The 56,604-nt window shown below is 59.6% G+C and carries 54 protein-coding genes and 4 tRNA genes (1 of these 58 cut by a window edge); 12 read left to right on the top strand and 46 right to left on the bottom strand.

Features of this window, described 5'->3' with window-relative positions; all coding sequences use genetic code 11:
• Nucleotides 1–149: 149 nt before the first annotated feature.
• The 10 genes from HMPREF2878_RS10380 to HMPREF2878_RS10335 all read right to left on the bottom strand — a co-directional run bounded on the left by HMPREF2878_RS10380 (nt 150) and on the right by HMPREF2878_RS10335 (nt 6,499).
• Entirely contained in the window at nt 150–782 is a 633-nt protein-coding gene (locus HMPREF2878_RS10380; protein WP_069359387.1) for a hypothetical protein, read from the bottom strand.
• A gap of 253 nt (nt 783–1,035) precedes the next feature.
• Nucleotides 1,036–1,740 carry a 50S ribosomal protein L1 gene (gene rplA / locus HMPREF2878_RS10375; RefSeq protein WP_016422044.1) on the bottom strand — a complete coding sequence of 235 codons (705 nt, stop codon included), beginning with the start codon at nt 1,738–1,740 and terminating at the stop codon, nt 1,036–1,038.
• Between the two features lie 101 nt (nt 1,741–1,841).
• Nucleotides 1,842–2,279, bottom strand: a complete 438-nt coding sequence (rplK, locus tag HMPREF2878_RS10370; protein ID WP_016422043.1) for a 50S ribosomal protein L11 — start codon at nt 2,277–2,279, stop codon at nt 1,842–1,844.
• Between the two features lie 338 nt (nt 2,280–2,617).
• A complete protein-coding gene (nusG, locus tag HMPREF2878_RS10365) occupies nt 2,618–3,487 on the bottom strand; it encodes a transcription termination/antitermination protein NusG (RefSeq protein ID WP_048732408.1) in 870 nt (289 codons plus the stop codon).
• Nucleotides 3,488–3,678: 191 nt separating this feature from the next.
• Nucleotides 3,679–3,987 (bottom strand): preprotein translocase subunit SecE, encoded by a 309-nt coding sequence (gene secE / locus HMPREF2878_RS10360; protein WP_016422041.1) that lies wholly within the window; start codon nt 3,985–3,987, stop codon nt 3,679–3,681.
• A gap of 463 nt (nt 3,988–4,450) precedes the next feature.
• Nucleotides 4,451–4,523 (bottom strand) — tRNA-Trp (locus HMPREF2878_RS10355).
• 103 nt (nt 4,524–4,626) lie between these two features.
• A tRNA-Met gene (locus tag HMPREF2878_RS10350) sits at nt 4,627–4,700 on the bottom strand.
• A 39-nt stretch (nt 4,701–4,739) separates the two neighbouring features.
• Nucleotides 4,740–4,812: transfer RNA gene (locus HMPREF2878_RS10345), tRNA-Thr, on the bottom strand.
• Nucleotides 4,813–5,181: 369 nt separating this feature from the next.
• Nucleotides 5,182–5,263 (bottom strand) — tRNA-Tyr (locus HMPREF2878_RS10340).
• Nucleotides 5,264–5,443: 180 nt separating this feature from the next.
• Nucleotides 5,444–6,499 carry a polyprenyl synthetase family protein gene (locus tag HMPREF2878_RS10335; RefSeq protein WP_049172333.1) on the bottom strand — a complete coding sequence of 352 codons (1,056 nt, stop codon included), beginning with the start codon at nt 6,497–6,499 and terminating at the stop codon, nt 5,444–5,446.
• 118 nt (nt 6,500–6,617) lie between these two features.
• Between HMPREF2878_RS10335 and HMPREF2878_RS10330 the strand changes: the two genes are divergently transcribed.
• Complete coding sequence (locus tag HMPREF2878_RS10330; protein ID WP_168165352.1) at nt 6,618–7,970, top strand: geranylgeranyl reductase family protein; 1,353 nt, start codon at nt 6,618–6,620, stop codon at nt 7,968–7,970.
• A gap of 51 nt (nt 7,971–8,021) precedes the next feature.
• On the opposite strand, the gene HMPREF2878_RS10325 is transcribed toward HMPREF2878_RS10330, so the two are convergent.
• The 5 genes from HMPREF2878_RS10325 to HMPREF2878_RS10305 form a co-directional block, all read right to left on the bottom strand.
• A complete protein-coding gene (locus tag HMPREF2878_RS10325; protein ID WP_049172335.1) occupies nt 8,022–8,714 on the bottom strand; it encodes a demethylmenaquinone methyltransferase in 693 nt (230 codons plus the stop codon).
• Between the two features lie 10 nt (nt 8,715–8,724).
• A complete protein-coding gene (locus tag HMPREF2878_RS10320) occupies nt 8,725–9,933 on the bottom strand; it encodes a glycosyltransferase family 4 protein (protein ID WP_049172337.1) in 1,209 nt (402 codons plus the stop codon).
• 4 nt (nt 9,934–9,937) lie between these two features.
• Entirely contained in the window at nt 9,938–10,429 is a 492-nt protein-coding gene (locus tag HMPREF2878_RS10315; protein WP_049172339.1) for a DUF3592 domain-containing protein, read from the bottom strand.
• A 67-nt stretch (nt 10,430–10,496) separates the two neighbouring features.
• Nucleotides 10,497–12,239 carry a 2-succinyl-5-enolpyruvyl-6-hydroxy-3-cyclohexene-1-carboxylic-acid synthase gene (gene menD / locus HMPREF2878_RS10310; RefSeq protein ID WP_168165353.1) on the bottom strand — a complete coding sequence of 581 codons (1,743 nt, stop codon included), beginning with the start codon at nt 12,237–12,239 and terminating at the stop codon, nt 10,497–10,499.
• Between the two features lie 346 nt (nt 12,240–12,585).
• Entirely contained in the window at nt 12,586–13,611 is a 1,026-nt protein-coding gene (locus tag HMPREF2878_RS10305) for an o-succinylbenzoate synthase (RefSeq protein ID WP_070653450.1), read from the bottom strand.
• Nucleotides 13,612–13,624: 13 nt separating this feature from the next.
• Between HMPREF2878_RS10305 and HMPREF2878_RS10300 the strand changes: the two genes are divergently transcribed.
• A complete protein-coding gene (locus HMPREF2878_RS10300) occupies nt 13,625–14,605 on the top strand; it encodes a 1,4-dihydroxy-2-naphthoyl-CoA synthase (RefSeq protein ID WP_016422029.1) in 981 nt (326 codons plus the stop codon).
• A 107-nt stretch (nt 14,606–14,712) separates the two neighbouring features.
• On the opposite strand, the gene HMPREF2878_RS10295 is transcribed toward HMPREF2878_RS10300, so the two are convergent.
• From HMPREF2878_RS10295 to arfB, 14 genes are all read right to left on the bottom strand, one after another.
• Nucleotides 14,713–15,372 (bottom strand): ABC transporter ATP-binding protein, encoded by a 660-nt coding sequence (locus HMPREF2878_RS10295; RefSeq protein ID WP_246819601.1) that lies wholly within the window; start codon nt 15,370–15,372, stop codon nt 14,713–14,715.
• A 179-nt stretch (nt 15,373–15,551) separates the two neighbouring features.
• Nucleotides 15,552–16,601 carry a FecCD family ABC transporter permease gene (locus HMPREF2878_RS10290; protein ID WP_070604648.1) on the bottom strand — a complete coding sequence of 350 codons (1,050 nt, stop codon included), beginning with the start codon at nt 16,599–16,601 and terminating at the stop codon, nt 15,552–15,554.
• A 95-nt stretch (nt 16,602–16,696) separates the two neighbouring features.
• Nucleotides 16,697–17,818: an ABC transporter substrate-binding protein gene (locus HMPREF2878_RS10285; protein WP_246819599.1), complete on the bottom strand. Its 1,122-nt coding sequence runs from the start codon at nt 17,816–17,818 to the stop codon at nt 16,697–16,699.
• A 214-nt stretch (nt 17,819–18,032) separates the two neighbouring features.
• Nucleotides 18,033–19,433 (bottom strand): MATE family efflux transporter, encoded by a 1,401-nt coding sequence (locus tag HMPREF2878_RS10280; protein WP_070604636.1) that lies wholly within the window; start codon nt 19,431–19,433, stop codon nt 18,033–18,035.
• Complete coding sequence (locus HMPREF2878_RS10275; protein ID WP_224784294.1) at nt 19,430–20,515, bottom strand: PLP-dependent cysteine synthase family protein; 1,086 nt, start codon at nt 20,513–20,515, stop codon at nt 19,430–19,432. Before HMPREF2878_RS10275 ends, HMPREF2878_RS10280 begins: the two co-directional genes overlap by 4 nt.
• 20 nt (nt 20,516–20,535) lie before the next feature.
• Nucleotides 20,536–22,029, bottom strand: coding sequence for a type III PLP-dependent enzyme domain-containing protein (locus tag HMPREF2878_RS11060; RefSeq protein ID WP_083296848.1), 1,494 nt, complete (start codon nt 22,027–22,029; stop codon nt 20,536–20,538).
• 31 nt (nt 22,030–22,060) lie between these two features.
• The gene (locus tag HMPREF2878_RS10270; RefSeq protein WP_070653449.1) at nt 22,061–23,059 is read right to left on the bottom strand and encodes an ornithine cyclodeaminase; all 999 of its coding nucleotides are present in this window, start codon (nt 23,057–23,059) and stop codon (nt 22,061–22,063) included.
• A gap of 164 nt (nt 23,060–23,223) precedes the next feature.
• Complete coding sequence (locus HMPREF2878_RS10265) at nt 23,224–23,976, bottom strand: ABC transporter ATP-binding protein (RefSeq protein ID WP_016422021.1); 753 nt, start codon at nt 23,974–23,976, stop codon at nt 23,224–23,226.
• Nucleotides 23,973–24,923, bottom strand: coding sequence for an ATP-binding cassette domain-containing protein (locus HMPREF2878_RS10260; RefSeq protein ID WP_016422020.1), 951 nt, complete (start codon nt 24,921–24,923; stop codon nt 23,973–23,975). The genes HMPREF2878_RS10265 and HMPREF2878_RS10260 overlap by 4 nt, the downstream gene beginning before the upstream one ends.
• A complete protein-coding gene (locus tag HMPREF2878_RS10255; RefSeq protein ID WP_016422019.1) occupies nt 24,920–25,747 on the bottom strand; it encodes an ABC transporter permease in 828 nt (275 codons plus the stop codon). Before HMPREF2878_RS10255 ends, HMPREF2878_RS10260 begins: the two co-directional genes overlap by 4 nt.
• Complete coding sequence (locus tag HMPREF2878_RS10250; protein ID WP_224783768.1) at nt 25,740–26,678, bottom strand: ABC transporter permease; 939 nt, start codon at nt 26,676–26,678, stop codon at nt 25,740–25,742. Before HMPREF2878_RS10250 ends, HMPREF2878_RS10255 begins: the two co-directional genes overlap by 8 nt.
• Before the next feature lie 135 nt (nt 26,679–26,813).
• Entirely contained in the window at nt 26,814–28,484 is a 1,671-nt protein-coding gene (locus HMPREF2878_RS10245) for an ABC transporter substrate-binding protein (RefSeq protein WP_016422017.1), read from the bottom strand.
• Nucleotides 28,485–28,705: 221 nt separating this feature from the next.
• Nucleotides 28,706–29,632 (bottom strand): pyridoxal kinase PdxY, encoded by a 927-nt coding sequence (gene pdxY / locus HMPREF2878_RS10240; RefSeq protein ID WP_246821963.1) that lies wholly within the window; start codon nt 29,630–29,632, stop codon nt 28,706–28,708.
• 40 nt (nt 29,633–29,672) lie between these two features.
• Nucleotides 29,673–30,116 carry an alternative ribosome rescue aminoacyl-tRNA hydrolase ArfB gene (arfB, locus tag HMPREF2878_RS10235; protein WP_070653478.1) on the bottom strand — a complete coding sequence of 148 codons (444 nt, stop codon included), beginning with the start codon at nt 30,114–30,116 and terminating at the stop codon, nt 29,673–29,675.
• A 141-nt stretch (nt 30,117–30,257) separates the two neighbouring features.
• Between arfB and HMPREF2878_RS10230 the strand changes: the two genes are divergently transcribed.
• From HMPREF2878_RS10230 to HMPREF2878_RS10205, 6 genes are all read left to right on the top strand, one after another.
• Nucleotides 30,258–31,040, top strand: a complete 783-nt coding sequence (locus HMPREF2878_RS10230) for an SDR family oxidoreductase (RefSeq protein WP_070653448.1) — start codon at nt 30,258–30,260, stop codon at nt 31,038–31,040.
• Between the two features lie 16 nt (nt 31,041–31,056).
• Complete coding sequence (locus tag HMPREF2878_RS10225; RefSeq protein ID WP_070653447.1) at nt 31,057–31,737, top strand: alpha-ketoglutarate-dependent dioxygenase AlkB family protein; 681 nt, start codon at nt 31,057–31,059, stop codon at nt 31,735–31,737.
• Nucleotides 31,738–31,770: 33 nt separating this feature from the next.
• Entirely contained in the window at nt 31,771–33,000 is a 1,230-nt protein-coding gene (locus tag HMPREF2878_RS10220; RefSeq protein WP_070653446.1) for a sensor histidine kinase, read from the top strand.
• Nucleotides 33,001–33,052: 52 nt separating this feature from the next.
• Nucleotides 33,053–33,760 (top strand): response regulator, encoded by a 708-nt coding sequence (locus HMPREF2878_RS10215; protein ID WP_070653445.1) that lies wholly within the window; start codon nt 33,053–33,055, stop codon nt 33,758–33,760.
• 118 nt (nt 33,761–33,878) lie between these two features.
• Nucleotides 33,879–34,622, top strand: a complete 744-nt coding sequence (locus HMPREF2878_RS10210; protein WP_070653444.1) for an ABC transporter ATP-binding protein — start codon at nt 33,879–33,881, stop codon at nt 34,620–34,622.
• Nucleotides 34,619–36,052 (top strand): ABC-2 family transporter permease, encoded by a 1,434-nt coding sequence (locus tag HMPREF2878_RS10205; protein WP_070653443.1) that lies wholly within the window; start codon nt 34,619–34,621, stop codon nt 36,050–36,052. Before HMPREF2878_RS10210 ends, HMPREF2878_RS10205 begins: the two co-directional genes overlap by 4 nt.
• 34 nt (nt 36,053–36,086) lie before the next feature.
• Here HMPREF2878_RS10205 and HMPREF2878_RS10200 read toward each other — a convergent pair whose 3' ends face one another.
• Nucleotides 36,087–37,268 (bottom strand): YkvI family membrane protein, encoded by a 1,182-nt coding sequence (locus HMPREF2878_RS10200; protein WP_070653442.1) that lies wholly within the window; start codon nt 37,266–37,268, stop codon nt 36,087–36,089.
• 99 nt (nt 37,269–37,367) lie between these two features.
• Nucleotides 37,368–38,024, bottom strand: a complete 657-nt coding sequence (msrA, locus tag HMPREF2878_RS10195; protein ID WP_070653441.1) for a peptide-methionine (S)-S-oxide reductase MsrA — start codon at nt 38,022–38,024, stop codon at nt 37,368–37,370.
• Between the two features lie 102 nt (nt 38,025–38,126).
• Between msrA and menE the strand changes: the two genes are divergently transcribed.
• Genes menE through HMPREF2878_RS10180 form a run of 3 tightly spaced genes read left to right on the top strand, consistent with a single transcriptional unit; the run spans nt 38,127 to nt 41,398 of the window.
• A complete protein-coding gene (menE, locus tag HMPREF2878_RS10190) occupies nt 38,127–39,275 on the top strand; it encodes an o-succinylbenzoate--CoA ligase (protein ID WP_016422006.1) in 1,149 nt (382 codons plus the stop codon).
• Between the two features lie 56 nt (nt 39,276–39,331).
• Entirely contained in the window at nt 39,332–40,228 is an 897-nt protein-coding gene (locus HMPREF2878_RS10185) for a 1,4-dihydroxy-2-naphthoate polyprenyltransferase (RefSeq protein ID WP_016422005.1), read from the top strand.
• Nucleotides 40,229–40,237: 9 nt separating this feature from the next.
• Nucleotides 40,238–41,398: an alpha/beta fold hydrolase gene (locus HMPREF2878_RS10180; RefSeq protein WP_016422004.1), complete on the top strand. Its 1,161-nt coding sequence runs from the start codon at nt 40,238–40,240 to the stop codon at nt 41,396–41,398.
• Here the strand turns inward: HMPREF2878_RS10180 and HMPREF2878_RS10175 are convergent.
• Nucleotides 41,395–41,754 (bottom strand): DUF4229 domain-containing protein, encoded by a 360-nt coding sequence (locus tag HMPREF2878_RS10175; RefSeq protein ID WP_016422003.1) that lies wholly within the window; start codon nt 41,752–41,754, stop codon nt 41,395–41,397. The two genes, HMPREF2878_RS10180 and HMPREF2878_RS10175, sit on opposite strands and share 4 nt — an antisense overlap.
• A gap of 193 nt (nt 41,755–41,947) precedes the next feature.
• On the opposite strand from HMPREF2878_RS10175, the gene HMPREF2878_RS10170 reads away from it, so the two are divergent.
• A complete protein-coding gene (locus tag HMPREF2878_RS10170; RefSeq protein ID WP_016422002.1) occupies nt 41,948–42,214 on the top strand; it encodes a hypothetical protein in 267 nt (88 codons plus the stop codon).
• Here the strand turns inward: HMPREF2878_RS10170 and rfbA are convergent.
• From rfbA to HMPREF2878_RS10100, 14 genes are all read right to left on the bottom strand, one after another.
• On the bottom strand, nt 42,211–43,086 hold the full coding sequence (rfbA, locus tag HMPREF2878_RS10165) for a glucose-1-phosphate thymidylyltransferase RfbA (protein ID WP_016422001.1): 876 nt from the start codon (nt 43,084–43,086) through the stop codon (nt 42,211–42,213). The two genes, HMPREF2878_RS10170 and rfbA, sit on opposite strands and share 4 nt — an antisense overlap.
• Before the next feature lie 20 nt (nt 43,087–43,106).
• Nucleotides 43,107–43,796 (bottom strand): dTDP-4-dehydrorhamnose 3,5-epimerase family protein, encoded by a 690-nt coding sequence (locus HMPREF2878_RS10160; RefSeq protein WP_016422000.1) that lies wholly within the window; start codon nt 43,794–43,796, stop codon nt 43,107–43,109.
• A 102-nt stretch (nt 43,797–43,898) separates the two neighbouring features.
• Nucleotides 43,899–44,891, bottom strand: coding sequence for a dTDP-glucose 4,6-dehydratase (gene rfbB / locus HMPREF2878_RS10155; protein WP_016421999.1), 993 nt, complete (start codon nt 44,889–44,891; stop codon nt 43,899–43,901).
• 52 nt (nt 44,892–44,943) lie between these two features.
• A complete protein-coding gene (gene ccsB / locus HMPREF2878_RS10150) occupies nt 44,944–45,954 on the bottom strand; it encodes a c-type cytochrome biogenesis protein CcsB (RefSeq protein ID WP_016421998.1) in 1,011 nt (336 codons plus the stop codon).
• A 172-nt stretch (nt 45,955–46,126) separates the two neighbouring features.
• A complete protein-coding gene (locus tag HMPREF2878_RS10145; protein ID WP_016421997.1) occupies nt 46,127–47,815 on the bottom strand; it encodes a cytochrome c biogenesis protein ResB in 1,689 nt (562 codons plus the stop codon).
• Nucleotides 47,816–47,829: 14 nt separating this feature from the next.
• Nucleotides 47,830–48,690 (bottom strand): cytochrome c biogenesis CcdA family protein, encoded by an 861-nt coding sequence (locus tag HMPREF2878_RS10140; protein WP_042389096.1) that lies wholly within the window; start codon nt 48,688–48,690, stop codon nt 47,830–47,832.
• 23 nt (nt 48,691–48,713) lie between these two features.
• Nucleotides 48,714–49,328: a TlpA disulfide reductase family protein gene (locus HMPREF2878_RS10135; RefSeq protein WP_016421995.1), complete on the bottom strand. Its 615-nt coding sequence runs from the start codon at nt 49,326–49,328 to the stop codon at nt 48,714–48,716.
• A 55-nt stretch (nt 49,329–49,383) separates the two neighbouring features.
• Nucleotides 49,384–50,094, bottom strand: coding sequence for a histidine phosphatase family protein (locus HMPREF2878_RS10130; RefSeq protein WP_016421994.1), 711 nt, complete (start codon nt 50,092–50,094; stop codon nt 49,384–49,386).
• Between the two features lie 7 nt (nt 50,095–50,101).
• Nucleotides 50,102–51,448, bottom strand: coding sequence for a glutamate-1-semialdehyde 2,1-aminomutase (hemL, locus tag HMPREF2878_RS10125; protein WP_016421993.1), 1,347 nt, complete (start codon nt 51,446–51,448; stop codon nt 50,102–50,104).
• 35 nt (nt 51,449–51,483) lie between these two features.
• Nucleotides 51,484–54,075 carry a heavy metal translocating P-type ATPase gene (locus HMPREF2878_RS10120; RefSeq protein ID WP_016421992.1) on the bottom strand — a complete coding sequence of 864 codons (2,592 nt, stop codon included), beginning with the start codon at nt 54,073–54,075 and terminating at the stop codon, nt 51,484–51,486.
• Nucleotides 54,076–54,094: 19 nt separating this feature from the next.
• On the bottom strand, nt 54,095–54,475 hold the full coding sequence (locus HMPREF2878_RS10115) for a hypothetical protein (RefSeq protein WP_016421991.1): 381 nt from the start codon (nt 54,473–54,475) through the stop codon (nt 54,095–54,097).
• On the bottom strand, nt 54,472–55,116 hold the full coding sequence (locus HMPREF2878_RS10110) for a hypothetical protein (protein WP_016421990.1): 645 nt from the start codon (nt 55,114–55,116) through the stop codon (nt 54,472–54,474). The genes HMPREF2878_RS10115 and HMPREF2878_RS10110 overlap by 4 nt, the downstream gene beginning before the upstream one ends.
• A 45-nt stretch (nt 55,117–55,161) precedes the next feature.
• Nucleotides 55,162–56,220 carry a porphobilinogen synthase gene (gene hemB / locus HMPREF2878_RS10105; protein WP_070438168.1) on the bottom strand — a complete coding sequence of 353 codons (1,059 nt, stop codon included), beginning with the start codon at nt 56,218–56,220 and terminating at the stop codon, nt 55,162–55,164.
• A 47-nt stretch (nt 56,221–56,267) separates the two neighbouring features.
• On the bottom strand, nt 56,268–56,604 hold the final stretch of the coding sequence (locus HMPREF2878_RS10100) for a bifunctional uroporphyrinogen-III C-methyltransferase/uroporphyrinogen-III synthase (RefSeq protein ID WP_070603565.1). 1,331 nt of this gene lie beyond the right edge of the window; only the last 337 of its 1,668 coding nucleotides appear in the window; its start codon lies beyond the right edge, outside the window; the stop codon is at nt 56,268–56,270.

Genomic DNA, 56,604 nt, shown 5'->3' with positions numbered 1-56,604 from the left:
TCCGCTTCTTTCAAAGCGAATGACCGACGGTCTTCGGTGAAACTTGAGTACCAACCTCCATCTTCCCAACTCGATGTTGGTACCGATTGGAAGCCGGTCAAACTTCGTGAAGAAACTTTATACCAGACCCTGGCAATTAACCAAATCGCCTATCCAAACCGCGCCGCACCTGGCTCTCCGAAGCGGCCGAACTCCAGGTCCTTCTCACGTTGCTGGACAATCATCTCGAGCTCGGCAAAGTACGCATTCAGGTCGTCGTCGGCAAGCCAGAGCACTTGGTCGGCGTAGTCGAGCACCACGCGCACCATGTCGTCGGGATGTGCGTCCAATCTGGCGGCGTCGAGAATATCCACGGTGAGTGTCAGTGCCACGCGCACAACCGGCGGGATCTGCGATGCCAGGCACTGCTGCGCCACGACATTACGCAGCTCGACGGCCTCCATCCGCGCGATGATGCGCAACAGCCGCACGACCACGACCTGCGCCGCCCGAGCTTGTAGAGCTTCCTCCTCACTCATCCCCGGAAGCACCACAGAGTCCTGGATATTGCGGCGAAGGACCTCAGCTACGCGCTCGTCCTCCCCTAGCCCCGTCAGTACCTCGCCCAGCAGAGTCTGTCCCGCGATGCGCAGGCAGGGCATGTCATAGGCGTCGTCGCCCAACGAGTCGAGATACGAGATGAGCTGCGGTTCAATAATTCCGGAACCGTCGTCGAGCTGCGCCAGGCGATTAATCTCGCCGAGCGCCTCCAGCCCTTCTTCGGGTTCCAAAATTAACGTCATAGTCGCGATTTTAAGCAACAAACTTTGGCTGTGAGTCCATTTCGCCTGGATTAGTTGTTTGGATTAGCAATTCGCTTTACGACGTCTACCGCGCCCAAGCCCCCACCGCGCTATCGATACCCCTTATGCCAATGCAAAACCGCCACCTCACACACTCTGGAAAGTGCGCGCGGCGGCGGTTTTAAAGAGCTTTGCTCAGAGTCACTCTCGAGTGACTCGTGAAGAGCACACTCGCCTATCGGCTGATGCTGATTTAGGCGGTGTAGTCCTTGATCACGCTGGTGTCAACCGGGATGCCCGGGCCGTTGGTGGCGGAGACGGTGATCTTCTTCAGGTACTTACCCTTAGCAGCGGACGGCTTGAGGCGCATCAGCTCGTCGATAAGCGCACCGTAGTTCTCGGCCAGCTTCTCAGCGTCGAAGGAAGCCTTACCGATAACAGCCTGCAGGTTTGCAGCCTTGTCGACGCGGAAGGAAATCTTACCGCCCTTGATCTCGGTGACAGCCTTAGCGACATCCGGGGTAACGGTGCCGGTCTTCGGGTTCGGCATCAGACCACGCGGGCCGAGGATACGAGCCACGCGACCAACCTTGGCCATCTGGTCCGGAGTTGCGATGGCAGCGTCGAAGTCGGTCCAGCCGCCCTGAATCTTCTCGATCAGCTCCTCGGAGCCAACGAAGTCAGCGCCGGCCTCTTCAGCCTTGGTGGCGTTCTCGCCAGCAGCGAAAACAACAACGCGGACGGTCTTACCGGTGCCGTTCGGCAGGGAGACAGTGCCGCGAACCAGCTGGTCAGCCTTGCGCGGGTCAACGCCCAGGCGGATAGCGACGTCGATGGTGGCGTCGTAGTTCTTGGAGGAGGTCTCCTTGGCCAGGTTAGCGGCCTCGAGCGGAGAGTAGATGCGGCCGGCGTCGATCTTCTCGGCGGCGGCGCGGTATGCCTTAGAGTTCTTGCTCATGAAAAGTCCAATCTCAATTAAGTGAAATGGTTGGATTGTGGTGTGTAGCGGGCCGAAGCTGGCCCTACCACTTGATGAAGGTGCAGCTAAACGCTGACGGTTTACTTAGCGCCCTCGACGGTGATGCCCATGGAACGAGCGGTACCGGCGATGATGCGTGCACCCATCTCGATGTCGTTAGCGTTCAGGTCCGGCTTCTTCAGCTCGGCGATTTCCTTGCACTGCTCCCAGGTCACGGAACCGACCTTGTTGGTGTGCGGAACGCCAGAGCCCTTCTGAATGCCAGCGGCCTTCAGCAGCAGCTTAGCTGCCGGCGGGGTCTTCAGAACGAAGGTGAAGGAGCGGTCTTCGTAGACAGAAATTTCAACCGGGACAACGTTGCCACGCTGGTTCTCAGTTGCTGCGTTGTAAGCCTTGCAGAACTCCATGATGTTGACACCATGAGCACCCAGTGCCGGACCAACCGGCGGAGCCGGGTTAGCCTGACCAGCCTGAATCTGCAGCTTAATAATCGCAGAAAGCTTCTTCTTCGGAGCCATCGGATTAACCTACTTCCTAGTTACCGGGGCACGCCGCCCCGATGAAAAGGCGACTCACCCCGTCCGGATGCCGACGCTTTACGACGACCCTTGCGCCCTCGACCATCATGGCCGCTGGCGCTGGTCATCGAGTTGGTGCCAGCCACCGGGGATACGAATTACTTGGCGCATCTGTGCTCAAGGCACAAAAATGCACGCCTGGCTACGTTACCGCAGCGTATGGCGTGCATCAAAATCCGTTACCGGATTGGTTGCGCGAGCGAGCTAGCTGGTGCCTTGCTCGGCGCTTGGCTTGGCGGTGCTCTCCGCTTGGCTCTGCGCCTGGCTTGAGGTCGGGCCTAGTTCAGCTTCTCGACCTCATCGATGCCCAGCTCGACCGGGGTCTCACGGCCGAAGATGGAAACCAGAGCCTTCATGCGGCCGGTGTCCGGGTCGATCTCGGAGATGGTCGCAGCCACAGATGCGAACGGACCGGACAGGATGGTGACGGACTCGCCGACCTCGTAGTCGATGGCGACGGCCTTCTTCTCCGCCTGCGGCGCCGCTGCGACAGCCAGCTCACCGTCAGCATTTGCAGCTTCTTCAGCGGCGTCCGCGGTGATGGTCTCCTTCGGCATGAGGAACTTAGCGACCTCGCGAATCTTGACCTTGGACGGCTGGCCCTCGCTACCGACGAAGGAAGTAACACCCGGGGTGTCGCGGACGACGGACCAGGACGGGTCATCCAGGCTCATACGAACCAGAACGTAGCCCGGCAGCAGCTTGCGCTTAACGATCTTCTTCTTGCCGTCGTCCTTGCGCTCTTCGACTTCCTCAACCGGAACGATGACCTCGTGGATCTGCTCATCGACACCCATGGTCTGGGCGCGCATTTCCAAGTTGGTCTTCACCTTGTTCTCGTAGCCGGAGTAGCACTGGATGATGTACCAGTCGCCCGGACGACGCTTGAGCTCACGCTGGAACTCGCGCAGGCGCTTACGGTACTCGGCATCTGCGTCAGCAGCTGCCTGTGCCTCAGCGTCAGCGGCAGTCTCCTCTGCCGGCGCTGCTTCTGCTGCAGCAGAGTCAGCTGCGGCTGCGTCGGCTGCGGCTGCGACTGCACCCTCGGCCGGAGCTTCTACCTGAGCCGGTGCGTCCTGCGCATCCTGCTCAGTTGCGGCAGCATCCGCGGACTGGGCGTCGGAGAAAATATTCTGACCATCATTCATGTCGTGCTAACCCCTCTTGTATCTACATCAACGGTTCGCGACATTGGCATCTTCGCCTAAAGAGTCCTAAGAGCCAATATGCCATCCGCAATCACTTCGCACAGCCAGACACCAGCTGCGCTAACGAATAATCCCGCCGTCCGGAACTCGGAGGCGGGATGAAAAGCATCACTGCGAAACAGTATAACCGATTACTTACCCAACACCGATCGGACACCCAGACCGGCCAGCGTGTCCACACCCCACACGAGAGCGATCATGGCAATCAGGAACAGAATCACGATGATGCTGTAGGTGACCATCTGGCGGCCGGTCGGCCAAATCACCTTGCGCAGCTCGTCAACAACCTGCTTGATGAAAACCAAAGGATTACGAGTCGAAAGCTCGTTGGTCTCCTTCTCACGCGCAGGCTTCTTCGCCACGGTGGTCTGCGCGCCCGTCGCCTGGCGCTTACCGGACGGGCGAGCCGCCGCCTGGAAAGTCTGGTTTTCCTCAGACACGATGCTCCTTCGCTACTTCGTGCATATGAGACCTAAAGATACTGCACAGTGAAACTCAAACGTGAATTCTTCAAGGGCAAACCCCAGGGATGTTCTCCGGAGCCAAGCCCCCACTGTGCAGAGCAAGTCTGGTTCAGTGCGTAAATTCTAGCCGATTATCCACACTATCGAAGAAATGCCCTTCGTGGGAACCGCAGGCTTCGAGATTCGATTCTGACAACCCCAAAGAGCTACGGGCTGCTCGCTCGGGCTGCTCGCTTCGGCCGCTCGCTCGGGGATGCGAACTTGGGGCTGCAAATGTGAAACTGTATGGGTTTATGACACTTTCAAGCCATTTTTCGGGCTGTTTTTGTCATAAACGCAGTCAGTAACTCGCATTGCCCCACCGCTCACCGCCACCGAACATAAACGAAAAACCCGCCACCCAGACGCATTTTCATACGCCCTGGATGACGGGTACTTGCAGGGGCGACAGGACTCGAACCTGCAACCTGCGGTTTTGGAGACCGCTGCTCTACCAATTGAGCCACGCCCCTTCACCACCAGCGAAAGAACTTCTCAGTCCTTAGCTGACAATGTCCCACCTTACTGCATTGCTGCATAATCAAGGCGGGGTTCGACGAACATCACTGTCCGTAGTAGCGATGGGGGGGATCGAACCCCCGACCTCACGATTATGAGTCGTGCGCTCTCACCATCTGAGCTACATCGCCCCTATTCTCTACCGGACATAAGTCCGTATAAAAGAACAGAGCCCCCTGACAGAATCGAACTGTCGACCTTTTCCTTACCATGGAAACGCTCTGCCGACTGAGCTAAGGGGGCATCAGCATCCGTTGAACTCAGCACGTAACTCCGTGGCCAATTGTTGACCGCTTTGTTTCGTTCTGTGCTCTCCGTGAAGCCTTGCAAAGATTAACCCGAAATCACCACTAAGCACAAATCAGCAGGTAGGCAGCGGTATTTCTTGTCATGTTTGCAGACATTTGGCGCGCACTTATGGATAATCTATTCACTTATCGATGAGCCCCAGCGGAACCATAAGTGAATAACTCATCGATGAGTGGCTGACCTCTAACTCGAGCCCCTGCCCCGCTTAATCCAGAGCCCCTCACTCGAGCCCCTACCCCGCATCCCCATCAACGGGCCCTACAAAAAAATCACCGCGAGAAAATTCTCGCGGTGATTTCACTGTGCCAGATGATGGATTCGAACCAACGAAGGCAATGCCGACGGATTTACAATCCGCTCCCTTTGGCCGCTCGGGCAATCTGGCGTGCACTCTTAAACGGTGCGAATGGAATGCTACCCACTACTCTGTCATTTACACAAATCGGCAGGTCGAGAGGATATTTCCCTACCTGGATTCACCCCTCAGCAGAACTCACCCCAGAGCAGAGCTCACCTCAGAGCAGTGCTCGCCCCTAGGCCCATCTCGCCGATGGAGCTCAATCCACTACCCCACGCGCTCCACGGTGTAGCGAGCAACGTGACGCAGGGCCTCCTTGGCCGCACAGTCAGGAAGGTCAGCGATGACGCGGTCGGACTCATCCAGCAGTTCATTGACCTTCTCCATCGCGCGAGCCACACCGTTGGTCTGAGCCAGGAGCTCGAGGGCCTCGTCGACAAGCGCGTCGTCGGAAACTGGGCCGACAAGAATCTCGCGGAGGCGGTCAGCGGCTGGGGTGTCCTCCTGCAGCGCGTAGAGAACCGGCAGCGTGAAGACGCCCTCGCGCAAGTCAGTGCCCGGAGTCTTGCCGGACTGATCGGTATTGGAGGAGATGTCGATGATGTCGTCGACAATCTGGAAAACGATACCGATTAGTTCGCCATAGCGGCGCAGTGCGTTGGAAATCTCGGCGGACGCACCGGCGTGATAGGCGCCGAGATAACCGGCCGATGCGATGAGCACACCGGTCTTTTCGGCAATGACCTTCAGGTAGCGCTCGATGCGCTCTTCAATCGGCAGGTCCAAGTCGTTGAGGCACTCGCGCATCTGACCTGTGACAAGAACACCGAAGGTCTCAGCGAAGTGAGCCACGCTCTCGGAGCCGAGCTCTGCCAGCAGGCGGGACGCAGCAGCGAAGAGGTAGTCACCGGCCAGAATGGCGACGGTGTTGTCCCAGCGCGAGTTTGCGGAGGGCACGCCGCGGCGCTTATCCGCTTCATCCATGACGTCGTCGTGGTAGAGCGTCGCCAGGTGCGTCAGCTCCAGCACCGTCGCGGCGGTGATGACCTTATCGCTCTCCGGGTTCTCCCCGAACTGCGCGGCCAGCATGGTAAACATCGGGCGGAAGCGCTTACCACCAGCGTGAGCTAGGTGGGAAACCCGTTCGACTAGGAAGTCCTCGCCGCGCCCCAGCTCGGTAATCAGGAGGTCCTCGCTCTTGCGCATTCCCTCGGTGATTGTTGCTTCCAGCGCCTCATCAACGAAGTGAGAACTAGTGGCGGTGTGCTCACCAGTGCCCTGAGCACTTCCGGAACTAAGCCCGGAGTAGTCTCCAGTACGCATTCGAGACCTGCCTAACTGACGATAAAAGATAAGAAACTGCTAAATAAACTACCTTACGAGCATAGTGGCTAGCAGACCAGTTCCCATATTTGTTTCAACGTCGTTATACGCTGGGGCAATGACCTCAAGCCCGATTTCGCGAGTTTCCCCCACGTTCGACGGCACCGTCGCTCTACCCAGCAGCACTGACGTGCTCATTGTTGGCGCAGGCCCCACCGGCTCCGCAGCCGCGATTCACGCCGCCCGCGCCGGTTTTTCGGTCACTGTGGTCGACTCCCAGCGCTTCCCGCGCGACAAAACTTGTGGCGACGGGCTCACTCCTCGCGCCATCGCTGAGCTACGTCGTCTAGGGCTTGACGACGAGCTCCTGCGCCGCAACCGCAACCGCGGACTCAAGCTGCACGGCTTCGGCGGCTCCATCACCGCACCTTGGCCAGATGATGCCTCCGGCACTTTTCCCGCTGTCGGATCCGCGATGTCGCGAGTTGAGCTCGACACTTTCTTGCTCAATGCCGCCGCTGATGCCGGTGCGCAGGTCTTTGATGGAGTCGCAGCGCGGAAGGTGGTTCTCGGAGCGCTGAACACTGGCGGCACGCGGGGCCACGGCGTGCGCGAGGTGGAACTTTCCGACCGCGAAGGCAAGCCACACACCATCTCGGCCCGCTGGCTGCTCGTGGCCGATGGGGTCCGAAGTACCGTCGGCAAGCAGCTGGGGCGTGCGTGGCATCGGGACAGCGTCTTTGGCGTGGCCGCGCGGTCATATGTCAGCTTCGACAGCGCGGACGTAGCGGATGACTGGATTCACTCGCACCTGGAACTGCGCGACTCCGAGGGGCAGACGCACCCGGGCTATGGCTGGATCTTCCCGCTGGGAGAAGGCCGGGCGAACGTGGGGTGTGGGGCGCTGGCGACGTCGGCACGCCCGGCGCGCACGAACGTGAAGAAGTTGCTACGCGAGTACCACGGGCAGGTGCGTGATCAGTGGCAGATGAGCGAACCAGAGCACGTGACGTCGGCGCTGTTGCCTATGGGTGGTGCTGTATCGAATGTGGCGGGGCCGAACTGGGCGTTGCTCGGTGATGCTGCGTGCCTGGTCAACCCGCTCAACGGTGAGGGCATTGACTACGGCATGGAGTCGGCGCGGCTGGCGGTGGAGCTGATTAGTTCAATTGGTGCGGGCCGCGATGGGCTGACTCACTCCTGGCCCGCCCTGCTTCGCGAGCACTACGGCACCGGCTTCTCGCTGGCTCGCAAGTTGGCGCTGACGCTGACGTACCCGAGCTTCCTTCCCACGGTCGGCCCGCTGACCATCGGCGCCCCGTGGGGAAGCCAGCTCATGGGTGTTGCCGCACGCCTGATGGGAAACCTGGTCACGGAACACGACCGCGACGTAGTGGCGCGACTCTGGCGCGCTTCGGGGAGGACAGCACTGGCCTCCGATAAGTGGTTCGGGCGCCAGCCCTGGCAGTAGGAATCGCTTTACGACGGACCCTGCGACCCAGCCCGACTGAGAGCTAGCGAGCTACTGCACGGGCTTGGTTGCCGAGTGCAGCGCTGCGATACCGAAGGTGAGATTCTGCCAACCGGCATCCTCCCAGCCAGAGGCATTGATGTCGCGGGCAAGCTGCGGCTGGTTTGGCCAGGCGCGAATCGACTCCGCCAAGTACACATAGGCCTCCGGGTTCGAGGAGACAACCTTGGCAATCTGCGGCAGTGCCCGCATCAGGTATTCCTTGTAGAAGGTGCTGAACACCGGCACCACAGGGGTGGAGAACTCACAGACTGTTAGCTGGCCTCCGGGCTTGGCCACGCGGGCTAGCTCAGCGAGGCCCGCCTTGTAGTCCACGATGTTGCGCAGACCGAAGCTGATGGTCACCGCGTCGAAGGTGTTGTCCGGGAATGGCAGCTTCATGCCGTCACCGCAGACCTTGGGAACATCGCGGTGTGCACCGGCCTTGAGCATGCCTCGGGAGAAATCACAGGCAACGACGTATGCGCCAGACTTTGCCAACTCCACTGATGAAACAGCCGTACCGGCGGCCAGGTCGAGGACTTTCTGGCCAGGCTGCAGGTTCAGGCGCTTTGCCGTGCGCACGCGCCAGTAGTGGTCAATGCCACCGGTGAGCACGGTATTAGTGATGTCGTAATTCTTCCCCACGCCGTCGAACATCGAGGCGACTTCGCTGGGATTTTTCGTTAAATCAGCCCTAGACACGATGTCCAGATTACGCGACCGACTTCTGACGCGTAGCAGCACCTGCATGGGAGGCATCAATCGCATCTGCTGCGACCTTGCTTGACGTCTCGGCCGCGGAAACCCCAGAAACCTCCTCGTAGTGGCGAACCAGGTCTGCACACAGTGCTTCCCAGGTGCGTTCGGTCACGGTGTCGCGGCAGCGGTTGCGCAGCTGCTTGCGTGCCAGCTCATCGTCGACGAGCAGTAGCTTGTCGACCGCCTCAGACAGATCGCGGGTGAAAGTCTTGGGTTCCAGCAGGTAGCCGTTGACGTCGTTGGTAATCAGGTCGCGCGGGCCGCCTGCGTTCGGAGCGATGGCCGGCACACCGGAGGCGTGGGCTTCCTGTACCGCCTGGCAGAAGGTTTCAAAGTCACCGGTGTGGACGAACACGTCCAGACTGGCGAATGCCGCTGCCAACTTATCGCCGGTGAGCTGTCCGGTAAAGACGGCATTCGGCATCTGCTTCTGCAGCTTCTGCAGCTCCGGGCCATTGCCGACAATGACCACCTGGATATCATCGCGGCCGTTCAGCGCTGCCAGCCGCTCCACAGACTTCTCCGCCGCGAGCCTGCCGACATAACCAACAATCGGCTTGCCCTCCGGGCTCCACTGCTTCCTGAGCTCTTCACTACGCTTTGTCGGAGTAAAGCGAACCGCATCAACACCGCGGCCCCAGCGGTAGACATCACGAATCTTGTGATCCTGCAGGTCCTCAATAGTCGGCGACGACGGCGCCAGCGTTCGGGCGCAGGAGTTGTGAATCACGCGCGTCCACAACCATGCGGCCGTGGAGAGCCCCGCCAACTTGTAGTTCTTGGCAAAACCCGCAACGTCCGTCTGATAGATGGCCACAGCCGGGATACCCAGTGCCTTGGCAGTCAGCGCGCCCGCACCACCGAGCACAAATGGCGAAGCCAAGTGGACAACATCCGGCTTAAACTGCGTCAGCGCCGACGCTACCCGACGGTTCGGCACACCAATCGGTAGCGAATCAATCAACGGCACCATCACAGTGGGCACACGCTCAATGCGGTAGTCGCAGTAGAACTCTGCCTCTTCCTGCCAGTCCCGAGCACCCGGCGCAATCACCAGCGCCTCGTGTCCTTCACGGCGTAAGTGTTCCAACACCCGCAGCACGGAGTTTGTCACTCCATTGATGTTGGGCAAGAAGCTTTCAGCAATGATGGCAACGCGCATGGTGCTAGTTTTCCATCTCGTCGGAAAGCGAAAGTGACCCTCTGTTTACCTTTTGGGGATCTCTTTGTAAACGACGGGTTGCGCGCAACGACGACCACCACAACGGCGCGACGACGAGAAATGTAACCACAGCGATACTGGTCGCCGGGAGAAGTGACAGCGTCCATGTGCGCCCGGCGACGCGGACGACATTGGGATCAGTGCGGTCGTATTCGACGCGGACGCGCTGCCCCTCTTCCAGACCAACGGGATAGAGCAAACCGGTTGGTGGCGACTGAAAATCGCCATTCTCGTCGACGAAATCAACCGTGGTGCGAAGGAGCTCGACCGAGCGCACATTGGCTACGGACTGCCCCATGTTCGACTCGATATTGCGGTCATTAATGAAGCAGCCAACCACCATGGCCAGACACGACAGCAACAGGCAAATCATCACAAAGAGCAGTACCTGACGAAGGAAGCGCGGCCAATTGGCCAGGGCAGTTTTCCACTGCATGGCGGTCGCGACCTCCTATTTTTCTGTCCCTGATTGTTTCCAGCTCTGATTGGATGCTGCCGGCCGGCTAGTGCTTGTCCAGCACCCCAATCTCCGCATTGTATGCCAGCTTGTGGTGCAACTGCCGACGCGTCGCACGTGTGGTCGCCACCTCGATGACGCGGATGCCGTCGACATCGGTATCCGGGTGCAGCTGCGCGAGCAGATCTGGGAGGCGGTCAACACGCACGTGCTCGACCCCGTAAGCCTGGCAGATGCCCTCAAAGTCCACGTCCTGCGGCGTGCCGAAGATGCGCTCAAAGCTTCCCCGCAGGGTCGGGCTGCCCGCCTCCAGCGTCTCGAAAATACCGCCACCGGCATCATTGGCCACCACGATGGTGAGGTTTTCCGGCCTCGGCTCCAACGGCCCAATCGCCAGCGCTGCAGAGTCGTGCTGGAACGTCAGGTCACCCATGAGCGCAATCGTCCGCGGCGGGCGAATCTCGTCGGCATGTTCGCGGTCGGATGCCAGCGCAATACCGATTGCCGTCGCCACCGTGCCGTCGATACCCGCGGCACCTCGTCCCGCATACGTGTTCACACCCGGGAAAGGCAGGCCCGTGTACGACGCATCGCGCACCGGGTTCGACGCGCCCAGCACCACGTTGTCACCCGTGCGCAGGCTGTCCGTCAGAGCCGCCGCCACATGAAATCCGGTCAGCGGTTCCTCCGTTTCAATCGACTCGGTCAGCGTCTCTCGCACGGACTTCACCGCCAATTCGCTGGCGGCCTCACAGATTTTCGTCCACTGCGGGTCCTGCTCCCCCAAAGTCTGCACATGCTTTACGACGGCCCTTGCGTTCGCCGTCACATCCGGGAACTCCACCCCAAAACCGTGGTTTTCCGCTTCGGAGACAACGGTCAGCTCGATATCCGGATTGGCCAGCAGCTTAGAGATACCTCGGTGCAGCGTCGGCCTGCCGACCAGCACAATCTGCTCCGGTAGAATCTGCGCGAAAGTGCCCGCCGCGAGCGGGTGCACCGGGTGCGCCGGCGCATACGCATTCGGCTCAGCGATGGTTGGCAAATCCTCCAGCGCCGGCAGGTGCGGGGCATTCGAACCCGCAATCACGAGTGTGCGGCGGCTGATGTCAATTGTGGCTGTGCTAGCCGCGTTGGCCGGGCCGGTTGCGGTGGCCGAGTTGGCTGCGATGGCGGCCGCGGCGACGTTGTTGCTGTTGGTAGGCGCAATCGTGGTCCAGGGGCCGCCATCGGCGCGGCCCTCGGGGATGTCGGCGACGGAGTCGTCGTCAGGCACGAGCGGTTCGACAAAACGGACGTTAAGGTGGCCGGCGCCGGATGCCATGGCGGCGACAACGCGATCAATGCGAGCGCGGATCTGCGCGGCGGTGGCCTTCGTGACCGGGGCGGTGCCGTCCAGATCGAACTCGACGACGGAGGCATCAGCGAACAGGCGGTCCTGGACGATGGTCTGGTTCGCGCCAGTGCCTCGATAATGCGCGGGGCGGTCGGCGGTCAGTGCCAGCAGCGGAATGCCCGACGCGGTGGCTTCCACCATGGCGGGCACGAGGTTCGCCACTGCTGTGCCGGACGTTGTAATTACCGGGGTCACCTTGCGGGTGCGCGAGGCCAGGCCGAGGGCGAGGAAGGCGGCGGAGCGTTCATCGATGCGTACATGGAGGCGAACCTTCGCCGCATCGGCGGCCTGGACCAGAGCGCGGGCCAGCGGGGCGGACCGGGAACCCGGGCACACTACGGCATCGACCATGCCGAGACGCAGCAGCTCATCGACGATGAGGCCCGCTACCACTGCGGATGGGGCCGTGGGGGCTGCGGGGGCTGCATGGGCTGCGGAGGTGTGGGGCGTGGCGTCGGTTGCCGAGGCTGGGGTGCCAGCATCGGTGGCGGCGGCATTGGTGATGTTGGTGCCCTGAGCGTGCGAAGTCTGGGAGGTGTCCTGGTTGTCGTTCACACTCAATAGGCTACTTGTCAGGCCGGATATCGGACTTGTTGGGAGTTACTGACCCCGTTTATGACAGTTTGGAGCCGTTTTTCGAACTCAAAGTGTCATAAACGGGGTCAGTATCTCTGGATGCTCCGTGAGTTGGAGCAGGTTGTAGAGCAGCTACAGGTGGGATAGGCCGCCAGGTGCGCCGCTACAGGTGGGCGTACGCCGCGCGGAGGCGGTCGAACCACCAATCGCGGCGGGGGCCCGGCGCGGCGAGCTCGGCCAGGCGGGAAGGGTCGGGAGCGGGGTTGGTGACGGGCAGTCGGCCATCGATAAGTGGCCGGGGCTCGATGACGTCCTCGATAAACAGCGAGGACGTGGCCAAACCCGCCGCGTTCGGCTCCGGCTGCAGCTCTGTGGCAGGCAGGGCCGCCGCCGTGAACAAACCGGCGGCCATGCCAACACCGGTGTCCAAAGCGCTGGCGACGGTCACCTTCATCTCCAGTTCCTCGGCCAACCGAAGCAAGCGGCGTGGTCCACCAAGGGGCGCGACCTTCATTACGCCCACGTCAGCAGCCTGCTCGCGCGCAACCAAATACGGGTCCTCGGCCTTGCGAATCGACTCATCGGCAGCAACCGGGCAAAACTCCCCCACTGCGTCGCGGACCTCGCGCAGCTCGGCGACAGTCGCAACGGGCTGCTCCATGTACTCCAGCGGACCCAACTCATGAGCGGCGCGGATGGCCTGCCCCACCGACCAGCCACGATTCGCATCCACCCGCACCACAGGTTCATAGCCATAGGCTTCGGCCACCGCGGTGCGGACGGCGGCTACGCGCTCGATGTCGTCGTTAAGCGATTGGCCGCTCTCTGCGACCTTGACCTTAAACGTGCGGCACCCGGGGTAGCGCGCCACGACCTCCGGCACCTGGTCGGGTGTGACGGCGGGGATGGTGGCGTTGACCTCGACAAACTCGCGCTTCGGGGTGGGCAGGCCGACGTATGCGCATTCGATGGCCGAGCGCAGCCACGCGGCGGCCTCGGGTGCCTCGTACTCCAGGAAGGGAGCGAACTCGCCCCATGTGACGGGGCCGTCGATGAGGAGTGCCTCGCGGGTGGTGACGCCACGGAATTTCACTGCCATGGGCAGCGCGACGACGTGGGCGCGGTTGAGGATGTCGTCGATTAGCGGAAGCTTGATGTTGGGCGCAGCGGACACAGACATACCCCTCATGCTAGAGACCTTTATGCTGGAAGCCATGACTGATACCGCGAAGTACTCGACCGATAACCCTTTCCGCCCCGAGCAGTGGAAGACGGTTGATGGTTTTGAGGATTTGACCGACATCACCTACCACCGGCACGTCGGCGAGGGCCGCGAGAACGGCATTGTGCGTATTGCGTTTGATCGCCCGGAGGTTCGTAACGCATTCCGCCCGCATACCGTCGATGAGCTCTACCGCGCGCTCGACCACGCGCGTCGCACTCCCGATGTCGGCGTAGTGCTGCTGACCGGTAACGGACCGAGCACCAAGGACGGTGGCTGGGCATTCTGTTCGGGTGGTGACCAGCGCATTCGTGGTCGTTCCGGCTACCAGTACGCAACGTCCCACGAGCATGACGACGCTACCGCGGACGCATCCACCATTGATACCGCACGCGCCAAGGTCGAGGGAGGTCGCCTGCACATCCTGGAGGTGCAGCGCCTGATTCGCACTATGCCGAAGGTTGTTATTGCTGTGGTCAATGGCTGGGCCGCAGGTGGCGGACACTCCCTGCACGTGGTGTGTGACCTGACGCTGGCATCACGCCAGGAGGCTCGCTTTAAGCAGACCGACGCTGACGTGGGATCTTTCGATGCCGGCTATGGCTCGGCCTACCTGGCGAAGCAGGTTGGCCAGAAGTTTGCCCGTGAGATTTTCTTCCTCGGCCGCTCCTACGACGCTGAGACCATGCACCGCATGGGCGCCGTCAACGAGGTCGCCGACCACGCTGAGTTGGAAGATGTCGCGGTCGAGTGGGGTCGCATGATTAACGGTAAGTCCCCGACGGCGCAGCGCATGCTGAAGTTCGCCTTCAACCTGACCGATGACGGCCTGATGGGTCAGCAGGTCTTCGCGGGTGAGGCTACTCGCCTGGCGTACATGACCGACGAGGCCGTCGAGGGCAAAGAAGCGTTCCTGGAAAAGCGCGACCCGAACTGGGACGAGTTCCCGTTCTATTACTAGGGGCAGTTAGGGGGGCGCCGGCTGGGGCGCTCGTCGGGCCCTGCACTTTAGCGCTCATTCGTGGCTGTAGAACAGCCGAGAGCGTGCGCTACAGTCACGGGTCTGCGCTAGAGTGCCTCCGACGCTTCGACCGCCAGCCCGCCATTGCGGGTCGGGAGCACCGCACCTTCTACCTGATAAACCTCTCGCAGCATAGCTTCATTAATGACCTCTGCCGGAGGCCCTGCACTGCTGACCCGACCATCGGCTAGAACAACGACATGTTCGCAAAAGCGCGCCGCTTGCCCCAGGTCATGAAGTGTCATCACTACCGCGCAGGGCAATTCCCGCGCACACTTGCGTACCTGCCCGAGAAGCATCAATTGGTTACGCAGGTCGAGTGCGCTGGTGGCCTCGTCGAGAAGCAATACCCGAGGTCGTCGCACAACCGCCTGCGCAAAACTCACCAACTGCCGCTGTCCCCCAGACAACTCAGACATCAGCCGCGATGACAACGCAACCAACCCAAGTCGTTCAATGGTGGCCTGCACTTCTGCCCGCACTGTGGATCCGACACGCAGTGCAGAAAACCCAGAAAACGACTGTTGCCGGGCAAGCAGGACGCTTTCGTACACGGTCAATGAGCTCAGCGGCGGAGGGTCCTGTGGCAAATATAGAGATCTTTCAGCACGTACCTGCCCCGAGCAGTTTTCAAGGCCCGCCAAACACCTCAGCAGTGTCGATTTGCCAGCTCCGTTGGGACCGACCAACGCAGTCACGCTTCCCATCGGAAGAGGCCCAACGTCGACATTGTGCAGGACATGATGGCCGTCGTAAGCAAAAGACACTCCTCGCGCGCTAAGAGCGGACGATTCTGGAGGGGTTTCGCCGAGGGGTTTACCGTCAGATTTACTGGGGCTGTCGTGATGACCATGTACAGCGTCGTTCCCGACAAAGCGACTTGCCTTTAGCCAAGCCACATCTTCCTCCTCTGGCCAGCGATAATCGCGACAAATACGGGCACTCCTACAATTGCGGTAATAATGCCTACGGGAAGAATTACACCCGGTTGAATCACCTTCGACACTGCCGATGCCGCAACCAGAAGCAGCGCCCCTACCAAAGTCGAAGCAGTAAGAAAATAACGTTGATCTTCGCCTACCAGTAAGCGCGCAACGTGTGGGCCGACGAGACCGATAAATCCAATCGTACCGGCCATCGACACAGCGGTTGCCGCCATAAAGGACACCACGATAAGGGTCAGCGCACGCAGTCGATCAACGTCGACGCCAAGGGCTTTTGCGCGGTCATCGCCCATCCGGAATGCAGTCAGCGACCAGGCATTGAGGTAAAAGAAGAGTAGCCCCATCACGAATATCACCGCGAGCAACGCAATCTGCGTCCAGTTCGAGCGGGTGAGACTACCCATCGTCCAGAACACAACCTGTTCCAACTGCGTCTCCGAGGCCAGGTATTGCATCAGGGCCAGTAGAGCGTCGAAAAAGAATACAATCGCGATACCGAGAAGAATCATCCCCTCGACTCCTGGGCCACGAAATCGGGAAAAGAGCAGAATCGCAGCGCAGGCCAGCATCGCGAACACCCACGCAGTCCCGGCCATCCCCAGCACCGCACCGATTCCCTCAGAAGCGAAGCCGGTGACCACAGCCAGGGCAGCACCGAATCCGGCCGCCGCTGACACGCCCAGGGTGTACGGCTCGGCCAGGGGATTTCCCAGAATTGTCTGCATTTGTGAGCCCGCCACTGCCAGCGTCGCTCCGACGAGCACTGCAGTCACGGTCATCGGAAGCCGAATGTCGAAAACAATCTGGTGGTCAATGGGTCGCGCACCAACCGGATGGGTCAATGTATGCAAAACTTCGCTGGCAGGCATGCTACCGCCACCGAGTAGAAAGTCAGCAAGCGATGTCAAAGCCAACACCACAGTAATCAGAGCGATTATCACCCACTTCTTCCGTGCTGCGCGCTGATACCAGTGAAAGGTTGACTGCACCATTACTCTATCAGGGCTGTCTTCCTGCTCCCCGCGAACGGCGTCTCCGCTCCCCTGCGTTGTTGCCAGGTTTCCGTGCGAAACTTGCATGTTCGACATCACTCCAGCCCAGTCCAGAAGGTGCCCGAGGCCTCGATTGGCAGGAACTTATCGTGCAGGTCCTGTACCTCTCGTTCAGTGTCAATGTCGCCGAACAAGTCCGGGTGCATGGCCTTTGCAAACATCTCGACTGCCAGGAAGTTATATGGCGAATCGTAAAAATGATGCCATGCGACGAAAGTACGCTTACTTTTCACCGCGTCGACTTCACGCACAGCGGGCTGCTTACCGACGACATCGTGAAGGGCCTTTTGCGCCTCTTCCTTCGATTCCGAGTAACCCAGCGGTACGTAATTTCCTTCCTTGACCGGAGTCTTACCCTGATCCCAGTCTGCGCCTGTGGCAATGATGACTTCAGGATTCTTCCCGGCCAATGCCTCTGGCGATACCTGCCCTTGCTTCGCATCAATCATTTCGTCGCCAAGGTTTAGTCCACCGGCAGAATTGACAATCTGCGCCAGGTTGGACTTGGCGAAGGTTGAGCAGCAGTCAAAGTAACCGGGTGCTCGCCACAGGAATGTCGGTGTCGGTGCTGGTTTCTTCTCGGCAAGGCGGTCAGCGACCTTGTTGACCTTCTTCTCGTAGTAGTTGATAAAGTCTTCCGCCTGCTTTTCACGCCCCAGCAGTTGTCCCATCATTCGAATACTGGGCTCGGTGTTTTTCACTGGATCAATGAAGTAGTCGACAGTCACCGTCGGCACGCCTGCCTTTTCTAATCCATCAACGATTCCAGCATCTTTAGCCGCGTCGAAGACACCCGCATTTACTACGAAGACATCGGGTCGGGACTCCAGAGCCTGTTCCAGCGACATAGTGTTGTTGTAAATCTCGCCTGTGATCGGGATGTCCTTGATTTTGGGGAACTTCTCAACGTAGCGGTCGTAAGTGGCTTTGTCGTTTTCCTTCAGGTCCTCTGGCCAGGCAACGATCTTGTCAGTTGGATTGTCTGGGTTCAGAAGCGCCGTCGTGTAAAGCATCTTCTGCCCGCCCATCAGGATTCGCTCGACATTCTGCGGGACTTTAACTTCGCGTCCTAGCGCATCGACAACGGTACGCTTCTCACTGCTAGCGGATGCGTCTCCATTTCCATCTGAGCAAGCGGCGAGAAGGACGAGCGACATGCATAGGAGTACCGCGAAAAGCACCCTTGCGGGGAAGTCACGCAGTAGCACGCTTGGAGTAAGAGGAGAACTAACCTTCATTTTCTTCTTTCCGGAGCAGGCGGTCAGTCGACCGCATATTCAGCTCCTCGGATCCCCTTCGGTAGAGGGAAAACGTCATCTTTACGTGGATGGTTCAGAGGATTTCTGGATGGGTGTTACGAAGCTTCGGCCGTCACACGGAACTAGTGGGTTGCAGGTGACGCTGCAGAGCGCGGTAAAGCAGAGCAGCGGTCGTGGAAAAGCCAAGGATGAGCCCAACCCAAACGCCATATCCTTCCCAACGAAGGCCAAGGCCAAGAATCAGGAGAGCTGGAACCCCCACCGCCCAGTAGCCCCAAAGGGTCGCACTGAGACCCGACTTCGTGTCGCGCAGCCCACGAAGGAGCCCCACCAGCACGTTCTGGGAACCTTTAGCGAACTGCTGTAGCACGGCAAGGCACAACAAGATTGTCGCTATATGGCGTGCATCGGGATTGGCACTAACGTTGGAATCAGTAAGGAACAGTCCAACGACGTACTTTCCCAGTAGCAACCAGAGCAAACCGACGACGGCAAGATAAATACCCACTGCGTGCAAAACCCGACGTGATACCTGTTTGACTGCCTCGGCACCATCCGCTAATGCACGGCTGACCAGTATAGATCCTCCGTGCGAGAAGCCGATACATACTTGGTAGACGATATAAGCGAGTTGGTTAACAACGGTGTGCGCTGCCAGCATGACTGGGCTAACCAGGCCCATCGCTAGACCTGCGATAGTAGTAATCGCAGCTTCAGAGCCGTAGGTAAGCGAAACTGGAATCCCAAGCCGAATAATGCGCCTCATACATGCTGCGTCGCCGGGCCTCGGAATGACCGCGAAGAATTTCCGTAGCTGACGGTCTCTTTGCAGCAAGCCAGCAAAGGACAGCAGGGTAAAAACCTGGACGCAGGTGGTCGACAGACCGATGCCCACCAGTCCCCATGCAGTTCCCCATTCATTGACGCTTGTTAGCCAGAGGAATCCAGCGTTGAGAGCAGCGTTGACAACGATGGAAATGAGCGTAACCACCAGCAGAGAGCCCGGCCGACGCATGCCGACTGCAAACTGCCGCAGGACATTGAGCCAAATCATCGGGATAAGGCCTGGTGCAAGCGCGACCGTCATCGAGAACGCTAGCTCGGCAACAGTGTCGTCGATGGGCAGGATGAGTGCAAGCGCACCAAACGAAATCACGATGAGGCCACCAATGATCGCAGTTGCGGTGCCGACGGTCATGCAACTGCGTACCGCTTGGCGGATTCGCTCAGCCGCAACTTCCTCGCCTGTCTTTTCCCACTCCGACGCGGCCTCGGCTACTAGGTTGCCTCCGGCGGTGACCATACCGACACACATGGTGCGAATCTGGTTGTAGAACTGCATTGCGAGTCCGCCGCCGGCAATTGCCACTACACCGAGGGTCTGCAGCATCAGCACATCGGTCGTGGTTAGCGCAACCCCCGCTAGCTGAACGCCCACGATGGGTAGCGCAAGCGAATAGACATCACGGTAGGACACGGTTTGCTGGCCAATTGCACGAGCTGGATCTATCACCCGGCCACCTCGAAGGAATTAGCAATGGCACGAGAATCACCATAGGCTCTGAGCATTCGCGAAACTTGACGCTCCATAACTTCTGAATACAAATGATTTTTCTGAAGCCAATCAGTATCAAAAATTGTGTCGAGATATTTCTCACCAGCATCACAAACAATGACGACCATTGTTGTTCCTGCCTGAAACTCGTGTAGATGACGCAAACCTTCGTAGATTGCAGCACCTGCTGTGCCTCCAACCATGAGCCCATGTTCCCTAGCCAACACTCGGGCCGCGGCGAATGCCTTGACATCGCTAACTTTGACTCCATGGTCGATGAGGTCGTAGCGGACGTTATTGCCGATTTTGAAACCCGACGGAGCACCGGCACCTGATTGCTTATATGCCCCTGGCACCCCACCAAAAATGATGGAGCCTTCGGGTTCAACAGCCAACGACTCGGCGGTATGCCCAAGCTTCCTCAGATGTTCCGTTGTACCGCACAACGTCCCGCCCGTTCCGATTGCCGCAACGAGAACGTCAACCTTTTCTGGGATTTGCTCATCGAGTTCGTATGCAAGCTGCCAGTAACCAGCTGGGTTGTTGGGATTATTGTGCTGGTCTGGCCACCATGCATCCGAGGTCTCGGCGACAATTTCTGCGGCCTTCGCACGTCTAAGGCTCGTAGACGGAACACAGGATTCTTTATCCCCGACGAAGACCAACTCTGCTCCAAGTGCTTGCATGGAACGCAGCTTGTCCTTGGCAGCGTGATGATCCACAATCGCCGTAAACTTGTATCCCCGCTGAGAGGCCACAAATGCCAGACCTAAACCAGTGTTTCCACTAGTGGGTTCAATGATTCTTCCGCCCGGCTTGAGCTCGCCGGAGATCTCCGCAGCAACAATCATCTCCAGCGCCATTCGCACCTTTACGCTTCCCGTCGGATTTAGGCAATCCATCTTCAGTAATAACCGGCTTCCGGATCCGGTATTACACAGTTCAAGAATTGGCGTGTTTCCAATTAAACTACAACTCTCAAGCGAACACGTTGCGCAAGGTTTTCTTAATTTTTTTTCAGAATATGGAAAATCAATCATGACAGACCCCAATTAGACATTTAAACCAATTCCCGATATAAAGGCCTATCTATTTTCGGCAAGCTTCCCTGACCTTCCCAAACAAACCGCATGGGCAGACGAATTTGATGAAATTCGCTTTCATTTTTATCCATCTGATAACCAGCCGTATTGTGATAAATAACCAAATCCCCAACTCTCGGAATTCGATTCATTTGGACCTTTCGCCAGGTGAGCATGTCATATTCCATACAGCTACTTCCGCCAACACAGACACCAACCGAGCGCGATAGACAATTACTGCCACCGCTAGGCCTGCCCATGTAATTGGCGACATCATCTGAGCAGGGATTCTCCCATAACGTCATGTCAGGCATGTATTCACTGCCTTTCCATTGCTCAGAAAGACTCATACTTAAACCCGCAACAGTAATAATTATGTAGTTGTCTCTCCATTTCACACCCTGAATTGGAAAAACGCTCAATCCACAACCATCTAACGCCGCTCGGCCTGGTTCAATGGCCAACTGAAATCGCCCATTTTTTAGCCGTTCCGCAAGCGAAGCGCTAGTTCTATCAATCCTCTCAACTGAAGGCGAATTAGCTAATCCCGAAAGAATTTCATCTAACATTTCAGGGCCATCATTGCCCTGCCCGCCATACGGATAAAGCCCTTCTGGAATTCGACCAGCATGAAAATAGTCTCGCTTATCCGGTGAATCAATAACTTTTTCCCGAAACATTTCCCACTGGGATGGCTCACAATATTGAACCGAAAATCCTCCACCTATGTCCAGCATCTCTGCCGTCCATCCTTTAATTCGAAGAATTTCCATAAAATCCAAAGCTTTATGTGCTTGGCGGTTACGCTGAGCGGGACTGTATCCGTTCAAATGGAAGGTCACGCCCCTACAGTCAATCCCATTACTAGATTGTTCTCGCAGGACCTCAAGCTCTCGAAGCCACTGTGCCATGGAGGTGCCGAAGCGAGTCTCAGGCTGTTCTTCAGGCAGTAACCTAATCAACACCGGAGCATCAACGACTCCAAGATCCTTAGCCAGCGAATTAATTCGGAATAGTTCGCTCGGAGAATCTACTGCAATTAGAACTCTCTGCTTGAGAGCAAGAGTCAAAAGCGATTGCGATTTTTCCGCACCCGTAACAACTAAGTCGGCAGCACACACACCAGCGCCTAAAGCGCCGGTGAGCTCCTCCCCGCTCGCAACATCTACGCGATGACCCTCTTCGGCGACTGCGGGGATCCAGCACGCAGACTTATTTGCTTTGTGAGCGAAGTAGATATGCGAGTCGACTCCGTGACGCTCGCAAACAGCAGCAAAAGCATTCAAATTCTGGCGAAAAACCTGAGTATTTAGAACATGAAAAGGCCCTGCCGCTAGTGTGGCTAAACGAGTTAGTTCCGAGACGCCGTCACTTGGAATTGACAGTAAATCTTTCGCCCAGTCACGTTGTTTCGGGACCAGGGTCGAGGTCTTGGGCACAGAGAGTGTAGAAGCAAAAATTTTATCGTTCACTTTTCATTTCCCGTAGTGCCGACAGCGAGCGTTACGACCATAGCGACACCTCCGTACCTCGCCCAGCAGAAAATGCACGAACCGCAAGTTCCTGAGCAACTGGAATATCCGTAATAATCATTCCCGTCGAGAATGCAAAAACTCGGTCAGTTTCATTCGTGCGCCCTGGGGCCTTTCGCGCGAGAATATCGGGTAGTGTTGCATCCAATTCCACTTCTTTGCCCTGGAGCAATCGCTGCCCAACTAGCTCGAACTGTCCGGCACTAGTAGCAATTACCCTGTCTGCAGCAGCAACAGCACCATCCGCAATTCCCTTGGAAGCAACAGAAATTAGCAGCCCACCTTCGGGAATCCATTCAGTTTGAATCGATGGGTGCCAGGCACGACCGGAAGCAACTACGGTGATATCGCTGCTTTGAACTGCCTTCATAACAGAAGCATCATCGCGTTCAACTAGTTCGATATTCCGCTCGGGAAACCAGTGATTAAGCGACTTCCGGCTTTTTTCTAATCCTCCCGGATGAGTTCCATGCAGCTGTAGTTTTTCGAGGCTCGGCACTGCTGTGACCAAGTAGGAAAGTGTGTTAACTGACTGAATCCCAGTGCCAAAAACAGTCACAGTCTTCGCATCAGCGCGTGCACATTCTCGCGCAATCAATGCTGTCGTAGCGGGAGTTCGCGAGGCTCCAACTTTTTGGCAGTCCATTAGCGCGTATGGCATGCCGCTTTCATCGTCGTAGAGACTAATGGTGGTGTAGTACTTATCTGGGTTGTCGCTTCCGTGGCGATAAGAGGTCTTGTATCCAACGAGATCACGGTTGGCATCAAAACCGAGCATCGAAAAAGCAATCGAGTCCCGGCTCTCAACCGGTAAGTCAATCATCATTTTTGTCGGGCACTGCGAGGAACCTTCCGCGAATGCCAAGTATCCATCTTCTACTGCACGGATAACCAGCGAAGGTTCGAGTTCGATATCTTCCAAGTCCGATCGGGTCAAAAGTCGAAGCTTTGGAGTTTTTGAATCAATCAATAGAAGTCCTTCAAGCAAGTAACGATTGATAGCCAACCATTCAACCAACAAAAGGAGAGCCTACACTACCTGTCATAGGTATGGCTACCCTAATTCCTAAATTCTATCGGCGATCACAGGCAGTGAAGGTTCAATGACTCCAAGCTGGGCGCTAAGCAATATCGCTACTCTAAGGCGACGACGCCGTCGCACACGGCGGCGAGAAGCCTGTGTTCATGGCTAATCATGAGAACACCGCCGCCAGATACGGCGAAATCCCGGATGACCTCGACGATTGCCGCGGAGTTGGCGGCGTCGAGCATGGCGGTCATCTCGTCGCAGATGAGGTAGCGTGGACCGGCGGCCAGGGTGCGAGCGACTGCGGCACGCTGGAGCTGCCCGTCTGAGACCTGGCTAGGGAAGCGATCGAGAAGGTCCGGAGTCAGCCCAACGTTTCGGATGAGCTCGTCGATGTCCACACTTTTCCCGGTTCGCTGACCATCCCGCCGCCCTTGCCGCCCCTGTCGTGCGGCTGAGCGAATGGTGCGCCCCAAAGTCATCCGCGGGTCGCAGGACCTTCGGGGAGACTGAAACACCATCCCAATCTGGCCACGAACCCGCTGCCCGGCGCGGCTGCGCACAGCGCCGACCGGCACCCCGTCGCAGAAGCACTGCCCTAAATCGGGCACTTCCAGGCCTGCGAGGATACGGCCGAGCGTGGACTTGCCAGCCCCCGAAGGCCCACGAAGCCCGACGATCTGCCCTGGATCAACCCTGATGGAAACGTCCGATAAAACGACTCTCGCAGAGCCGTCCTTGGCGCCGAATGACTTCGACACGTTCTCGGCGACCAGCGCTTTGCCACTCGCCTGCGCGTCACAGCTCACCGAAGCCTGCTCACTCACCAACGCCTTACTCACCACAGCCTCCTCGTTCATTTCCCCGCCTCCTCGAGCCTGCGCGCGTAGCAATAGTCCTCGTCCAGGTTCGTCAAGCTCGGCACCACGCCGGGCATCGGCCGCATGCCGTTTTCGGGCAGCGCTGCGAGCAGGTCGCGCATGTATTCGCTGGCTGGGGCCTCAATCACCTGTTTTGCCGGTCCCGTCTCCTCAAGGCGCGATGCGTACATCACTGCAACTCGGTCGGCGATGCCGCTATCGCGCAGCTCGGAAATGTCGTGCGTAATTAGCATGACTCCCACACCACTGTCGGCGATTTGGCGAAGCATGCGCAGCAGGGCCATGGTCAGGTCGGGGTCGAGGGAGGCCGTCGGCTCGTCAGCAATCACCAGAGCAGGGTCGCCAGCCAGGGCGAATGCCACTGCTGCGCGCTGCGCCATACCCCCGGAAAGTTCGTGGGGATACAGCGCCGCGACCTCCGCATCCAGGCTGACTCGCCGCAGCATCTCCTCCACCGTGTGGTTGCGTCCCAGAACGGAAATTGTTTCTTTTAGCTGTGCCCCGACCGTGCGCACCGGTGTCAAAAACGTCGCCGCCGACTGCGGTACTAGCGCGATTTGCCGCCCCGCCAGCTCCTCGTCAGTGCGAGCAAGGCCCGCGCCGGTACGTCGCCGCGCCAGAATTTCGATGGGCTCGGCGTTCCTCTCCGCTTCTGCACCACTGTCAGCTGCCCCTTCGCGCGGATAGAAACGCACCTGCCCCTCTACTCTCGCGTGCGGCGGCAGCATGCCAACCACCGCCGAGGCAATAATCGACTTTCCGCAGCCCGACTCACCCACAACCGCGACGACCTCTCCCCTACCCACAGTCAGGGACACGCCCGTCGCGGCATGCACCACGTCACCACCGCGCAGGGGAATCCGCACTGTCAGTCTCTCAATGTCCAGCAGCTTCTCTCGCTTGCCGACGCCCTCCCGAGCACTCACACCAGCACCTCCTGTCCGGTCACCCGCTCCTTCAAATGCGTGCCGACGGCCGCAATACACAACGTTGTGGCGACGAGGAAAAACGAGGGAAACACCAAAATCCACCAATGGCCGAGAAGCAGGGCGCCCTCGGCGTCGGCAAGCAGAGTCCCGAGAGACGGCTTGTGCGGCGGCAGGCCCACCCCAAGGAAAGACAGCGTCGACTCGTGCCAGATTGCGTGCGGGATCAGCAAGATAAGGCCGACCAAGGACTGCCCCAGTGCCGCCGGAACAACGTGCCGAGCTAGCACGCGTGCGCGGCTCATTCCGGACAGGAGCGCGGCCTCGACGAACTCGGCGCCCCGCAGATGCAGCACGGACGCACGGACCGTTCGGGTGATGGTCACCCAGTGCGTCAGTACCAGGGAGATGATGATTGCGGGGACCGAGCCTCGGAAAAGGCTGACGATGAGCAGCCCCAGTAGCAGGTGCGGCAGCGCGTTGGTGACGTCGGCGCTGCGCATAATGACGCGGTCGACGCGCCCGCCGAGCATGCCTGCGGTAACGCCGAGGACGATACCGACGATCGCCGAGCACACTGCCGTGACCAGTGCAATGAAAAGGGAAATGCGCATTCCCGCAGCAACTCGAACGAAAACGTCGTGCCCCTTCGAATCGGTACCGAAGAAGTGCTCAGGCCCCGGGGCGACACCGGAATTGGCGAAGTCGGTGAGCACCAGGTCGGAGTCGTGAAACAGCGGAGTTAAAAAGGCGTAGGCAGCGATGAGGACCAGGCACGCCACGGCCACGACCGGGGCGACCGGCCTCTTTGTCGTTTTAAGCATCTGCATCCACCCGTGGGTCGAGGACGACGAAGGCGACGTCGGCAAGCAGATTTCCGAGCAGGACGATAGCCGTCGTCGCGATAGTGAGAATGCTCAGCAGCGGAAAGTCCAAGCTCTGAGCCGATTTGACCAGCGCGGTTCCGAGCCCAGGCCACGCGAAGACCGCCTCCACCAGTGTCGATCCGACGACCAGCTCAGACAGTCGCGCGCCGATGAGCGCGAGGAAAGGCGGCACTGCGGTCGGCAGGATATGGGAGAAAATGATCGTTCGGCGCGGAATGCCGCGGACCTGCGCTCCGGTGACCGCGCCGGAGTCCATGACCTCGACGATGGACTCACGCAACGACAGCACCAGCCACGGCACCTGCGTAATCGCAAGAACGACAGCTGGCAGCGTAAGGTGCGCCACCGTAGAGGAGAAAGTCACGGGCTCGCCCGGGTAGGTCAGGCCTCCGGTGGGAAATAGCTTCCAGGCCAACGCAAAAAGGCCGAGGCCGCCGAGTGCAACGACGAAGGGCGGGGTCGCCTGAATCACCGTCGAGATCGACAGGACTAGCCGGTCTAGCACTCCCCCGCGCCGCACCGCAGCCCACAGTGCCAGAACGAATGACAGCGCGATAGCTCCGGCAAGTCCGCAGGCGCCGAGCAGCATCGTCCACGGCAGACGCTCGGCGAGCACCTGCGTCACCGGCTGTGAGTAGGACCTCGAAATGCCAAGGTCGCCCACCGCCAGGCCCTGCAGCCACACCAACCACGACTCCCACCAGGGCCTATCCAGCCCCAACTGGTGAGAAATCGAGACTCTCTGCGCTTCGGTCAGGTTGCCCGCCTGACCTTTGAGATACGCATCCAAAGGGTCGAAGGGGCTCACCGCCGCCAGCGCGAACACTGCTGCCGTCACCGCCACAACGATGGGAACGGCTACCAGCACTCGCCTCACGACGATTCCTGCGACCTGCCGTTTCCGGCTCTTGAAACGGGGTTGATGCTCAGAGGGGTGTAGACGCGGGTGTGAGTGCGGGCGCGAGCGAGGGTGAGGACGTGGGTGTGGCTCGGCTTTTGTCATTTACTTGTGCCATGCCCCCAGGTTGAACCACGGGCCGAAGTTCAGGCCGTGGGCATGGGGCTCAAGGATGGCATCCGGGTGCGTGTAGCCACGGTCGCGCTCGACATAGACATGGTCAACGTAGACCAGCTGCAGCATGGCGGGCTTTTCGGCGTAGAGCTTCTGAATCTTACGGTAGAGCTCGTCTCGCTTGGCCTGGTCCGCTTCGACGCGCGCCTGGTCGAGCAGCTTGTCGATCTCCGGGTTGACGTAGTCGGAGCCGTTATCCCACTTGGCACCGGCACCCGGCTCAGCGTACTTGGAGTGCAAGATTGAGTAGATCTGGCCGTCGACGGAGTACGGGGTACCGCCTCCTCCCAGCATGACTGGGGTCTTGGCGTAGTCCTCGCGGGTGACAGACTTGGAATCACGGGCGACCGGATTGACCTCAATGCCGACCTTCTTCAGGTCGGAGGCTGCGGCCAACGTCAGGTCTGTGCGGGCGTGATCGCGGTTCGGGAAGTAGATGACATCGAACGCGGCGCGCTGGCCGTCCTTGACGCGGATGCCGTCCGAGCCCTTCTTCCACCCGGCGTCGTCGAGAAGCTTCTCGGCCTTCGCGGTGTCGTGCTTGATCTCGGCGGTCGGGTCGTAGGCGTCGCCGTAGAAGTCCGCGAGGAAGGTGGAGTTCGGCTTCGCGTGGCCCTTCATCACGTCTTTCGCCATGGCCTCACGGTTGACAGCCAGGTTGACCGCATTGCGGATTGCCTGGTCACCGGTGACCGGGTTGCCCGCTGGAAGGGTGATTCCGCGCCAGTCCGCCGAATGCGCCGACTCGACCTTGAATCCCTCCTGGCCTTCAAATTCCTGCGCCAACGCCGGCTCCATAATGGTTCCGTCGCCCTCGCCGCCGCGCAGCTGCTGAGCACGGGAGTTTTCGTCCTGATTGACTCGGTAAATGACTTTCTTCAGCTCAGGGGCCCCGCCGTGATAATCCTCGCGGGCCGTGAAGATGGCCTCGTCGGCACGCAAAGATTCGAGCTTGAACGGGCCAGTTCCCACGGGCTTGGTATTGAGATCTGAGTCCTCGGCGGGCTTCAAATCATCGAAGTTGAAGGCCTCCGACGGGGCGATGCCGTTGAGGAGCTGGTGATCGAATTCCGCGTACGGGATATTCAGCTCGAAGACGACCTTGTCTCCGTCGGCGTGCACCTCATCGAGCATTTCCCAGTTCGGAGCCTCAGAGGAGGCCGAGCGCTCGTCGAGGATGGCCTTGTAGGTCGCCACGACGTCCTCCGGCCCGAAGGTGGTCCCGTCGGAGAAGGTGATTCCGTCCTTGATTGGAACGGTCCACGTTTTGTTGCCATTGCTCGGCTCGGCGGGGCCGGAGGCTAGCAGAGGCTCAAAGTCGACGGGCTTCGTGGAGGTGTCACCCGACACCGGCTTGAGCCGGAAAAGGCCCTCGTAGACCGGGGAATCGCCGGACCTGCTGTAACCAGCAACCGGGTTGTATCCGCCGGTTTCGTTGTTATCCAGCAGGACCAGGGTCTGCTCGGCGCTGGCGCCGGAGTCCCCGGCGGCACCGGAGGCGGACTTATCATCGGGGTTCGAACAGGCGGTCAACCCGAGGCCACAAATCGCAAGTGCAGAGACCGAGACAGCCAGGGTTCGCCCCGTGCGGGTAGAAAACATTTACTCCCCTTTATTGAAGGATAGGCACAACTAAGTAGTAACCGTTTTCATTATCTACTCATTGGAAACTTTATTTCAATGGTTCAAAATCTTTTCTTCTTGTTGCGCAAATGTTTAGAACCCAGGTAAAAGGCAGAAAAATCCCGAAGACCTGGTACGACGATGGCGGCAACACATAAGTGCTGCCGCCATCGACTCCCCCTATATTCGCTTATAAAGCGCTACGCTACCTTCGTAACCTCAAACCGCTGCTCCGGGTGGACGTAGGCCTCCTGCGCGCGCACGAGCTCCAGCTCACCAGAGCCGGACTCGTGCGTCACCTTCAGCAGCTCAAAGATGCTGGCCGCGGTGTTGCCCAGCGCGACCGAGAGGTCACCGTCAATACCGCGACCGCGCAGCAGGTTGCCCGCAAACAGCGCGGCCGTGACATCGCCGGAGCCGTTGCGCTTCAGCGGCAGGTACGGCGTCGCCACCAGCCATGCACCGGAGCCATTGACGGCGAGCATCTCAATCTCGTCCTCCTTGCGCTCCGGACGCAGCACGCTGGTGACCAGCACGGCCTCCGGGCCGAGCTCCCGAGCAGCATGGGCTGCCGCAATGGTGGACTCCAGGTCGTTGACCTCGCGGCCCGTCAGGTATCCCAGCTCGAACTGGTTCGGCGTAATCACGTCTGCCACCGGCACGACCTTGTCGCGCAGCAGCGGCGGAATGTTTTCCGAGACGTGGCAGCCACTCTTGGCATTTCCCATCACCGGGTCACACGAGTAAATGGCCTTCGAGTTGCGCTCCTTGGTCAGCGCCACGGCCTCGATGATGACATCCGCAATATCGCTACCGCCCTGGTAGCCGGAGATAATCGCGTCGACGTCGTCAAGCTTGCCCAGCTCATCGATACCCTTGATAACCTCGCGCACATCCGTGGCTGGAATCATTGGGCCACGCCACTGGCCGTAGCCGGTGTGGTTGGAGAAATCGACGGTGTGGACCGGCCACACTTCAAAACCTGCGCGCTGCAGCGGGAAAACGGCAGCGGAGTTACCCACATGGCCATAGCTCACATGCGACTGGATGGACAGGATCGAGGGCACGCGGTTGAACTCCGCGACGGCTTCAGCTGCCTTTTCGGTAGGGGCCTGATTTTCGTTCATTCCTCTATATTGCAACGGATGCACGAAAATCCCATATCCCCTAGTAGGCGCTGGGGCGACGTCGGCTGGCTTTGAGTTCGGAGCGCCGCTGCTTCTGCGCTTTACGACGCGCAATCGAGGCTCGACTCGGCCGAGTCCGCCGGCGCCTCGGAGGCGGTGGCTGCACGGCTTCCCGAATGAGATCCGCCAGGCGACGCCGGGCTCCCGCGCGGTTGCGCACTTGGGAGCGCTGCGTGGTGACGGACACGGTGAGTGTGGTGCCGTCGAGTCGGTGGCTGAGGTTCTGGAGAGCGCGGCGGCGATAGGCGTCGGAAAGCACGCTGAGCTCGGCAATATCGACCGATAGCTGCACCTTGGAGTCGGTGGTGTTAACGCCCTGACCGCCCGGCCCTCCGGAGCGCGCGAAGCGTTCGGTGAGCTCCGCCGCGGGGATGACGAGGCCCTTTGGGATGCCGGGACCTGGTGGGATGTTCAGGGGTTTCATGGTGGCCAGTGTAGTCAGGACGCGTTTGTGATCGGGTCCCGTTTCCTCCAATCCGCTGTTAAACAACAAATGCTCATCTAAGCTGGCGAATAACATTTATCCACTTATAAAAACAGCAAGAAAAGGCAGGATTGAGACACCATGGCCACTTCTGATTCCCCGTCCATTTTCATCTCCGGCGGCGCACAGGGCATTGGCCGCGCGGTGGCCGAGAAGTTCCTGGCTGCAGGCTGGACCGTAGGTGTCTACGACATCAACGAGGACGCCCTGGCGAAGCTCAAAGCTGAGCGCACGGAGGTAATCGTCGGCAAGCTGGACGTGACAGACTTTAAGCAGTGGGAGGACGCGCTTGCGGACTTCACCTCCCACACCGGCGGCAAGCTGACAGTGCTGGACAATAACGCGGGCATCATCGGCGATGGCGATATCACCGACCAGTCGCCGGAGATTATTCGCGCGCAGGTGGACATCAACTGCACCGGCCTGACACTGGGCGCGAAGGCGGCGCACCCGTACCTGAAGCGCACCAAGGGATCTCACCTGGTCAACATGGGTTCGGCTTCGGGTATCTACGGTCAGCCGCACATCGCGCCGTACTCCGCGTCGAAGTTTTACGTCTCGGGTCTGACGCAGGCTCTGGATCTGGAATGGCGCAAGGACAAGATTCGCGTCGTCGCAATCATGCCGCTGTGGGCGAAGACCAAGCTGGCGGACGTTTCCGCTGGTTCGACCCGCCGTCTTGGCGTGCGCATCACACCGGACCAGGTCGCTGATGCCGTGTGGAAGGCAACGCACCCGCAGAACTTCATCGAGCGCCAGCGCCACTTCTACTCGGTATCGGCAGCGGACTTTATTCTGCGCTACCTGGGCAAGATTGGTCCGCAGTTCCTGTCCCGCCCGGTTAACGCAATCATCGCGGGTTAAGAGGCAAACTAGACCTATGCTCTTTGATCAACTCCCGCGCGACGATGCCCGCATCACGCCGGGAGTTGTTCATCTGCCGGGGTGGCTTCCACTGGACCGGCAGGCCGGCATCATCACGCAACTCCGCGACATCGCCCGCGACGTTGCCGGCACTCCCCTGGCCATGACTCGCCCGCAGCTCAAAAGTGGTCAGATGCAGGTCTTCATGCTGCATCTCGGCCGCATGTGGGCCACAAATCCGTACCGCTACGTCACGCACGTCGGCGGCGTTCGCGTCCCGCCCGTGCCTGACAATCTGCTGCAGCTCGCCACCGAAGCACTTCGTGCCGCCGCGCTTTACGACGAATCCCTCAACCAGTGGCCCTCCACTTTTCGGCCCGACATGGCGTTGGTCAACTACTACCCACCCGGGGCCACCATGGGGATGCACCAGGACCGAAACGAAAACTCCCCTGCCCCGATTGTGTCGCTCTCTATCGGCGATGAGGCCCTGTTCCGCATTGGCGGCACGGAGAACCGCAATAAGCCCTGGGATGATGTGACTCTCGCCAGCGGGGATGTGATTGTGTTTGGCGGTCCCAAGCGGCTTGCGTTTCATGGTGTGCCCAAGACTCGTCCGGGCACTTTGCCGGAAGCTTGCGGGCTTAAAGAGGGCCGCATCAACATCACATTCCGGCAAGTGGAAAACTCACACTAAACCGCGCAAGCCACCGACCGCTAGCCTAGACACATGCAGCGCACCGCTTCCTCCATGCACGCACAGGCTGCCACCGCGCAGACTCCTGCCCCACTCGACTGGCACAGCCGGGTGCGTTACTTCGTCGGCTCGTTCCCAGCTGCCGACCTTGCTATTGCGGCAGCTTTCCTGCTGTGCTGCTGGTTGAGCATGACGCCGTTACTTACTTATGGCCCGAGCTTCACTTATGTCACCAATGTGGTTCTGTCCGCGATGATCGCCGGGGCCGCAGCGTTTCGTCGTAAAGCAGTGCATGCATCGTTTGTGATTACGTACATTGCCCTGGCGGGTCTCGCCTTGCTGGTGTGGCTATCCCCAGTGAACCTTGGGTTAGACCCCATTATTGTTGCTGCCCCACTATCTTTATGGGCTGTGACCAGGTGGGAACCGAATCGCACCTGGGGCATAGTTGGGCTCTTTTTAGGGTTGATTGGCAGTTTCCTCAACCCAGCGGTTCCAGCCTTCGGTTTTACTCCGGAACGGCTGTTGGTCTTCGGTCTGCCCGCGGTGCTCATCACGGCGAGCGCGTACGCAGTGCCGCTGTGGCTCCGAATCAACGCCGAGGAACATGCCGCGGAGTTGGAGAACGTCGTGGCGCTCAACAAGCTGGAGTTGTCCCGGGAGCTTCACGACGTCGTGGGGCACGGACTCACCTCTATTAAGGTTCAGGCTCAGACCGCACTGTACCTGGCGGAGATGGATGACTCACGAGCGGAAAGCGCTGCTGAAAAGACCACGCTGGAAGGTATTGCCGAGACCGCAGAACAATCGTTGCGAGATGTGCATGCGCTTGTCGATGCGCTACGTAATGGCGGCGAGATTAGCGCTGATCCGAATGAGATTCCACGTCTGGTTGCGGCTGTTTGTCCGCCGGGTCGCAATGTTTCGGTGACTCTGCCGGAGTCTTATGAGGCGCTGGCGGATTGGCCACTCGCGAAGCGACTGACTCTGGTGCGGGCAGTGACGGAGTTGGCCGCGAATATGGCCAAGCACTCATCGGGGGCTGGTGAGCTGGCACTGATAATCAATCCACCTGCCGACGCTGATGACAGCCCGGTGCGGGTTCATTTGGTGACCGCAAATCGGGCTGTGAGCGACGCCTTGGCACACAGGAAGCGAGCTGGTGCTGGCCTGATTGGTCTGGATGAACGCGTGGCGCAGCTCGGTGGCGAGATGACTTATGGTGAAAGCGACGGCATGTTCCGCGTCAGTATCCGCCTGTAAGCGGTTCAACCGAAGCAGGGCTGGCTGTCGAAACTGTCAAGAAAGACGAGCAATGGATGTAACTCGAGTATTAGTGGCTGAAGATCAGGCTCTGATTCGGCAGTCTTTCGCGCAGCTTATTGATGCCCACCCGCAGATGAAAGTCATTGGTGCCGTAGGCGACGGCGCCGAGGCTGTGCGTCTTGCCTCCGGTGCGGATGTGGTCGTCATGGACATTCGTATGCCCGTGATGGACGGTATCGAGGCCACGCGGCAAATCGTGCGAGGGGCATCGTCCGGAGGCGCGACCCACGCATCCGCTCCGAAAGTTCTGGTACTGACCACCTTCCGCGAAGAATCCCTCGTGCTCGGCGCTTTAGAAGCTGGGGCCGCAGGCTTTTTGCTCAAAGACTCCAATCCCCGTGAGCTGCTTTCGGCCATCATGCGTATCCACCGCGGTGAAGGAGTCATCGATCCGAAGGTGACGCCAATGGTGTTGCGACACGTTTCACCGCGCACGGCCCACTTCGAGCAGTCAGCAAGCGCTTCCTCGACACATGGCGCTGGCTCAGATCCCACCGACGCAGGAACCCAGTTCACACCCCGCGAACAGGAGATTTTGGACCTCGTCTGCCAGGGGCTTTCCAATGATGAGATCGCTCGCAGATTGGTGGTCGCCACGACGACCGTGAAAACCCATGTGAAAGCGCTACTAACAAAAACGGGCTCACGCAGTCGCGTGGATCTTGTCATTTGGGCTGCGAAAAACGGGCTGCTGTAGCTTCTCCTCACTGGTTCCGTCATCCTCGCTATCGCCTCTCCTCCCTAGGGAGGATATTTCCGCCCACTCATCCTTAAGGAGGGCGCGAACCATGCCAGCCAGTCCTATTACTTAAGGCATGAACGCACCAATCCCTACCTCAGGCCCTTCCGCAGACGCCGCCTCTCCCCTCCTTCAGCTGCGCGGTATCACCGTCGCCTACGGCAAGAACGAGCCGGCCCTAAACGGCCTCGACATGAGCGTCCGTGCCGGTGAGGTCTACGGACTATTAGGGCTCAACGGCGCGGGTAAATCCACGCTGATGAGCACTGTGCTTGGGCTAATTCCCTACTCCGGTGAAATCAGTATTGCGGGACGCCCGTGGTCCGTTGCCGACCTAGACCGCATCGGCGCCTCCATCAATGGCCCGGCGTTCTACCCGCAACTCTCGGCCACCGACAACCTCAAAGTGCACGCACATCTGACCGGCACGGACAAGAGTCGCATCGGCGAAGTCCTCGACATGGTGGGGCTGCACTCGGGCAACAAGCGCGCCCGCGCATTCTCCACTGGCATGAAGGTTCGTCTCTCCCTGGCAATGGCTCTGCTTACCGACCCCGATATTGTGCTTCTCGACGAGCCCACCAACGGCCTCGATCCGGAAGCTATCGTGGGCCTGCGCACCTTGTTGCGAAATCTCGCCGCTAGTGGCAAGGCCGTCGTGGTGTCCTCCCATCAACTCGGAGAGGTCGAAAAGAGCGTTGACCACCTTGGCGTCCTTGCTGGGGGCCGACTGGTCTACGAAGGCCCGCTGACTGACTTTGCGGCCGCTGGTCAACCCCTCGAGCAAGCTTTCTTCACCGCAGTAGGTGTTGCCCGATGAGCGCTCAACCGCACACACGCACTCTTAACACGCGCACCGTTCCTACGCGCCACTACTTCCGCGCCGAGCTACTGCGGGCGAAGTGGTCACTCACCATGTTTCTTCCCATCATCATGGTGGCAATCGCTCTGGTCAGCATGGTCTTTTCTACAGGTGTTGACGCCACCGCCATGGCGAGCGCCCACATCTACTCGCTTATCCTACTTCCTCCCCTGGCTGCTATTACGTCCGTCATTGGCCAAAACCGTGAAGAAAAGCTCCGCCAAGGTGGCCTAATCTGGCGCAATATCTCGAGCACTCGAGTGTTCCTGGCACGCGCAGCCACTGTTATCGCCTCCACGGCCCTCGGCCACGCACTTATGGCCACTCTCCTTGCCCGGAGCGTGAGCACCGCATTGCAATTTACGATCTTCAACACGTTGTCATTCTTCGTGTTCTGGGCATTCGGCCTTGCCCTATGGCGCCTTGTGCCACGCGCAGCTCTCTTCCTTGCGCCGCTGACTGCCATCGCTTGGGCCATCGCAGGAACACTGGATGCCATGAGCCCAAACTGGCAAGTTCTCCCGTGGACCTGGGCAATCCGCCCAACGTTACCTATTCACGGTGTGCAGGCTAATTCCATCACGGCTCCGGCAGACAGCGAAATCTGGGACATTGCCATCCTGCCGCCCGCGCTGCTGCATTTACTCCTCGGACTAGGCTTCTTTGCCATCGCATTGGCTGCGCACGGAAAATCTCTCAGCTTGCCGACGGGCCGGGAACGCAGCACTTCGTCGTTAAGCCATGGCATGAGCGCGACCCTGCCCTGGCGCACCTGGTGGAGCCTCGCAGCACTGATGCTTGCCGGGCTTGCGGTCGTGCGTGTGGTGTGGAACCCGGAGTATGCGCTGGGGCTGCTGAGTTTCGTCTGCGTGCCGACGGCCGCAACCGTGGTCGCCATCATGACGTGGACCTCGCAAGCTGATGCCTGGCCAGCGCTGATGTATCGGCGCTCGCGCGGGAGCATCACACTTCGCTTGTTTGCCTTGGATATGGCGTTTCTCGTACCGGTGCTCGTGGTTGCGGTGATTATCAGCGGCGCAGGCGGCGAGACCAATGGCCAGACCGGCATTAACCCCTGGCCGTACCAGGCGGTCATCGCGCCTCTTGTGGCCGCAATGATTGTGGCCGTGACCGGATTGATTGCGCGTCGCAGTGTGGCGGCCGCAATCTTTGTCTCGGTCGCGCTCGGCGGTTGGGCTGTGATGGTTGGCGGTGATGTCCTCAGTGCCTCACCGCTGTGGTGGACTTCAGAATGGGGATGGACCTGGGTGGTCCGTGATTACCCCGAGCGGTGGCCGCTGATGGTTCTGGCATCCGCCATTGTGACCGGGGCATTCGTGACCTGGGCGCGGGCAACGTCACTGAAAGCAATCCGCTCTCGAAGCTGACAGCGACGCTGACTGTAGCCACGCGCCAGCCCACCTACTCCTCGATAGCCTCGCGGACCTCTTCGACGCTGAGGTTGGAGTCTTCGATTTCCTCGCGAGCTTCCTTCTTCCGACCACGGCGAACAAGGCGGAAGATGCGCTTACGGCGAGAAGTCTCTTCGCTGATGCGCTCACGACCGCGCAGCCAGGCAATGAGCATGACGGTAATGAGCAGCAGCCCGATGTAGCCCAGGATTGGGTAGACCCAACCAATCAGGTTCTGGAAGCCCATGAAGCTCAAGGCGAAACCGAGCAGAACCAGACCAACGTAGACAATCTTGAACTTTTCCGGGTGATTTGCGGTGACGCGACGCCCCAGTGCGTAGAACATGCCAAGTGCCGTGTTGAAAATCATACCGAGAATAACCACGGCCATTGCCTGACCAAGCCACGGGTGCAGGCGGTTAATAACGGTGAGCATTGGCACGGCATCGGTTGCGACAGTACCAACAGTGTGGAACAGCGTGATGGTGGTAATCAGCAGCATTGCGGAGTACACCAAACCGCCAACGAAACCACCGGCACCTGCGGCGCGGGGATTGAACAAGTTGCCGCCAATAACAATCGCCATGGAGACCGCAACCATCAGGTTAAAGCCGACGTAGTTCACCGCGGCGACAACCCAGTTCGGCAGAGTGGTCGGGACTTCCGCAACGGCAGCTGCCTGCTCCGCGGCTGGGGTGGCATCGGTAAACGCCAGCGTATAAATACTGGCCAGCAGGATAAAGCCGACGATAAACGGCGTGATGGAACCGATCACGGTGGTCACGCGGTCAACATCGAGGAAACCGGCTGCGATGGTCACTAGCACCATCATCACGGCACCAATCCACACGGGGATGCCCCACTGCTGCTCCATGTTGGCACCGGCACCGGCGAACATAACGAACCCCGTGGCGAAGAGCGTGATAATCACGCCAATGTCCAGTACGCGCGAGAAGATGGGATGCGATACGCGTCGGAATACTTCGCCGTGCTCGCTGGCCTGGAAGTAGCTTCCCAGCTGCAAAATGATCATAGCCATCAGGCTCATGATCACCGCTGAGAGAACGGCACCCCAGACACCATTGATGCCAAAGGCGACGAAGTATTGCATGATTTCCTGACCCGTCGCAAAGCCCGCGCCGACGACTACGCCGACGAAAGCAAATGCAACGCGCAGTACTTGCTTCACCACAAGGGTTCACTCCTATTCAACTATCTGATTGATATAACCACCTTACTTTTCTCAGTGAGTTTTACTAATCGCGATTAAGCGTTCTACGAAATTTCGCCTTTAAATCCCGCAGGCCACGCCGGTCGAATGCACCGGGCAGTAGCCGTTCGGATTCTTAAACAAGTACTGCTGGTGCTCGTCCTCGGCTCGGTAGTACTCCCCTGCCGGAGTCTCCGACAGTGGCTTAATCTCCGTGGTGATGGGGCCCAGGCCAGCGTCGGCAAGCTTCGGCGCGTACGCATCGGCGATTTCCTGCGCCCGGCGCGCTTGCTCGGGCGTCGTCGTGTAAATCGCGGAACGGTATTGCGTGCCGACGTCATTACCCTGACGGTAGCCCTGCGTGGGATCGTGGGCCTCGAAGGCCTTCGCGATCAGCTGGTCGAAGCTAATCTGCTCCGGGTCGTAGACGACCTCCACAATCTCGGTGTGGTTGGTCCGCCCAGTGCAGGACTCACGGTAAGTGGGATTTGGCGTCACGCCACCGGCGAACCCGACCGACGTACTGAGCACGCCCGGGGTTTCCCAAAACAGCTTTTCGGCACCCCAGTAGCAGCCGATACCGATGTAGACAACCTCCTGGCCATCCTCCCATGGGCCGGTAATAGGCGTGCCGAGCACCGCATGCGGCTTCGGATTCTCCAACACCGGGTGTGAACCGCCCTTTAGCGCCTCACCTTCCGGCACAAGCTCCGCCGACCTACCAAAAATCCAACCCATCTTCGATGCCTTTCTATCTACGACTTCCTATGCTCTGCGCAACGCGTCCGCGGTCACGATTGTTCCGCCCTCGCCACCAGAAACTACGGCACAACACGGGCTATGGTTTGGGTTGTGCGTACGCTCAGCCTGCTTTCCGTCAATCCCCACGACCCGACCGCCATCCTGCCCGACCTCCGCGCCGCGCTGGACGGTGAGGTCTCTCTTCTTCCCGTTCCGCTTCACGACGGCACGCGCGCCTCAATCTTGCGGAACTCGCAACGCGCAGGTGAGCCGATTGATGAGTCCATCGCGCTTGTTGTCGGCACTTCCGGTTCCACCGGCACACCGAAGGGTGCACAGCTGACGGTGGATAACTTGGTCTCCTCTGCTACCGCTACACATCAGTGGCTCGGCGGTGAAGGACAGTGGATGCTGGCGATGCCGGCCTACCATATCGCTGGCCTGCAGGTTCTCATTCGTTCGCTGCTCGCTGGCACGGATCCGGTGTGTGTGGATGTGACCGACGGTTTTGATGTTGCCGCATTCGCCGACGGCGCCGAGGCCCTCACCAGCGACCGTGCCTACACCTCGCTGGCTCCGATGCAGCTGGCCAAGGCCATGGAAGAACCCTTTGGCGCGGCAGCCCTGCGCCTGTTTGATGCTGTCCTTGTCGGCGGCGCAGCCTTGAACCCGCAGGTGGCAGCGCGCGCCGAAGAACTCGGCATCAACGTCGTGACCACCTATGGTTCCTCCGAGACAGCCGGCGGCTGCGTCTATGACGGACAGCCCATCGAAGGTGCACAGGTCGCCATCGAAAATGGTCGCGTTTGGCTGGGCGGACCGATGATTGCACACGGTTACCGCAACGCGCCCAGTCACGAGGCTTTCCATAAACCAGGTTGGTTCGCCACCTCCGATGCGGGCGAGATCCACGATGGCCGACTAGTCATTACGGGACGCCTGGACACCATCATCGACTCCGGCGGGTTGAAGCTGCACCCCGAAGTCCTCGAACGTGAACTGCTCGCCATCGATGGAGTTACGGGAGCCTGCGTGGTCGGTGTGCCACACCCAAGGCTCGGCCACGCTATCGTCGCAGCGTATGAAGGCATCGCTGAGCTCGGCGATGTCATGGACGGGCTCGGCGATGCTGAAGACGCCGGGCGAATCAATCACTGGATGATTCCCAAGGACCTGCGTCGCGTGGAGGTCCTGCCACTGATTGGTCCGGGCAAGGTCGACCGGAAGAAAGTCGCGGCGCTCTTTTAGCTCATTCAGACACGCATTAGTTCAAGGCATTTGGTGTCACGTCCTATTATTAATTCATGTCTGAAGCACCAAAGAGTCCTGCAACGGCGTCGTTAAGCGATTGGCTGGAAGGCGCGCGCCCCCATACCTGGGCGAATGCGTTTGCGCCGGTCATCGTCGGTGTCGGAGCGGCATCGACGCACGCGCCGATTATCTGGGGACGTGCGGTGCTCGCGCTGGTTGTCGCGTGGGCGTTGATTGTGGGCGTGAACTTCGCCAACGACTACTCCGATGGCATCCGCGGCACTGACGATGACCGCTCGGGCCCGCTGCGCCTGACGGGTTCTGGTCTGGTCGAGCCGAAGGTTGTGAAGTACGCGGCGTTCGGTTCCTTTGGTGTCGCCGGTCTTGCCGGTGTGGCGCTGTCCCTGATGAGCGCGTGGTGGCTCATTCTGGTCGGTGCACTGTGCATCGCGGCTGCGTGGTTCTACACCGGCGGTAAAAATCCCTACGGTTATCGCGGACTTGGCGAGGTCTCGGTCTTCGTCTTTTTCGGTCTCGTCGCGGTGCTCGGCACGGAATTCACCCAGACGGGCTCGCTGTCTTGGGTCGGCCTGGCCTGCGCAATTGGTATTGGTTCGGTGTCTTCTGCCGTGAACCTGGCGAACAACTTGCGCGACATCCCCACCGACGCCGCTACCGGCAAGATCACCTTGGCAGTTCGCCTGGGCGACTTCCGCACCCGCATCGTCTGGCAGATTCTCTCCCTCATGCCCGCGCTGGCCAGCAGCTTTATCGCTTTCTGGCGCCCATGGGCGCTGGTGGGTCTGCTCATCGTGCCGCTGTGGGTGAAGGCCTCCGAGCCAATTCGCATGCATAAGAAGGGCAAGGAGCTCATCCCGGTACTGGGGCTTACCGGCAAGATGATGCTTGCCTGGTCCGTCATTACGGCACTCGCACTCGCGCTCAGCTAGGGGGTACCGATGGACTTCCGCACACTGACGCACAAGGCGCTTGACGACGTCCAGGAGGCCGCAACCCGAGTTGGCGACACAGCAGCCAAGGCTCCAGCTTTCGCCCGCAGCGCTGCTCTGCGTTTGACCAAATCGGGACGCCGCCGACTGGCGCTGGAGCACGGTGCGCTGCATTCGCAGACCCGTGAACCGGGACTCACCGATCTCACGTCAACCGGCGTGGTGCATATCAAGACCGCACCGGTCACGGCCGAGATTGCGGCCAAGGACGACGAGCGGAAGGCCAGCGACAAGCCGGATGCTGTCACCACCGATATTCCGGTGCACTGGTACGAGGTTGAACCTAGCGAACCCGCCAAAGAACCCGTGACCATCGTCTTCGTCCACGGCTTCACCCTGGCTGGTGAGTCCTGGTACCGGCAGTTCAACGCGCTGCGCAAGTCGCACCCGGAAGCACGCCTGTTGACTATGGATCTGCGCGGCCACGGCCTGACCGGAGCGGTTCCGGCTTCACTCTGCACGGTCGAAGGGGCTGCGGCCGATGCGCTGGCCGTGATCGCCGAGCGTGCCGCGACCGGAAAACTCATCGTGGTTGGGCATTCGCTAGGCGGTTTGATTGCACTGCACATGGTGCGGGCTGCCGAGGAAAGCATTCGCCGTCGGATAGCAGGCGTAGTGTTGATTTCCACGTCTATCGACAAGCTGGCCGCCCAGGGTGTGCCGCAGATTCTGGCGTCCCCGGTGGCGGATGCGGCGCGCAATGCAATTGAGTCCTCGCCGAAGGAGATTCGCAAGTTCCGCGAGGCAATCGCGTCACTGATGGCGCCGTCGTTGGCGGTGGCGGTGTTCGCCCGGCGCACGGACTACGAGATCATCGAGTTCCACGCGGCCATGATTAATGAAACACCGCTGGAAACTTTCGTGGGATATCTCGACGACCTGCAGGATCACGACGAGTTCGCATCCGGGCCTTACTTGGAGGGCTTGCCAGGAGCGGTACTGGTGGGCACGAAGGACGATGTCACTCCGCGCAAGCAAGCAGACCTAATTATGGAAAAGTGGCCGGACGCCGAACTGGTTGAAGTCGACGGGGCCGGCCACATGTTGCCGCTCGAGGCTCCGGAAGCGGTGAACCGGGCTATCGAGCGGGCCCTGGAGAAGGTGCGCTAGTTTTCCTCGCGGTCCTTAATCTGCTGCGCAATGTATTCCTTGTGCGCGCGGCGGTTCTCCGACCACACTGCAACAGACTCATTGGCCTGGACGCGCAGCTTCGGGAACACAAAAACCGACAGCGGCATCGCAATAATCAGTGCGAACACAGCCGTAATTGCAGCCGGAATCTGCACATTAACGAGGTAGATAATCACGAGCAGAATGAAGAACAGCACTAGGAATAGCAGCAGACGAGCAAGGCCGTACCAGAACAGCCCCTTCATGGCATTGCCGCGACCAGCATTCTTGGTCACCGGAGCTGCTGGCATCTGAGCCTCAGAAGCCAACTTGTCCTGCTCTGCTGGATTGGTCATTAAACCCTCACCTCTACGTGTTACGCCTGTGCTGTGCCCGGGCGTTGCTAGCGTCCATGGCTGTTCGTGTCCAACGTTCCTTTGTACCCTAACGAACTCTGTACGCCGTACCGCATGCAGTGCGATACCCCTCGTGGGCACTACGGGACTCGTTGCGTATTCTAGTCGGTAAATCCAGGAGGTTAGCTATTACATGGGTCGGCTCATTCTGCTGCTGTTCATCATCCTTGTCGTAGTCATGCTGTGGAAGGCATTTGGCCCCGGCAGTCGCGGCAACGGCATGCGACGTATTTCCGCTCCGCAACCGGAACCCCGTCCGCTCGCTCCCGACGATGATCCGGAGTTTCTCTGGAAGCTCAAGAAGGCCGAATTCGATCGCCGTAAACGTGAGCAGGAGCTGCAGGAGCGGCGCGAACGGGAGCAGGACGACAACCCCGATAATCCCGGCGAAACTGACTAAACGTCCTTGCCACGCAGCAACAACTGCTGTAGATATTCCCCGTAGCCACTGGCGCTGAGGGCGTCGGCACGCGCGCTAAGCGCAGCATCGTCAATGAATCCCATGCGCCACGCCACCTCTTCCGGCGAGCCAATCTTTAGCCCCTGCCGCTGCTCAATCGTGCGCACGAAATCACCCGCGGCCATCAGATTGTCCACCGTGCCCGTGTCCAGCCATGCCGTGCCGCGCGGCAGCACCTCTACCTGCAGTTTCCCGCGCTCCAAGTAGGCGCGGTTAACATCCGTGATTTCCAATTCGCCGCGTGACGACGGTTGCAGCGAGCGAGCTATCTCAACAACCTCGGCATCATAGAAGTACAAACCAGGCACCGCGAAATGGCTGCGTGGTTTCTTCGGTTTCTCCTGGATCGCCACGGCTTTGCCGCTTTGGTCGAAGTCCACGACTCCATAGGCTGTGGGATCTGCGACCCAGTAGGCGAAGATCGCTCCGCCATCGACGTTATGGAAGCGGCGCAGCTGCGTGCCCAAGCCAGCACCGTAAAAGATGTTGTCGCCGAGGATGAGGGCAACGGAGTCATCGCCGATGTGGTCCGCACCGATGATGAACGCTTCAGCGAGACCACGGGGCTCGTCTTGGGTGGCAAAGGTGAGGGTGAGGCCCCACTGCGAGCCGTCGCCAAGCAAGCGTTCAAACTGCGGGGCATCATGTGGCGTGGTGATGACGAGGATGTCCCTGATTCCCGCTAGCATCAGCGTGCTCAGCGGGTAGTAGATCATCGGCTTGTCATAGACGGGAACCAGCTGCTTGCTTACGCCAAGTGTGATGGGAAACAGCCGAGAGCCCGTACCACCTGCGAGGATGATGCCCTTCATAGTGCTCGCGCCTTTCTGCCTTACTGCCCGGCCGCTTCGTTGGCGATTGCCCACTCGTCGCGAGCCATGTTCTCAAGATCCTTGCAGTCAAACTCACTGGGGAGCTTATTGCCCTCGGCCTCGAACTGCTCGATAGTCGGAGCCTTCTGATCGCGCTCGGAGAGAATCATGTCCGCGTCGGTGAGACCACCCTTGGCCAGCAGCGCAGCCAGGTCAATTCCGAGAGTCGGGTCCTGGATGCTAACAGCACGCTCTGCCTCCGGGTTGTAACCGGTGGAAGTGAGGTAAGTGAGCACAGAGTCGTCGGCAAGCGAGACGAAGCCATGTCCGATGCCGTTGGGCAGATAGACCACTCGGCGGGTCTTGCTGTCGAGCTCGAAAACCTCGACCTTGCCGAAGGTATCGGAGCCGCGACGCAGGTCAACCGCAATGTCGAGGATGTGGCCCGCGGGACAAGTAACCAGCTTCGCCTGGCCGGGGTGGCCATCTGGCGCGGTGCTGACGTCAGCGAAGTGCAGGCCACGGACAACGCCTGCGGCGGAGACACTCATGTTGGCCTGCTCCGGGAAGAACGGGTAGCCCGTGGCCTCGGCGAATGCGTCGAGGCGATACCACTCGTGGAAACTACCGCGGCTGTCGCCGTGGATGACCGGTTCGAAGGTGAAAACGCCGTCGATAGAAGTGGGCTGGAATGTGCTCTTAGGGCTCATGGGTAACAAGTGTAGACGGGGCGCCCGGGCTGAGGCTGTGGCACGCGTTGAGTGTGCACTGAGTGTGCGTTGAGGGTTCGCTAGGCATGCCCCAGCAGCGAACTACAACTCCTGCTCGCGCTCCGCGTAGCCAGCCTCAGCGGCATCGTAGGCCGCCGCCCACCAGGACTCGTTGGCGCGATACCAGTCGATGGTCTCGGCGAGCCCCGCGGAAAAGTCTTGGTAGCGCGGCTGCCAGCCAAGGCTGCGGATGGATGCGGGGTCAATCGCATAACGACGGTCATGCCCCGGGCGGTCAGTGACATGGACAAAGTCGGACCGCTCACGACCGAAGCCCTCCAGGATGTCTCCGACCACGTCGAGGTTGGAACGCTCGCCATCGGCACCAATCAGGTAGGTCTCCCCCACCTCGCCAGAATCCAAGATTGCCCAGACCGCGTCGTTGTGGTCATCGACGTGAATCCAGTCCCGAACATTCTCGCCAGTGCCGTACACGCGAGGGCTACGACCGCGCAACAGACCACAGATCTGGCGGGGAATCAGCTTCTCCGGATGCTGCCTCGGCCCGTAGTTGTTCGAGCAGTTACTAATCGTCGCAACCAACCCGAAGCTGCGCACCCACGCCCGGACAAAGTGATCCGCTGAAGCCTTGGAGGCCGAGTAGGGGCTGGAGGGTTTGTACGCGGTGGCCGTCGTAAAGCGTGCTGGATCGTCGAGAGCGAGATCGCCGAAGACCTCGTCGGTGGAGATGTGGTGAAGGCGGACGTCGTGGGTGGCGCAAGCCTTGGCCAGATTCACGGTGCCCATGACATTAGTGGTGACGAAGGGATCGGCATCCACCAGCGAATTGTCGTTATGGCTCTCTGCGGCGAAGTGGACGACCACGTCGAAGCGGGGCACGAGGCGATCGATCAGCTCCGCGTCACGAACATCGCCGCGGATGATTTCACAGTCCGCGCCATCCAAGCTCGCAGGGTTCGCGGCATAGGTGAAAGCGTCCAGCACCGTGACATTCACATCGGGCCGTGTAGCCAGAGTGCGGAGAACGAAGTTGGAACCAATAAAGCCGGCACCACCGGTGACGAGAACGCGCATGGAAGCGATTCTAGTTCACCCGGCGATGCCGGCTTTGTACAAGTGTGAAGACTTAGTTCAGACCAGCGTAGGAGTGCAGGCCCGAAACCACCTGGTTGATGAAGAAGAGGTTGAACACCATGGTGGCAAAACCGAAGATGTTGATCCACGCGGCCTTGGTATTACGCCAACCCGAAGTCGCGCGAGCGTGCAGGTACAGGGCGTAGATAATCCAGGTAATCAGCGCCGTGGTCTCCTTCGGGTCCCAGCCCCAGTAACGACCCCATGCGGACTCGGCCCAGATAGCGCCCAGCACAATGCCCAGACCGAACAGTGGGAAGGACCAAATAGCGGTGCGGTAAGCAATCGCATCCAGCTTTTGAGCATCCGGCAGCGGCGCGACCAGTTTGCCCAGGAAGCCCTTTTCCTTGCCCTCGCGGTTGTACATCCGCAGCATGTAGAGAATCGAGGCAACACCGGAAATCAGTGCGATACTGCACCCGATAGAAATAATCGAGACGTGAACCGGAATCCAAATCGACTGCAGTGCCGGCACCACCGGAGCAGCCTCAACATATAGGTTCTTACCACCGTAAAACATCAGCGCCAGAATCGGAGCCAACAGCCACGGCCAGAACACACGCATGGTTTCACGATGCAGTACGCCAGCTGCAATTGCCATAGCAAAGAGGATTGAAACTGATACGTACTCGTAGAGGTTGCCCCACGGGAAACGCTGCACGGCCAGGCCACGCAGCAGCACCGATGCAAAGTGCACGGCCACCCCGACGTAAATCAGCATTTCCGTCACAACGCCGAGTCGGTTCGTCAGCACCTGGTTCTTAGGCTCGCTTGCCGACGACTTCGTCGCCGACTCCCCAGAGTCAGCAACACTAGCGGTGGTAGCTCCCTCACCCGCACCGGCGGCTACCAGCTCGCGTTCCGCAACCTGGCTTTTCGCTTCAGCGGCCGCGATACGACGACTGTAGTAGGCAATGGAAATAACAAAGGCCACAAGATAAAAGGCGAAGGCCGTGAAGTACGACCAGTCCGAAAACTGCGCCAGTGTCTTATTGACGAGCATGTACTTGGCTCCAAAGTGTGGAATTAGCGGAATACTTCTTCAAACCCTAGTACTAAAGCAGGACTAAGCAAAAGGGGACCGGGGACACGGGGGACGCAAAAATGCGCGGAGGCGCAATTCTCGCCCCCGCGCATTCACCCTGCAGTAATGATGGACCAGACTTAGTGGTCAGTTAGCTTTTGTCCTTGTCGTCCGCGCTCTCGTCGGTCGCAGCATTGTTGTCAGCAGCATCCTCGTCATCACTGTCACGTTCCAGGATGTCATCTACGATGTACTGGAACTCCTCGCCCCAACCTGCCTTGTCGGTGCGGGCAAGGCCACCGAACTCAACGCGAGTGCGGCCATCTTCCAGCGGGAACATGCGCACCCAAACACGTCGGCGCTTAATGCCCAACGAAAGAACCATGCCCGCCAGTGCGGCCACAGTTGCCACCAGCACCCAGAACTGCGTGGGATCGTGCGAAACCTGCAAGTTGACGAATTCCTTCGCACCGAGGAATTCAATCTTGGTGCCGTCGGCAAGCTCGGTGGATTCGCCCTGCTTGAGGTTGACGCGGGCTTCCTTAGCCAGCTGACCCGAGTGCATCAGATCGCGGTCGAGGGAAAACAGCCCCTGCGAACGACCGGTGTCCAAGCCCGCGTCGCCGCGGTAGATGTCGACAGCCACGGCCGGGTCTTGCATCGCCGGGTAAGAGGACTGCAGCAGAGCACCCTTTTCACCAGTAAACTCCGCGGTCGGAGCGAACAGTCCCTCGATTGCAATCTGGTTCTGGCGGCGCTCGAACAAGTCCGGGTACATGCCTGCTGGTGGGTCGAAGCGCAGCGCACCAGAGGACAGGAAGAAGGTCGGATCATCCGGACGGAACTGGACAATCGACGTACGCGACTCGCCATTCGGCCAGGTCACCTTAAAGGCCGGGGCAAAGCCGTGCCCCTGCAGGTACACACGGTCACCGGCGACGCGCAGCGGATGGTTGACCTGCAGCGTGGTCTTTTCCCACTCATCGACCGGCTTGCGCATATCCTCTTCTTCTGCGAATCGGATATGAGAGGTAAACATCTTGGCCTGACCGTTCGGCAGGTAATCGGCGAAGAAGTCATCGACCTGAATACAGAACGGGTTCAGAGTTGTACCGTCGAAGGTGTTGCCAGCACGCAGCGAGTCATAGTTCGCAGCAGCGGTGTTACAGAACGGAACGCCCACCGCGCTATTGACGTTGTCGTCAGAAATCTCGGTGCCGGTGTTGGTCAGCAAAATGACCTGACCCTCGTAATAGATCATGCGGCCCAAGCCGACGATGATAATCAGCAGCGCAATGCCCAGGTGGAACACCAGGTTGCCAAACTCACGCAGGTATCCCTTCTCCGCGGAAAAGGATCGTGCCCCAGCGCGATCTTCATCTGCTGGAGTCTCGGTCAACGCCCACTTGTTCAGGCGCTCACGCACCCGCTTAGAAACTTCATCCGCAGAGGCATCGACCACGGCTTCGTCGTGAAGCGGAAGACGCGCCAACCGTTTCGGCGCCTTGGCCGGTGGCGTCTTCATGGCCTTGTAGTGGTCGATGGTGCGCGGAATAATGCAGCCAACCAGGGAAATCAGCAGCAATGCCACGATGGCGACGAACCAGACGGACGAGAAGACATCGAAAAGCTGCAGCTTATCCATGATCTCGGCGGTCTTGCCGTTGGCGGCTAGATACTGGTCGACCTTGTCCTTATTCAGCGAGCGCTGTGGCAACAGGGCGCCCGGAACCGCTGCGAAAGCGAGGATGAACAGCAGAATCAGCGCTGTGCGCATGCTGGTCAACCAGTTCCAGACCTGCTGGAAGGGCTGTCGTACCTTATTCCAATTCACCGACATCGAAAAATCTTTCACTAAATTGGCGTTACCGTATCAGTAATAAAAGCGGCCTGAACCCAGGCAACAAAAACATCCCACAGTCCCGTGACCAGGGCAATTCCGACCAGCACCAGCGCCACACCACCGATGAGCTGAATAGTTCGCGAGTGCTTACGCAGGAAGTCCACTCCACGCATCGCGCGTGCCGACCCCAGCGCCACCAAAATGAACGGCAGCCCCAGCCCCAGGCAGTAAGCGATAATCAGCGCCACTCCCCTGGCCGCGGTCATACCCTGCGTGCCCGCGGACACCGAAATAATTGCAGTCAGCGTCGGGCCCAGACACGGCGTCCACCCCAGCGCGAACACCGCGCCAAGCAGTGGCGCTCCCAGCCACGTGGTCCAGCGCTTCGGCGCCATGCGGGTGTCCTTCTGCAGCGCCGGCACCATGCCCATGAAGGCGAGTCCCATCACGATGGTCACCACGCCACCGACAATCGTCAGCGTGCGCGCCTGCAGACGCAGCGTGGACACGAGCCCGAAAATTGAGGCCGACCCCAGCACGAAAATGACAGTGAAGCCCAGCACGAACAGCAACGCAGCCAGGCCGACGCGGGCAGTTGCGGAACGCTTGCCACGCCCTCCATCGCCGTCACGCTTATCGACGGCGGTTGCGTCCGCAGTGCCCGTCGTCAAGCCCTGGCCCTGCGCCCCCGATGCTCCGGAAATACCGGTGAGATACGAGACGTAACCGGGCACGAGCGGAATGACGCACGGGCTGGCAAACGAGACGAGACCAGCCAGCGCAGCAGCGAGCAGGCCTAATAGGATGGGACCGCCGGTGGCGGCGTCGGCGAACTGCTGGCCGATGCCATCGGCAAGATAAATCGTGTCCATGGCAAGAGTTCCCATGCTGGGGCCTAGCCCTCCGCCTTCACTTCATTAACAGCCTTCATCAGCATGGTGTGATCGACCTCGCGGAGGAAGACCTTGGCCGGGCGGTGCTGCTTGTCCAGAATGATGGTTGTCGGAATCACCGAAGCCGGGATGCCGCCGAGTGCGCTGGCGTTGACGAAGGCCGGGTCATAGATGGACGGGTAGGTGATGCCGTTGTCCTTCACAAAGTCGATGGGAGCCTGGCGGACATTGTCGCGGACGTTGATGCCGAGAACGGTGCCGATACCTTGCTCTTCCATCTGTTCCTGGACATACTGCAGGTCATCCGATTCGGATCGGCACGGTGCGCACCACTGCCCCCAGGCGTTTAGGACCACAATCTGGTCCTTGAAGTCATCGAGGGAGATTTTCTTGTCGTCGTCCTCTAGAGAAGGACCGAACACCTTGCCGACCGGTTTGCGCTCCTCGGGTGCGTAGTCAATGATCTGCTGACCCCCTGGAGAAACAAACTCGAACTGACCGCCGACGGCAACGGCATCGTGTCCCACTGAATCTCCGGGGTTACATGCTGCGAGCGACAGAGACAGAGTTGCTGCCGCTAGCGTTGCTGCAATTCGGGACGATGAGACCTTGGCCACTTGGGGTGCCACCTTCCGGGGGTCAGTGAAACTTCAACAAAACTATTTATTCACCTTACAGGTGACCGGCCGGTTCACTGTAGCGCACGTCGACAATGGTGTCGCCGACGAAGACCAAGGAGGTCACGCTGGCCAGATCGCACTGCCTAGTTGCCGGGTTGTGGGCGAGCTTCAAGTACCGCGCACGACGCTGAGCTGCAATGATGCACAGCTGGTGTGTCACCAGCACCGCTTCCGCTCCCTCGGCGGCCTCGCGGGCTCGCTCGATGGCGTGGAACATACGGTCCGCGATCTCCTCGTAGGGCTCGCCCCAGCTGGGCACGCTCGGACGACGCAGTCGTGGCCAGTACTTCGGATTCCACAGTGCGGAGTCAATGCCCTTGATGTGCAAACCCTCAAAGGAGTTGCCAGCCTCCAGCAAATCTTCATCCAGGGTCGGCTTCATGCCGATTACCTCGGTGAAGGGCCGTGAGGTTTCCTGCGTGCGCTGCAGCGGAGAGCAGGCGAAGTAGCGGATGTCGTGGCCTTCGAAGGACGCGGCCGTGGCCGCTGCCTGACGCTGACCGCGCTCAGACAGGTGCCAGCCGGGCAGGCGACCGTAGAGAATCTTATCCGGGTTATAAACCTCGCCGTGGCGGACGAGATGTACGACCGTGGTCTTGGCGTGCTTTGTTGCACGCTTAGACGCCTGGTTTTCCGGCGGTGTCGGCTGCGATTCCTGCTGTGCTGCCTGCTGCTCGGCCTGCGAATTGGTCTTGTTCGACACGTGTAACCTACTCCGGCTTGGCGGCTGCCGCCGCCTCGGCCGCGCGGGCTGCTGCACGCTCGATGATTTCGAAGTCGGCGTCGGTCAGCGCAGCGGAGACGAACCAGGTCTCGTAGCAAGAAGCCGGCGGGTAGACACCATTGGCCAGTAGGGCGTGGAAGAAAGCCGGGTAGCGGAAAGTATCCGCTGCCTGCATCTGCTCAAAGTTATGGCCCTCGCCCTCAGCGAAGCGTGGCGAGAGCATCGTGCCCGCACGCTGAATGTGGTGGGCCACGCCCTGCTTGGTCAGGGCGTCGGACAGAATCGTGGCCAGGCGATCTGCGTTGGCTGCGACGGTGTCATAGACATCCTTCGTGGCATTTTCCAGGTTGGCCAGTCCAGCTGCCATAGCGACCGGGTTACCGGAGAGTGTGCCTGCCTGGTACACCGGACCGTTCGGAGCCAAGTACTCCATGACGTCGCGGCGACCACCGAAGGCAGCTGCCGGCAGACCACCGGAGACGACCTTGCCGAAGGTGGTCAGGTCACCGGCCACACCATCAATGCCGTACCAGCCGTTGTAGGAAGCGCGGAAGCCAGTCATGACCTCATCGAGAATCAGCAGTGCGCCGTCTGCGTGGCAGACTTCCTTCAACTTCGCGTTGAAGTTGTCCTGCGGTGCGACGGTACCCATGTTGCCCGCTGCCGCCTCAGTGATGACACAGGCAATCTCGCCCGGGTTCTCAGCGAATGCGGCCTTGACGGCCTCAATGTCGTTATAAGGAACAACAATGGTGTCGGCAGCCGATGCACCGGTGACACCCGGCGAATCCGGCAGACCAAAAGTAGCGACACCGGAACCGGCCGATGCCAGCAGCGCGTCCACGTGACCGTGGTAGCAGCCGGCGAACTTGATGATCTTGGAACGGCCAGTGAAACCGCGAGCCAGGCGTACTGCGGACATAGTGGCCTCAGTGCCGGAGTTGACCAGACGCACCTCATCTACCGACGTGCGCTCAACGATGTGACGAGCCAGGTCGGTCTCAGCCGTCGTCGGAGCGCCGAAAGACAAACCGCGAGTGGCGGCGCTCTGAACGGCCTCCACCACTGCCGGGTGCGCGTGGCCCAGAATCATTGGACCCCACGAGCAGACCAAGTCCACATATTCGTTGCCATCAACATCCACGAGACGAGAGCCCGCGGCGTGGTCAATGAAACGTGGGGTGCCACCGACGGAACCGAAGGCGCGGACCGGCGAGTTCACGCCACCCGGCGTCACTGCCTGAGCCTGCGTAAAGAACTCTGCCGAACGATCGGTGAGCTCAACGTTTTCTGGGACATGAGGAGCATTAATGTCTTGAGTCACGGTGACCATCGTAGACGGCCACTCGGATGAAGGGCTACCCTGCCCTACCAACGTCCCAGCTTCACCCTGAATAGATGCTTGCGGCGAGAGGACACTCGACGGGATCGCCAGTCGATCCACAAGCTGGAGAAAATCATCAAAAGCGATGCCAGCAGCGGGTGAATCATACCGGTCATACCCAGCAGGATGACCGCAACGTTGTAGAACCACGCAAAGTAGATGTTGGAGTCCATCATCCGCACCACAGCACGTGCGATTTCAATGGCCTCCGGAATCGACAACACGTTGTTACGCAGTGCCACGACATCGGCGTAATCAACATCAAGATTCTGATTGCCTTCGGTGTTGTCCATCAAAACACCCACGTCAGCGGCACGCAGAGAGTCCCGGATGTCCTTGTCGCCAACCATCACGACAGTCTCGCCGTCACTGTGGACCGAACGCACCGCAATGGCCTTGCGGGAGGCAATGATGCCCGCGAATACTCGTGAGATATTCAGCCGGTCAGCAAAACGACGGGCTACTGGATACGGATCTCGCGTGATCATCATGGTGTCCACGCCCATATCCTCAAGCTGGTCAATGCTCTCGACCGCATCGGGCTTAATGTCCTCACCAATGGTGATGACACCACGGACCTTGCCACGCCACGACACCACCATCGGAGTACCGCCACTGAGCGCAGCCACGGCCATTTTCTCGCTGAGTGCAGTGAGATCACGCGGACGCCAAACACGCCCCTCAACAAAGCGCATCTCCAACTTGTCGTCCGAGTCCTTCACCGGGATCTCTACCTGGCCAACGAACGCACCGTCTTCCGCAATTGCGACGTGTACAGTCTCAATCCAGTGCGGCACCTCGCCACCGCCGGAACCGGCGTCGCGGGATACACGGCACGCGCGCACGATTGCCGCTGATGCCGGGTGGTTGCTCTCCATCATGAGAGCGCCCGCCACACGCAGAACCAGATCCGGATTTTCATTGCGCTCAGCGGCGACACCGAGCACGTGGGTGTCACCCTCGGTCAGCGTTCCAACTCGGTTAAAAATCACCACATCGGCAGCGGCCAGCTTTCGGAAAGTCTCATTGCCACGAATCAAGATTCCGTTACTAGCACCGGCCAGAATCCCGATGCGCTGCACGGTCGACGTAGACATTGCCAATGCCACCGGCGCGATGCCCGAGAGCATAGCCAGCGCCACCGCGAGGGCACCGCTCATCGTGCCAGTCGCCAGCCACCAGCCGCAAAAAGCCACGCCCGCCAACGACAGCGTCCATGGCACCAGCTCTGATGCCGAGTGCACTGCGGTCTGGTGCATCACCGTTTCTTCTCGAACCGCTTGACGAAGCCAGCGCGCTATCGATGACGCCCGGGTCTTGAAACCGGTGCGTTCCACGCGCACCTTGAGCTCCGAATCCAGGTTGATTGCACCGGCCCAAACCTTGGAATTGACCTTGACCTTCTGCGGTTCAACGCCGATACCGAGTAGCTGCGCATCCATCGTGGACGCACCACCGATGACTGAGCCATCAACCGGAATCACCGAGTGCGGTGGAACCACGATGTCATCACCGATATTGAGCTCCGCGACCGTCACCTCCACCCGTTTCGGCTCCGCGGATTTAGCGCTCTTGCGCACGACTGTCACGTTTCGCTCAGCTGGAATGCGCAGGTTGCGCAAGATTTGTCCAGTACGCACCTTGTTGTAGCGCGTAAACATGCGACCTGTTAGCAACAGCACAGTCAGGCCGCACGCAACGTCGAAAAACACCTCTGCCGAGGCGCTTTCCCGGTAGTTGAAAGCAAACCAAGTGGGCGCAGTGGTATATCCAATCTGTCCCGCGGGACCAAAGATAAGCTGCGCTAGCGACCACAGCCACGCCAGCAGGATGGCAATGGAGCTCGCCCCATCCAGCGCCGACATCCGCCGACGCAGGGACGCCGCCATTGCCCGGTGGAACGGCCAACCACCCCACCACACCACAATCGTGGTCAGCACAAGACACATCCACTGCCAACCCGGGAACTGCCAGTTGACGTTCAACGACGTCACCAGCACCGGAATCGATAGGAACAGGCTTCCCCAAAAGCGTTGCTTGGTCACCAGTTCACGCGCCGTGAACAGTACTTCCGCGCCACCGCCGCTTCGGCGCAAGGCCGCTTCACGACGGCGAATGCGCTCCTCCTCATTCTGTTGAGCGGCAGCCGGAACAGCGGGACGGCGATGTTGTGACACATCCAGCCGAGTTGCACGACGCCGAAGCGTGCTGCGCGTGAGGTACGACTCGACCCCAATTTCGCGGAGAGCTTCGATGAACTGATTCGGATCGATGGTATCGGGCGCGGTAATCCACGCGCGTCCGGGCTTGTAGACCACAGAGGCGGTCACATCTGGAAAGGATTCCAAAACATGCTCAGCACGCTCAGCGCTCTCGGCGTTTTCCAAGTTTTCCAGGATGAGTGCGAAAGCTGTGTTGGACTGGCCTCTGCGGTGTGCAAGCCGCTGATGGGCACTTTCTTCGTCGATGTCCTGACGGCTTCGTGGCAATGCCTTACGAGCAGCGACCTTGGCATCCACAATCGCTTGTTCAACGCGATTGTCCAGAGAGAAATCAAACTCACCGGTGTCACTCATGGCCTTTGAAACTTTCCGTCTAATCCTGTGGCTGGTTGGCGCGCGTGAGCGCTAATTCACGATAGAGCAACAGTAGTCCACACGCCATCGCCAGGCTGGGCGCGATAACCCATACAGTCAGCGCTCCAGCCATAATGGCAAAGAACATGGCGAGAGCCGTGATAATCACCATGATGAGCAGGCAGTTCCGGGAGAGTTTGAACTCAGTGGCCGTCGGCAAGCAGCCGCTACCAATAAGCGAGCAGACCAGCGTCACACCGGCGACGATGTAGATATCGCGGCCAACGGCGGCGGGAGCCTGCGAATAGTCGCCGGTGACCAGTATCAAGCTCAGGACAATCTGGGCGATGAGCGCGACGAAGAGCACCCACTGCCAGGGCCGACTCGGCAGGGACATCATCGCTTGGACTCCTCAGGCTGCTTGGATTGCTTGGGCTGTGACTGGCCCAGCTGCTGTTGCCGCTTTGGATCAGCGCCATGCTTCGACGCTCTCGGCAGATGCGATTCCGGAGCGGACGGGGTCCACGGTTTCGACGGGCGCTGATGATCGAAGTAGTCCTTGGATTCCTTCGAAGCGGCGAGCACTAGACCCGCTACCGCGGCAGTGGCCGAGGCGATTCGCACAATTCCGCTGATAAGAACGAGGGATGCCGGCACTCCCGATTCTGAAGCCGTAGAAGAGAAGAAGGACATCAGCGCCGACAGTGCCAGGTAAAGCGAGCCGATAACCAGCACGGTGCGAGCACCTTCGCTCCCCTTGCGCATTCGCTCGATAATGGCGAAGAACGCGATGCAAAGCCCCACTGCGAAAAAGAACGCGATAACGATAGTCGCCTTCATGGCAGCATCAATCTGGCCCTCGCTGAAACCCGGGAAATTCTCCTTAGCGGTTGAGGGGCTCATCAGCATTTCCGGATGCAGCCAGTAGGTCACCGTAGCTACCGCAGCGACGAGCAGCTGCAACACGGCCGTAACCCGCCACGCCTGCCTAGCTCCCTCGACCTGCTCGGGAATTGCGGGCTTCTTCTCTTCTTTAGTCATCCGTCCACTTCTCGATATTTGCTACTGCACGTTCACCCGAGCGAATTAGAACTGGGCGCGCAGCTTCTTCGCCAAGTCCACCGCTGCGTAGGTCAAAATCTGCTCCGCACCGGCACGGCGAATGCTCAGTACTGCCTCCATCATCGCAGCATCCAGGTCAATCCACCCGTTGGCGGCAGCGGCGTGAATCATCGCGTACTCACCAGAGACCTGGTAAGCGGCAACCGGCACCGGCGACATATCCGCGACCTCGCGCAGAATGTCCAGGTAGCTCATGGCCGGCTTGACCATCACCATGTCCGCACCTTCGTCAACATCGAGCTGCACTTCAAGCAGGGACTCACGACGGTTTGCAGGATCCTGCTGGTAGGTACGGCGATCACCCTGCAGCGAGCTGCCCACAGCTTCACGGAATGGACCGTAGAAGGCGGAGGCGTACTTTGCCGAGTACGCCATGATGGAGACATCCTCATGGCCAGCGGCATCCAAGCCCTCGCGAATGGCGGCAATCTGGCCGTCCATCATGCCCGAAGGGGACACGATATGTGCACCGGCGTCGGCCTGCGCAACGGCCATCTTGACGTAGTTAATCAGCGTGCGGTCATTCTCAACGACCGTGTTGCCGAAGCGATCCGTGCCCAGCACGCCACAGTGGCCGTGGTCAGTGAACTCATCCAGGCAAGTGTCGGCCATGATCAAAATGTCATTCCCGAACTCGTCGCGGAGACGACGCAGAGCGCGGTTGAGAACGCCCTCCGGATTCCAGGACTCAGAGCCCTCGCCGTCCTTGTCCGCATCCAGCGGGACACCGAAGAGGTCAACTGCCGAGATACCTGCCTCAACAGCCTCGCGCACAGCTTCTACCAGGGAGTCCTCGGTATGCTGCACTACCCCGGGCAGGGAGCTGATTGGCTTCGGCTCATCAATCCCATCTGCAACAAACATGGGCAGGATGAGATTTTTCGGAGTCAGTGTCGTCTCCGCCGTCATCGCACGCATCACCGGGTTGGTGCGCAGCCTGCGTGGGCGACGAATCGGGAGAGGAAATCCAAACTGTTCGAGATCGATTTCGCGGGATGATTCAGAAGCTCCAGATGTAGTCATAAAGACAACCTTAATCAAAACGCGAACTCGCTCCGGTACGCCCCTGCTCAGTCCTTGGTTTTACGCGAACGACGACGCTTCTTGCGCGGTGGTGGCAGCTGCCCTGCCGCCCGCAGTTGCGCAACATGCTCTGCCAGCGCATCCACCAGCTCCGGGATGCTTGCGCGCTCCGGCACGACATCTACCCGCAGGCCGTACTCGCGAGCCGTGGCTGCGGCCATCGGCCCGATGCAGGCAATGATGGTGCGAGCATGCGGCTTACCCGCGATGCCGACCAGGTTCTTCACCGTCGACCCCGAGGTAAAGCACACTGCGTCGAAGCCACCGGACTTAATCATGTCGCGGATATCCGCACTCGGTGGCGCTGCCCGCACGGTACGGTAA

The organism is Corynebacterium sp. HMSC065H09 (assembly GCF_001812845.1).
Lineage (GTDB): Bacteria > Actinomycetota > Actinomycetes > Mycobacteriales > Mycobacteriaceae > Corynebacterium > Corynebacterium jeikeium_D.
The sequence above is the reverse complement of the archived record's forward strand: the minus strand, read 5'-3'. Positions and strand labels throughout refer to the sequence as shown.

Coding starts and splice junctions, on each gene's coding strand:
- HMPREF2878_RS10380 (WP_069359387.1), bottom strand. CDS start 782: ATGACGTTAATTTTGGAACCCGAAGAAGGGCTGGAGGCGCTCGGCGAG.
- rplA (WP_016422044.1), bottom strand. CDS start 1,740: ATGAGCAAGAACTCTAAGGCATACCGCGCCGCCGCCGAGAAGATCGAC.
- rplK (WP_016422043.1), bottom strand. CDS start 2,279: ATGGCTCCGAAGAAGAAGCTTTCTGCGATTATTAAGCTGCAGATTCAG.
- nusG (WP_048732408.1), bottom strand. CDS start 3,487: ATGAATGATGGTCAGAATATTTTCTCCGACGCCCAGTCCGCGGATGCT.
- HMPREF2878_RS10335 (WP_049172333.1), bottom strand. CDS start 6,499: ATGCGTACTGGAGACTACTCCGGGCTTAGTTCCGGAAGTGCTCAGGGC.
- HMPREF2878_RS10330 (WP_168165352.1), top strand. CDS start 6,618: ATGACCTCAAGCCCGATTTCGCGAGTTTCCCCCACGTTCGACGGCACC.
- HMPREF2878_RS10320 (WP_049172337.1), bottom strand. CDS start 9,933: ATGCGCGTTGCCATCATTGCTGAAAGCTTCTTGCCCAACATCAATGGA.
- HMPREF2878_RS10315 (WP_049172339.1), bottom strand. CDS start 10,429: ATGCAGTGGAAAACTGCCCTGGCCAATTGGCCGCGCTTCCTTCGTCAG.
- HMPREF2878_RS10305 (WP_070653450.1), bottom strand. CDS start 13,611: ATGAGGGGTATGTCTGTGTCCGCTGCGCCCAACATCAAGCTTCCGCTA.
- HMPREF2878_RS10300 (WP_016422029.1), top strand. CDS start 13,625: ATGCTGGAAGCCATGACTGATACCGCGAAGTACTCGACCGATAACCCT.
- HMPREF2878_RS10295 (WP_246819601.1), bottom strand. CDS start 15,372: ATGGGAAGCGTGACTGCGTTGGTCGGTCCCAACGGAGCTGGCAAATCG.
- HMPREF2878_RS10290 (WP_070604648.1), bottom strand. CDS start 16,601: ATGGTGCAGTCAACCTTTCACTGGTATCAGCGCGCAGCACGGAAGAAG.
- HMPREF2878_RS10285 (WP_246819599.1), bottom strand. CDS start 17,818: ATGTCGCTCGTCCTTCTCGCCGCTTGCTCAGATGGAAATGGAGACGCA.
- HMPREF2878_RS10275 (WP_224784294.1), bottom strand. CDS start 20,515: ATGATTGATTTTCCATATTCTGAAAAAAAATTAAGAAAACCTTGCGCA.
- HMPREF2878_RS10265 (WP_016422021.1), bottom strand. CDS start 23,976: ATGAACGAGGAGGCTGTGGTGAGTAAGGCGTTGGTGAGTGAGCAGGCT.
- HMPREF2878_RS10255 (WP_016422019.1), bottom strand. CDS start 25,747: ATGCTTAAAACGACAAAGAGGCCGGTCGCCCCGGTCGTGGCCGTGGCG.
- HMPREF2878_RS10245 (WP_016422017.1), bottom strand. CDS start 28,484: ATGTTTTCTACCCGCACGGGGCGAACCCTGGCTGTCTCGGTCTCTGCA.
- pdxY (WP_246821963.1), bottom strand. CDS start 29,632: ATGAACGAAAATCAGGCCCCTACCGAAAAGGCAGCTGAAGCCGTCGCG.
- arfB (WP_070653478.1), bottom strand. CDS start 30,116: ATGAAACCCCTGAACATCCCACCAGGTCCCGGCATCCCAAAGGGCCTC.
- HMPREF2878_RS10230 (WP_070653448.1), top strand. CDS start 30,258: ATGGCCACTTCTGATTCCCCGTCCATTTTCATCTCCGGCGGCGCACAG.
- HMPREF2878_RS10225 (WP_070653447.1), top strand. CDS start 31,057: ATGCTCTTTGATCAACTCCCGCGCGACGATGCCCGCATCACGCCGGGA.
- HMPREF2878_RS10220 (WP_070653446.1), top strand. CDS start 31,771: ATGCAGCGCACCGCTTCCTCCATGCACGCACAGGCTGCCACCGCGCAG.
- HMPREF2878_RS10215 (WP_070653445.1), top strand. CDS start 33,053: ATGGATGTAACTCGAGTATTAGTGGCTGAAGATCAGGCTCTGATTCGG.
- HMPREF2878_RS10210 (WP_070653444.1), top strand. CDS start 33,879: ATGAACGCACCAATCCCTACCTCAGGCCCTTCCGCAGACGCCGCCTCT.
- HMPREF2878_RS10205 (WP_070653443.1), top strand. CDS start 34,619: ATGAGCGCTCAACCGCACACACGCACTCTTAACACGCGCACCGTTCCT.
- msrA (WP_070653441.1), bottom strand. CDS start 38,024: ATGGGTTGGATTTTTGGTAGGTCGGCGGAGCTTGTGCCGGAAGGTGAG.
- menE (WP_016422006.1), top strand. CDS start 38,127: ATGGTTTGGGTTGTGCGTACGCTCAGCCTGCTTTCCGTCAATCCCCAC.
- HMPREF2878_RS10185 (WP_016422005.1), top strand. CDS start 39,332: ATGTCTGAAGCACCAAAGAGTCCTGCAACGGCGTCGTTAAGCGATTGG.
- HMPREF2878_RS10180 (WP_016422004.1), top strand. CDS start 40,238: ATGGACTTCCGCACACTGACGCACAAGGCGCTTGACGACGTCCAGGAG.
- HMPREF2878_RS10175 (WP_016422003.1), bottom strand. CDS start 41,754: ATGACCAATCCAGCAGAGCAGGACAAGTTGGCTTCTGAGGCTCAGATG.
- HMPREF2878_RS10170 (WP_016422002.1), top strand. CDS start 41,948: ATGGGTCGGCTCATTCTGCTGCTGTTCATCATCCTTGTCGTAGTCATG.
- rfbA (WP_016422001.1), bottom strand. CDS start 43,086: ATGAAGGGCATCATCCTCGCAGGTGGTACGGGCTCTCGGCTGTTTCCC.
- HMPREF2878_RS10160 (WP_016422000.1), bottom strand. CDS start 43,796: ATGAGCCCTAAGAGCACATTCCAGCCCACTTCTATCGACGGCGTTTTC.
- rfbB (WP_016421999.1), bottom strand. CDS start 44,891: ATGCGCGTTCTCGTCACCGGTGGTGCCGGCTTTATTGGTTCCAACTTC.
- ccsB (WP_016421998.1), bottom strand. CDS start 45,954: ATGCTCGTCAATAAGACACTGGCGCAGTTTTCGGACTGGTCGTACTTC.
- HMPREF2878_RS10145 (WP_016421997.1), bottom strand. CDS start 47,815: ATGTCGGTGAATTGGAATAAGGTACGACAGCCCTTCCAGCAGGTCTGG.
- HMPREF2878_RS10140 (WP_042389096.1), bottom strand. CDS start 48,690: ATGGACACGATTTATCTTGCCGATGGCATCGGCCAGCAGTTCGCCGAC.
- hemL (WP_016421993.1), bottom strand. CDS start 51,448: ATGGTCACCGTGACTCAAGACATTAATGCTCCTCATGTCCCAGAAAAC.
- HMPREF2878_RS10120 (WP_016421992.1), bottom strand. CDS start 54,075: ATGAGTGACACCGGTGAGTTTGATTTCTCTCTGGACAATCGCGTTGAA.
- HMPREF2878_RS10115 (WP_016421991.1), bottom strand. CDS start 54,475: ATGATGTCCCTGCCGAGTCGGCCCTGGCAGTGGGTGCTCTTCGTCGCG.
- HMPREF2878_RS10110 (WP_016421990.1), bottom strand. CDS start 55,116: ATGACTAAAGAAGAGAAGAAGCCCGCAATTCCCGAGCAGGTCGAGGGA.
- hemB (WP_070438168.1), bottom strand. CDS start 56,220: ATGACTACATCTGGAGCTTCTGAATCATCCCGCGAAATCGATCTCGAA.